Source organism: Streptomyces viridochromogenes (genome assembly GCF_001270495.1).
Classification (GTDB): Bacteria; Actinomycetota; Actinomycetes; order Streptomycetales; family Streptomycetaceae; genus Streptomyces; species Streptomyces viridochromogenes_A.
On the sequence record NZ_LGUR01000234.1, the window covers coordinates 1 to 54323 of the forward strand.

Here is a 54323-nt window from a genome sequence, read left to right on the forward strand (position 1 = left end):
CTCGGCATCGCCCGCCTGCACAACCTTGCCCTCGCCGGGTGACGGGGAAACGCACAGGTCATCCAGCATGCCGGAGATCATTTACGGGACAACCCTTAGTTGAGGCACGTCGCAACCGCCTCGGCACGGCTCCTTAAGATGTCATCTCATTTGGTGAGTCTGCGGTAGCAGATGAGGGTGTAGGCGATGCTGCTGAACGCGAGGTCGAGAAGTACAGCACCAAGCGTGCAGTGGTCGGCATCCCAATCGGTCAAACCATCCGTGAGACGTGGGAGCGAAACACGGACATCGGGTGGCGTCGAAAGATCGTTGGGCTACTGGTGGACAAAATCATCGTCCACCCCGGCAGCGGGAAGTCTCGGCACAAGCAGCAGCGCTTCAACGTCGAACAGATCGAGATTCAGTGGAAGCTGTAGTGGTATAGGAGCACTACGAAAGAACCTCCGGCTACAGTCCCGGAGGTTCTTTTTGCTTGAGCAGGCGGGCAATCTCTCGCATGATGCCCCTGTTTCTCAGTCCGATCCGTTACCTCATCTAAAATCGACTCGAAGGGGTGATCGCAAATGGATGGATGACAGTAGTGAGAGTGGAGTTCTGGTAATGCTCAGAACTCCCATACCTGTACCCCGCAGCACACATCGCTGCGGGGTTTTCTCTTGGGCTTGAGGAGAAGAAGATTGTTTCCATCATCTGCCTGCGGCCCGATCTGTTGCTACTCTCAAGGAGTGAAGCTCTCGGCGCAAGTCCTCAGCAGCCTCATCTCGTTTCCCTGTCCGCGATGCAGTTATGAAGTCGAGGCGCAGCTTCTTGACGCCCGTGTGCAGAGCTATCTCTACTGCCCCTGTTGCCAAGCACGCATCCATCTGGTAGACGAAGATGGTTCACTGTTCGGTGAGCTCGAAAACCTTGACCTGACTATGGGTCAGCTCAACAAGTCCCTGAAGAGGCTCTTCTGGTGCTCTACGAGCGTGACCTGCAAGTGAAGCTCCAACAGAAGTATCGTCGACTCTACAAGGCTGACTACAAGGTCTATGACCGGGAGATCGCCTATTTTCGGGACTTCATCGTGCAGTCGCCCGCCTTGAGAGCCGTCGCGGAGCGCATCGCGAGCAGTTGCCCTGATCTAGATGCAGACGAGTGGATCGCGAATAACTGCGTTCGGCGCGGAATATACGACTGGCCGGATACTGAAATTGGTCGGGCTAAAGTGCAATGGCGGCTCATCGTGCAGTGGGCGGACGGTGGAGACTTCACCGCTCAAGCCAGATCGCTCTCCCATGACAGCAACTACAAAGTGATCTTCCGAGAGGTTACTGAGAAGACGGTTGAACCGTTCGTTGACTACCTGCAGGAGCAACTCGGTTCCGCAAGCGAAGTGCTCTACATGCTGGAGCGCTTCACGCGACGCGTGGAGTGGTTCGACCAAGTCGAGTTGCACAAGAAGTACGAGCTTGATACCACGCACGGCGAAGACATCTACGACACACACCTCCGCAAGTTCCTCTTTGACCAGGGCATCGACTACCCGTTCTCTCAGCCGAAGTCCGCTTCGGGGCAAGTAGACGTAGCCGCAGGGCTGGACGGAGACGACCCGCTTGTATGCGAGGTCAAGCTGTATGACACCTCAAGGAAGGGTTACGGGGTTCCTTATGTAGCCAAGGGCTTCAGGCAGGCACTCGACTACGCTCATGATTACGGCAAGAGCGTTGCCTACCTGGTGACGTTTAATCTGAGCGACCAAGGGCTTCAGATGCCCACTGATGAAGTGTCGAAGCCCTGGCCCCCGCGGCTCCATGTTGAAGGTGTCACTGTCTACCTGGTGACGGTGCACGCCAAGCCTCAACTCTCAGCAAGCATGAGAGGGAAGGCCAGCCCACGAGTCGTGACCCGGGATGAACTAGTCAACCCGCACGAGGGCGAGGCGGACGAAGGCTGACGCGCTATAACAGAGCGCCTCGGTGTGAGCTCCGGAGGGCGTCTTTTAACTATTATCGCAAAGATCGTTTTGACACCCTTGAAAGGGTTTATTTATTCTACTGGGAGGACTTGTGGCGGAGCTGATCAATATTCGAGGGGTGGACTTTCGCGGCTACAGAAATTTTTCTGTTGACCTTAGGGGAAACGGTCTCTTCCTCGTAGCGGGACCAACTAATTCGGGGAAAAGTGCACTTCTCTCTGCTCTCGACATCGTCGCTGGTGGTGAGTTTACAGGTTCCGTTCGGCACGCCCAAGGTTTCCAGCCTCGTATTACTGCTCGCTGGTCTCTAAGCAACGAGGAAAGGGAAAAGTTGCTGAGCGGGTCGAGCGAAACCGACCAGCTGCTTGCAGATGCGGACACTGCCCATTGGATGGAGTGGGTATTTTCTGAACATGAAGGCTACATTCGACCAACACGAGTTACGGTTCAGTGGCATGGGGAAGAGCGCACTATCGCCTTGCTTCAATCATCTTCGCCAGGCTCCTTCGAGTTTTCTATTGCCGACTTTCCTTTGACGGGCGAGGATCGCGATCTGACCAGGAAGAGTTCAGGGAGTGGATCACATCCATCTGACACTCTCCATCATTTTCAAGGTTACGCGAATGGGATTCCTCATTACATCCTCACAGAGTGGCGAAAGGGCTACTTTCACTTTCGCCCACTCCGTGAATCGGCAGGTCGAAAGGTCCAGATTGCTGGCGTAACACCGCTTCTTGAATCCAGCGGCGCGAATCTCGCAACGGTTCTACTGCACCTCTATACGAACCAGCCAGATGTTTGGCAGACGTTGCAATCACATGTGACAAGCATCGTGCCGGACGTCGGCCAGCTAATGGTTCCTGTGGCGAATACAAGTGTCGAGGTTGTCTTCAAAGACAGCTCTTCTGGTGTCCGCCACAACCTAAAAGACTTGGGGTCGGGCGTTGAGCAACTGCTCATGCTGCTGGTTGTCGGTCTAACTGAATCAGCCAATGTCGTCCTATTGGAAGAGCCGGAAACCGGACTGCATGCTAGTGCACAGCGAGCGCTACTGACCCTGCTGCAAACATGGTCAGCAGATCGGCTATTCATGGCGTCCACTCACTCAGCTGCCCTCCTCGACTGGCATTCCCCTACGACCTCAGTACTTGCCGTCTCTCGTAAAGACGGCGAATCGGTGGCTACCCCTGTCACAACTGAGCGCGCGGCGCTCCTTCAGGGGCTTGGTGTTCGTCTGAGTGATGTTCTCTCCGCTGAGCGCATTCTCATCGTGGAAGGCCCAACGGACAAAGAAATTCTCGACACGTGGTTTCCGGCTGTACTGAACAATCCACGCCTCGTCATTATTCGCGGAGGTGGCGGCTACAACGCTCGCCACGCTGGCCTGTTGGCCGCTTGGCTCAATGAAGCAGATGGGCTTAGCCAGCGTCGCGTTCTCTACGTTCGTGACCGGGATGAACTTTCCGCTGACTTCCTGTCCACGCTGGAAGCATCTGAAAGCGTGTACATCCTGCCGTGCCGTGAGCTTGAAAACTTGATGCTCGACGACGAGGCAATCCAGAAAGTTATCAACGTAGAGCGTGGACGGTTCGGCAAGGATGCGGTGACGGTCGAGGAGATTTCTTCGGCGACCCGTGAACTGGCTGCCGAGCTACAGCAAGTGGTCGTATTGAAACAAGTCATGGCAGACCTCGCAGACCCGATTCGGCTTGTCGACCACAAGATGCGTGGCAAGTTGGCGAAGCAATCGGCAGACAAGGCGGCGTTGTCGGCGGCAGTCTTGCCGCGCGTGCCTACCGCTGAGGCTCTTGAAGCAAAGATTTCCTCAACGTGGGATGAGCATGATGGAGAGATCTCATCTAACTGGGATGCCGACTGGAAGAATCTCGCACCCGGCGCAGAAATTCTGCAAGGCTTGTGGTTGAAGTACTTGAATCGCGGCTACAATAAGTCGAAGGACGGTCTTGCGCTCGCCGAGGCTATGGAAGTACCGCCACAGGCGTTGCACGAACTTCTTGATAAATTTATGCAGGACAACCCGTAGGGCTTGAGCCAAGCAATAGGAACACCTCCGCAGCCACAGCGGGGGTGTTCGTCTTGATCGAGCCGACCAACCTTGCGCCGGCCACGGCTCTTACTGATTCCTAACGCGTCTGTCAAGCCGCGAGGGCCTTGGGCGGAGCGGGCTCGTAGCACCGCCCGTCGCGTAGGAGTGCCCAGAGGACGTTGACGCGGCGGCGGGCAAGGGCGAGGACGGCCTGGGTGTGGCGCTTACCCTCGCCGCGTTTGCGATCGTAGAACCGGCATGATTCCTCGCTGTGGCGGATGCTGAACAACGCCGAGGTGTAGAAGACGCGTTGGAGGCGGCGGTTGTAGCACTGCGGGCGCCGCAGGCTGCCGCTGATTTTCCCGGAGTCGCGGGGTACCGGGGCGACGCCGCCGAAGCCGGCAAGGCGGTCGGCGGTGCCGAAGGCGCTCATGTCGCCCCCGGTGGCGGCGAGGAACTCGGCGCCGAGGATGACGCCCAGGCCGGGCATGCTGGTGATCACGTCGAAGACGTGGTGGTCGCGAAACCGGGCCTCGATGTCCTTGTCGAGTTCGGCGACCTGCTGGTTGAGGCCCATCACCTCCTTCGCCAGCGTGTGCACCAGCTGGGCTGTCAGCTTCTCGCCGGGCAGGCTGGTGTGCTGCCGTTCGGCGGCCTCGATGGCGAGCTCGGCGAGGCGGTCGGGGCGCACGACGTGGCGGTTGCGCAGCCAGGTCTCCAGCCGCTTGGCGCCGATGCGGCGGATGGCGGCTGGGGTCTGGTAGCCGGTGAGTAGGGTGAGGGGGCCGGTGTTGGTCAGATCCAAGGCCCGTTCCAGGCCGGGGAAGACGCCTGTGAGCTGGGCTCGCAAGCGGTTGACAGTGACACCTCGGTCACCGGCATCGAGGCAGCCCGCAGCGCCGTCCCCGCGACCGTCATGTCCCTCGTAGACGCACTCGACGAAGCCACTCAGGGCCGCCGCATCACCGAGAGCCTCCTCAAGACCGCCACCACCAAGATCTCCACAGCCATCACCACATTGGAAAGCTCCCTGCTCGGATCCGATCAGGGCTACCTCTTCGAGTGGGAGCAGGCCGGCGACATCATCCTGGCCCGGGTCACCGACAGTGAAGGTCCGACGCCGGTGGCAGATTTCGGGCGCCGCTTGGCCGAACAACTCGCCGATCAGCGGGTATTGCTGGAGGAGAGGGAACGCACCGTCCTTGAAGACGGCCTGCTGACCGGGCTTGCTCAGCAGATTCACGACCGCACCGTCGCGGCCCGCGATTTGGTCAGGAACATGGACGCCGACACCCGGGCCAGGCCGATGTCGTCCGGGACCACGGTCGGCATCCATTGGGTGGTCTCCGACAGCCTGACCGACTCCCAGAAAGCCGTCAGCGAACTGCTGAAGAAGGACGCCTCCGAACTCGACCCTGCGCGCTTGACCGAACTCCGCTCCCACCTGCGCAGCCAGATCCGCACCAAGGCAGCCGCGGACAAGAAGCAGAGCTACCAACATGTGATCGCCGAAGTCCTGGACTACCGGTCCTGGCGGAGGTTCGAACTGCGCCTGTTCCGCCCGGGCATGAGTGAGGAGGAGAGGAAGAAGGGAGAAGTCCTCACCAAGGCCAAGCACAGCGTGATGTCCGGCGGTGAGAAGTCCGCCTCCATCCACCTGCCACTCTTCGCCGCCGCCCACGCCCAGTACAGCTCCGCCTACCCCACCTGCCCACGTCTGATCGCCCTCGACGAGGCCTTCGCCGGCATCGACGAGAAGTACCGCCCCGATCTGCTCGCCCTCACGGCCAAGTTCGACCTCGACCTCTTCATGACCGGCTACGACCTGTGGATCACGTATCCCGATGTGCCGCAGATCTCGCACTACGACATGAAGCACGACGAGGTCCTCGCACACCGTCTCCGCCATGCTGCTGGTCTGGGACGGCGAACAGATCCTCGACGACGTCGGATACCCCGGATCCGAAGATCTGGCCGCCGAGCTGCTCAGCTTCCGGCCAAGCCGCCACGTTCCGGCACACGCGGGATTGCTCACCGACGCGCCTGAGGACGAGCCGGTAGACAGCGGCACTGAGGAAAACGAGGGGGAGTAATGAGTCTGCCGACGTCCGACGTGTACGAACGCTACCGGGGCCCTCAGTTCCGCCGCCTTCTTAGGGCTGCCCGGCGCTCCCTTGAACGCAATGGAGGCGAGATCTCCGGCTCCATCGGCCTTACGAATCCGACGGCAGAAGAGCGCAATACCATCATCGGTATCACAGGCGCGTACCGTGCGGCTGACGTCCGCCGTCTCTCTCTTCCGCTTGCGGCACTGGACCAGAACGTCCGCAACGTCACCGGTGCCTCCCTCCGCGACCTCCTGGAACGACTCGGACCTCCACTGCGGTTTCGAGCCGACGAACGGAGCGCCATTGATCAGGCCCGGCAACAGTTGCTGGCCGAGGGAGAGGCCAGCGCACTCCATGCTGAGAACCCCTGGTACAAGGAGTGGCTGAGTGGCCTGGCTTCTGACGGGACGATCACTGGGCTGATCAACAAGAAGGACGAACGCCTCCTCAGCCAGGCCATCCGCGTTCTCGAATACCTCTACGGTCGCGCCAGCGGTTCGCCGCCGGTCATGCTTGCCGCCTTGGCCGACGCCACCACGGGAAGCACCAAGGCCCTCAATCCTGGCCAAGGTTTGCTGCCGACCCTCGTACTCCGAGCGTTGGCAATAGCGCGAGGAGTTCCGCTCGATCCAGGAGCCGAGGCCCGGCGCGAGCTCTGGGATGCGTTCGACGTCATCGTGGACGACCTGGCCAGCCGCGTCCTTGTCCTCAATCTGCCGGCGTCTGGTCAAGGGCTGGGGGAGTGGCTCACCGACGCGGCTCGATACGGCACCCCGTTCCAAGTCACACTCCACCAGCTGGTCACCTTGCCCGTCACCGTTCACCTGCCGCAGGTGTACGTCTGTGAGAACCCAGCTGTCCTCCGCCGCGCCGCCGGAGAGCTCGGCGCGAGCAGCCCTCCGTTGATCTGCGCCGAAGGCCGGCCGTCAACGGCCTTTCACCGACTGGCCCGCTTGATCGTCAACGGTGGGGGCCGACTCCTCTACCACGGGGACTTCGACTGGCCGGGAATCGATATGACCAATCAACTCATCAGCCGCTACGGAGCCGAGCCCTGGAAGATGACTGCTGAGGATTACCTGGAGGGACTCCGGACCGAAGACGACCACGTCGCCTTGTCCGGGAAGGCCCGCAGCACTTCATGGGACCCGCGTTTGGGCAATGCGATGCAGGAGCATCAGGTGGCTGTGTATGAGGAAGGTGTAGCTGATGCTCTCCTGGCGGAATGGGGTGACCTGCCTTGATCGTGGGCAGGCGGTGACCTGCCCAGCTGGGTAGTCGGCAGTAGCCGGGGGAACAGCCCGCACGGTGGGGCTGTAGAGACACCGGAACCCTGTATGCCCCGTACAACGAGCGACTAGGCTTGATCGGCGCCCACGAATCTGGACCGGATGGCGCACAGGTGGGTGTAGGGAGATCTGAGCAGCAGATGACGGGGATGCCCGACCGGATTGGCCGGTACACCGTGGCCAAGGAGCTGGGCGCGGGGGGAATGGGCGAGGTCTACCTCGCCTACACCCCCGGTGGTGATCCGGTCGCGGTGAAGCGGATCCGGAGCGACAAGCTGGATCCCCTCATGCGGGCGCGATTCGAGAAGGAAGCGCTGATCGCGCGGACCGTGATCGGCACGAACAGGGTGGCGCGGTTCCTGGACGCCGACCCGTTTGCCGACCGGCCGTGGCTGGCCATGGAGTACGTGGCCGGGCGCACGCTTCTTGCGTGTGTCGACGAGGAGGGTGTCCTTCCCACGGCGCTGGTCGCCAGCCTTGGTGCGCTGCTTGCCGAGGGGCTGAGTGCTGTCCATTCAGCTGGACTGCTGCACCGGGATCTGAAGCCCCAGAACGTGGTCATGGGCAAGGACGGTCCCGTGATCATCGACTTCGGGCTCGGCGCGTTCATGGACGCCGCGACGGAGTCGCTGTCGCACAGCGGCATGATCATCGGGACCGTGCGCTGTATGCCGCCGGAGCAGGCGAGCGGGCAGCCGAAGGTGACGCCTGCCGCGGACGTGTACGCGCTGGGCACGGTGCTGTTGTACGCGGCGACGCGGCACTATCCGTACGACGGCGCGGCGTGGGAAGCCGTCGCCGTGCAGGTGGCGAATCCTGCCATCGAGCCGGATCTGAGTGGCGTACCGGATGCGATCAAGCCGTTGATCGCATCGATGCTGATCCATGCCCCAGAGGAGCGGCCGACGCTCGGGGCCGTGGCCGACGGGTGCGCGCAGCTATTGAAGTCAGCCGGGCTGCCCCCGGCTGAGGCGCGGCTTCAGCTGATCGCGCGTACGACCGCGGGTGGCACCCCTGATGCGGCCAAGGAGCCGTTGTCACCGTCGTTCGAAAAGCTGCTTGAGGCACAGGGCAAGATCGTCGAGATCTCTGGTCCCGACTCGCCCCTCGACGGTCTGAGGACGGATGCAAAAGCGGATGACGATGCTGCCGAGGCGGACGCCGAGGAAAGCGTCACGCCAAGGGAGCCCGCCAGGCCGGTTTCGGATGCACCTGCGGAGCCGAAGGTCCGGTCCAAGGCCGGGAGGTCGCCCGCCTCGAAACGGGTTGCGGACGAGCTGCGGACGGAGTACGCGGTTGATACCGCACTGTGACGGTCGAACCGTCCGTGGCTGGTGAGAAGCTTGGCCGGGCACGCGTGTGGAGTGGCCTGGGGCTGCCCATACGTCGTGTGACCGGTGAACCGCGCGGGGTGCGCCGTAGGTGTGAGGGATCGGAGCGAGTGTGGGCGTCGAGGCGGGGGCTGTGAGCGGTCGGAGCGTTACGGTGGAGCCGGACGAGGCCGCGGAGGGAACGCGGCCGCTGGGCTCGTCCGGGTACGCGCCGGGAGCGCAGGTCCTGATCCGTGACGAACTGTGGCTCGTGCGCCACTGCACGTGGACTCGTGACGGCTGGATGATCGAGGTCACCGGCATCTCGTCGTTTGTCCGCGGCATGGACGCCACGTTCTACGATCGGCTCGACGCCGTCCAGGAGCTGGATCCGCGCGAGACCGAGCTGGTCGCCGACGACTCGCCGAACCACCGCCGCTCCCGGCTCTTTCTTGAGGCGATCATGCGGAAGACGTTCCTGCCGCAGACCGAGCACGGACTGGCCCTGGCGGACAACTTCCTCATGGACCAGCAGGTGCACCAGCTGCGGCCGGCGGAGCTGGCGCTCTCCATGAAGAATCCGCAGCCTCGGATCCTGATCGCCGACGTGGTGGGGCTCGGCAAGACCCTGGAGATCGGCGTGCTCCTGGCGGAGCTGATCCGGCGTGGGCGCGGTGAGCGGATTCTGGTGGTGACGCCGCAGCATGTCCTGGAGCAGTTCCAGCGGGAGCTGTGGACCCGGTTCGGGATCCCGCTGGTGCGGCTCGACTCGACCGGCATTCAGCGGGTGCAGCAGGACATCCCCGCGGGCCGTAATCCGTTCGCGTACTTCAAGCGCGTGATCATCTCCGTGGACACGCTGAAGAGCGATGTGTACGCGCACCACCTGGAGCACACCGACTGGGACGCCGTCGTCATCGACGAATCCCACAACCTCGTCAACCGCGGCACGAAGAACAACGCGTTGGCCCGTCTGCTGGCCCGCCGGACCGACGCCCTGGTGCTGGCCTCGGCCACGCCGCACAACGGTGACGCTGAGTCGTTCGCCGAGCTGGTCAGGATGCTGGACGAGGCGGCGATCGCCAATCCGCGCCAGTACAAGGTGGAGAACCTCGACCACCTCTACATCCGGCGTACGAAGACTTCGCCCGAGGTCCGCGAGTCACTCAAGGGCGCGTGGGCCGACCGCGGCCCGTCCAAGCCGCTTCACGCCGCCGCCACCGACAAGGAACTGGCGGTCTTCAAGGAGCTGGCCACGCGCTGGATCCCCGCCGACCCGTCGGCGCCGTCGGCCAGCAGGCATCAGCTCGTGCCGTACCGGCTGCTGAAATCGTTCCTGTCGTCGCACAAAGCCCTGCTGGAGACGATCAAGACCCGGATCGGGAACCTCGACAACCCACCGCCCGACAAGGCCAACGGCACCAAGCGGCAGACCCGGACTGAGGATCCGGCGGTTCGTGAAGCGGCGCGGAAGGCGGAGAGGGCCGCGCTCGTCGACCTGCGGGACCTCGCCGAGCAGATCGATGACCAGGACTCCGCCAAGATGGCGGCGCTGGTCGAGGAACTGCGCGCCATGGGTGTCAAACCAGGCTCCGAGACCCGGGTCGTGGTGTTCTCCGAGAGCATCCCCACTCTGAAGTGGCTGGCGGAGACCGTGCCGGCCGCGCTCGGCTTCCGGCTCGCCACCAGTCCGGACGAGAAGAAGCCCTGGCTGGGCTACGGCGGAGCCGTGCAGGTCATGCACGGCGAAGCCACCACGGACCAGGACCAGCAGGACATCGTCGAGAAGTTCGGCCTGCGCGACGACCCGGTGCGCATCCTGTTCACGGGCGATGTTGCCTCCGAGGGCGTCAACCTCCACCAGCAGTGCCATCTGCTGATCCACTACGACCTTCCGTGGTCCCTGATCCGCATCGAGCAGCGCAACGGCCGTATCGACCGCTACGGCCAGGAACACCGGCCTGAGTTCCGTGCCCTCGTCCTGACCAGCGACATCCCGTGGCGCACCGACGAGGCGACCGGGCAGCCGCGTACCCTGGACGACCGCCTGGTGGGGGAGAAGCTCCTCAAGCGTGAGGAGGAGGCGCACCGGATCGAGGGGTCGGCGGAGGCCGTTACCGGTCTCTACCGGGCCAAGGAGGAAGAGAACCGCCTCACCCAGGACCTGATCGCCGGCCACACGGTCGAGGAGTCCATCAAGCAGTCCCAGCAGGGCGGCGCCGCCTTCCTTGCTGGCCTGCTCGGCCAGGTGGGCGCGGTGCACGAACACCCCGAGGTGGCCCGCGCGGTGGTGCCGAAGCTCTTCCGGTCCACGGCCGACTACTTCGAGGAGGCGCTGCGGCAGGTCTGCCGCCCCAACCCCGAGGACATGCTGTCCCTGCGCCGCGACGACGACGGCACGATCGCCTTCGAACCCCCGCAGGATCTGCTGTACCGGCTCAAGGCGCTCCCCAAGTCGTACCTGGACGAGCAGCAGATCCTGCCGCGCAAGAACGAACCGGGGCGCATCCGCGTCACCTTCTCCAAGAATCTTGCCGGCACCCGACTGAAAGCGGCACGCGAGACCACCGAGTCGCAGTGGCCCAACGTCTCGTACGTCACCGACGTCCACCCCGTCCTGGACTGGCTTACGGACAAGGTGCTGATCGAGATCGGCCGCCACAAGGCACCTGTGCTCGCCGCCACCGTGGACAGCCCGACGTACCTGGTGCAGGGCATCTACTCCAACGCACTCGGCAAGCCTACGGTCGTCGAGTGGATGGCCGTATCCGGCCTGCCCGGCAGTCCCGTCGTCGAGAGGCTGACCGCGGAGGCGCTGGAACGCCACGGCGTCGGACCGAGCATGCCCGGCCGCGCCACTCCCCGTGACCTGCCCGGCCTCAGCGCACTCGTGCCCGACGCGATCGACGCGGCGCGAAGCCATCTCGTCGCCCTCGAAGCCGAGTACCGCAAGCAGATCGACGGCACCCTCGCCCCCTACCGCGAGCGCGTCGCCGAATGGCGGCAGGAAGCGCTCTTCGCCAGCGCACGGCCGAAGGAGGCGGAGCTCGACCGGACGGCCCAGCGGCGGCTGAAGCTGGTCAACTCCCTGGAGACGGCAGGCGAACCCATGCTGCGCCTGCTGGCCGTCCTCGAACCGCACACCGCCGCCGAAGGAGGCACCCAGCGATGAGCACCGACTTCGACTCCTTCGCCAACCGCGGCGAATACCTCTCCGCGCACTACTTCGCCGAGCAACTCGGTACGGACCTGAAGAAGGGCCTGTTCGCCACCTGGGCCCTACGCGAGGGCGACGAGAACGACCCACGCAAGACCGCGCGCGAACTGCTACGCACCCTGCGCCCGCCCTATCTCGCCGAGGAGGTGCGCGGATACTTCGCCCAGACCACCCAGGCCGACGCCGATGACGAGGCCCGCCTCAACACGCACAACAACCCGGAGTGGGCCAAGCGGCTCGCCGAGTGGCACCAGACGGTTCTGCGGGGCCTCGGTTACGACTCCGCGCCGGCCGACCTCACCGTGCACCGCGCCGGACGCGACCACACCCTGCCCGTTGCCTACCACGGCCACGGCGTCATCGCCCTCGACTGCGGCTGGTCCGCCGACAACGACGCGGCCCTGGATGCCGACGGTGCCGGGCGCCTGCTCACACCCTTTCGGGCCAGTTCGGGCGAGTCGTATGAGACGGGGGCGGCGCTGGCCTCCTGGCTCTTCCAGAGCGAACTCGGCGAGGCGGGCGGCCCGCACCCCCGCTTCGTCCTGCTGCTGTGCGGCGGCGTGATCATCCTCGCCGACCGCCGGTCCTGGAACGAGGGCCGCTATCTCGCCGTCAACCTCGACGCCGCGCTGGAACGCAACGACCGCACCCAGCAGGGCGAACTCGCCACCATCGCAGCCCTGTTCAGCCTGGACATGCTCCGCCCCGGCGAGAACGACCAGAGCCGGGCGATCGACGCCCTCCTCAAGTCCTCCGGCGACAACGCGGCCGGCGTCTCCGACGAACTCCGCTACGGCCTGCAGCACTCCGTGGAGCTCATCGCCAACGAGGTCCTGCACCGGATGGCCGAGCCGGACAACGACGTCACCCCAGCCGACGTCGAAGACCCCAAGATCCCCTTCACCAAGGAACTCACCCGCGAGTCGCTGCGCTACCTCTACCGCATCCTGTTCCTGCTGTACGCCGAGGCCCGCCCCGAACTGGGCATTCTGCCCGCCGACGACGGCTCGTACGAGGCCGGGTACTCCATGGCCCGGCTGCGCGACCTCGTCGAACGCGACGAGGAGTTGGTGGAGGAGGAGGCGAAGAACGGCTTCCACCTCCACGAATCCCTCGACGTCCTGTTCAACAAGGTCAACTACGGCCATCGCGCATACGGCACCGAAGCCGACGACGACCTGCCCGGCGACGACGAGGAGACCCGCAAGGCCAAGGCGGCCCGCCGCATCGAGGGCCGGGGCCTGCGCTTCGAGCCCCTGCGCAGCGAACTCTTCGAACCGGACGCTATCCGCCTCATCGGCCGCGGAGTCATCGACCCGCGCAGCGACGAGGACGAGGCGCCCCGCTGGCTCGACCTGCGCCTGCGCAACGAAGTCCTGCACGAGGTGCTGCGCCTGCTCACCATGAAGAAGGGCCGACGCGGAGAACGAGGCGGTTTCATCTCGTACCGCAACCTCGGCATCGACCAACTCGGCGCCGTCTACGAGGGGTTGATGTCCTACACCGGCATCATCGCCGAGGAGCAGCTGTGCGAGGTGGCCCGCGGCGGCGACCCGGAGCAGGGCTCCTGGCTCATCCCCGCGCGCAAGCGGGACCAGTACCCTGACAGGACCCTCGTCCAGTACGGCGAGCAGGACGCCCGCAAGGGCCTGCGCGGCGTGAAGAAGTATGAGAAGGGCTCCTTCGTCTACCGGCTCGCCGGCCGCGACCGGGAGACCTCTGCCTCGTACTACACCCCCAAGTCCTTGCGACAGGTCACGGTCGAACTCACCCTCAAGCATCGCCTCGACCAGGAACGGGACGAGCACGGCCAGGTCATCAAGACGCGGGCCGCAGAACTGCTGAAGTACAAGATCTGCGAACCGGCCCTCGGCTCAGGCGCGTTTCTCAACGAGGCCATCGACCAGGTCGCCGACGAATACCTCCGCCGCCGCCAGGAGGAACTCGGCATCACCATCCCGACCGCCGACGCGATCACAGAGAAGCAGAAGGCCAAGGCGTACATCGCGCTGCACAATGCGTACGGCGTCGACCTGAACGCCACGGGTGTCGAGCTGGCGGAGGTGTCGCTGTGGCTCAACACCATGCACCCCGGCATGCGGGCCCCCTGGTTCGGCCTGCACCTGCGTCGCGGCAACTCGCTCATCGGCGGGCGACGGGCCGTGTACGAGGGTGACGACGTCTCGGGCGCGGAGAAGGCATGGCTGAAGGCGAAGGGGGCGCTGGCGCCGACGCCGCTGCCCTTCCTCAAGGACGGCGAGGCTCAGCCGCTGCCGGAAGACGCGGTTCACCAGTTCCTGCTGCCGTGTCCGGGGTGGGCGGCGGTCGCCGGGTCCAAGGAGGCCAAGGAGCTCGCGAAGACGGGCGTCGAGCAGCTCGCCGCTTGGAAGAAGGGGATTCTCCAGCGCCCCAAGCGCAGCACCGCGCACCTCAACAAGGACGGCAGCCGCAGGATCGACAGCAAGACCGGGAAGCCGAGGGCGGAAGCGTCCTCGCAGTTCACGAAGTTGCGGGATGCTGCCCGGCGGGTCGAGTTCCTGTGGTCTGCCGTCGTCAAGCGTATGGAGCTGTCCGAGAAGGAGATTGCTCGGCGGATTGACGTATGGCGGGCCGACCCTGCCGATCCCGAGTACGCGTTCCTGCAGCGTCCTAATCAGGCGGTGCCGAAGGAGAAGGTGCTGGAGGATCTCTTCAACGCCGTCGATACGCCGTATTGGCGGCTGAAGACCGTCATGGACGCGTGGTGTGCACTGTGGTTCTGGCCGGTGGAGAAGGCCGGGCTGCTGAACGGGGCCGATGGTGAGTACGCGGTGGGGGCCGAGGCCGCCGAGATCGGTGACGCGGAGGAGCTGAGCGAGGTGCTCGGCGGGGTGCCGTTTACGGGGGAGCGGGCTGAGGCCGTCCCCGTGGCTGTGGCACCGCGGTTCGTCGAGGCTACGGCGTTGTTCGCGATGGGGCCCGAGCAGACCAGCTTCGAAGACCTTGAGCTGAGTGCGGACGACGAAGGGGTCGTCGAGCTTAAGCGCGTCGGGGCGTCTAGGTCCAAGCCGGGTGCGTCGAAGGCGGGCACGAACACGCCAGAGCGGCGTCGGTTCGTGCCGCTCAAGGAACTCGACGACTGGATCGAGTTCCTGGAAGCGATGCTGGGTACGGCGGATGTGCCCGAGGGGACGCTGCTCGACAGCTTCACGAGCCTTGAGGCACTGAAGGGCTTTGAGGAGACGCTGCCTGGGTTCATGGGCATGGATGCCGGTAACCCGGAGGACCGGTTTCCGTGGTTGCGGGCGGTGCGGGACATAGCCAAGGAACAGGGCTTTCTGCACTGGGAGTTGGAGTTCGCCCTCGTGTTCGCGCGGGGTGGTGGCTTCGACCTTCAGGTGGGGAATCCGCCTTGGGTGCGACCGCGGTGGAACGAGTCGGCGGTGCTCGCGGAGCATGAGCCGTGGTTCGAGCTGGAGGAGAAGGCATCTGCGGCGGACAAGGAGCGTCGACGGAACGAGGTGCTGGGGAAGGAGGACGCTCGGCGGTATGTGCTGGGGGAGCTGACCAACACCAGTGCGCAGGTTGCTGTGTTTGGGTCGCCGCAGATGTATCCGTTGCTGACGGGGACACAGCCTGATGTGTACCGGGCCTTTATGTCACAGGTGTGGGCGCACTCCTCGGCTGACGGAACGGCGGGGATGGTCCATCCCGATACGCACTTCACTGGGGACAAGGAGGGAGCTCTTCGGGAGGCGGCGTATCGACGGCTTCGGATTCACGGGGACTTCGTCAACGCTGTCTGGCGCTTCTTCCCCAAGCCCGTTGGCCACACGACGCATTTCGGAGTCCACGTCTATGCCCAGACTGGGGAGATCGGCTTTGACAATCTCTCCTGGCTGGTCTCTGCAGACGCGTTGCGGCACTCCGCTAAGCACGACGGCTCGGGTGAGGTGCCTGGAGTGCGGTATCGCAACGGGGAGTTCGACGAGCGTCCGCATAAGGCGCGAGTTGTGCGGGTGGACGCGCATCAACTTGCTGTGTGGCAGCGACTGTTGGGCGAGGCTGACCGCCCAGTCGAGCAGGCTCGCATGCTCTTCCCGGTCAGCACAGCTGAGGCGGCGGCGATCGAGGCGCTGGCGAACTATCCGGTGCGGCTCGGGACGCTGGATCCGCAGATCTCTCGGGGGTACGACGAGAGCGGTGCCAAGAAAGCCAAATTGATCGAGTACAACCGCCCTGACCCTGCAACGGAGCAGGAGTACCAGCCGGACAGCTGGCGTCGGGTGATACTCAAAGGCGCCCAACTGGCTGTGGCGACACCGGTGTTCAAGCGGCATGATGCCAGCACTAACGATCCGTACGGTGCGGATCTCGTCGCGCTCGCGCCGGGCTATGTGCCCGACACCGAGTATGTGAGAGTCGCGGGCAGGAACCGTGAGTTCCTGACCGCGCAGGACCGCTGGATCGACCATGATGCCCTCGCGCGGCTGCGGGCGAGCGACCAGGCGATCGGGCAGGCCCGGAGCAAGGTTGCAAGCGAGAAGCTCATCTCCGAGGACCAGGTGACAGCCGAGCAGACCGATGCCGTGCTGGTGGAGAGGTCGCGGCGGCGGTACGTCGTGTTTTCTCGGCTCGCTTGGCGGAAAATGATCGCGCCGGATACTGAGCGAAGCCTGTATCTGGCGATGATTCCACCCGGTCCGGCACACATCGACGGTGTCCGCAGCGGAAGAGGTGTGGACGACCGCAGTACTGCTCTTTGGGCTGGTTTCTGGTCGTCGTTGCCCATCGACTATGCGCTGCGGCTCTTGGGCGTAGCGAACCTGGATGTCGCACAAGCACAGCGGCTGCCTGCCCCCACCCCTAACCACCCCTTGGCCCCCGCCCTCCTCCTCCGGACCCTCCGCCTCAACTGCCTAACCACCGCCTACGCCGGCCTCTGGCAAGACCTCCACGACCCCACCTGGCCTACCCAGGAACCCTGGGCCTGCACCTGGCCAGGCCTCCCGCCCCTCAACGGCGTAACCCCCGACTGGACCCCCGACACTCCCCTCCGTACTGAACGCGCCCGCCGCTCCGCCCTCGTTGAGATCGACGCCCTCGTAGCCGTATGGCTGGGCATGGACGCCGACGCCCTCATCGCCGCCTACCGAGGTCGTTTCCCCGTGCTCCAGAAGTACGAGGCGGTCACCTGGTTCGACGCCAACGGATGGAAACTTGCCGGCAACGCCCGCACGATCGGCCAGCGTCAGACGAAGGAGACCTGGAAGCAGTTCGAGGCGTACCAGGCCGCCCCGGACACTGCCCCCGTCCCCGACGGCTACACCCTCCCCTTTCACAGGGCGGACCGCGAGCAAGAGATGCGTGAGGCGCACGCCTACTTCAAGCAGCGGCTCGACGAAGCGGTCGCCGACGGCAAGTGGGACCCGGTGAAGCAGGAGGTACCGAACCCGTGAGGCCGACTCTCCAGGCGCGCGGGCTCAAGGAGAGCCTGCTCCAGTACCTGTCGACGACGTACGCACTCACCGACGAGGGCGCCCGCGAGGCGCTGCACCGATTCCTCGGGGACGAGACGTCCGGGATGTTCCGCGGACCGTACCTCCGGATCCGTACGCCCTTCACCGCCGCCGACGACAGCTGGCGCGAGCACCTCGAATGGCAGCGCGAGGGATTCACGCCGTACGCCCACCAGGCTCTCGCCTTCGCCCGGCTGACCTCCGCCAACGGGCACACCCCTCAGCCGACCCTTGTCACGACCGGCACGGGCTCGGGCAAGACGGAGTCCTTCCTCTATCCGGTGCTCGACCACTGCCGCCGGGAGCGCGAGGCCGGGAAGACCGGGGTCAAGGCGGTCTTCCTGTACCCGATGAACGCGCTCGCCACCGACCAGGCGCAGCGCATAAACGACCTGCTCACGCAGAACGAGGCCGGGCTCGGGAAACTGTGGGCGGGGCTGTACATCGGGGACCGTGCGGCGACCAAGTACGAGAAGGTGCGCACCCGGCGGTCCGACATGCAGCTGTCGCCGCCGGACATCCTGATCACCAACTACAAGATGCTGGACCTGCTGCTGCAGCGCGAGGACGACGCCCTGCTGTGGCAGGGGGCGGACATCCGGTACGTGGTGGTCGACGAGTTCCACACCTATGACGGCGCCCAAGGCACCGACGTGGCCATGCTGCTGCGGCGGCTCGCCTCCGCCGTCGGGGCGTCCGAAAAGGGGCGCCCGCTCGGGTCTATTTGCCCGGTGGCGACCTCCGCGACGCTCGCGTCGGGGACGGACGACGATGGCATGGCGCGGCTGCTCGACGTGGCCACGGATGTCTTCGGCACCGCGTTCACGGCAGAGTCCATCGTCGGGGAGAACCGACTGTCGGTCGAGGAATTCGTCCCGCTCACCGACGTCAAGATGCAGGGCCTTCCCACGCCGGACGAGATGCTGGCGCTGCCCGATCCCGCCTCCGGCGAAGAGGCTCTGCTCGACCTCATCGAGTCTGTGACCGGCATCCGCGATAAGGATCCGCTCGTCCTCGGCGAGAACCTGAAGCGACACCTGTTCACCCGAGCCGTAATGCAGGCGCTGGACGGTGAGGTGAAGAACAGCGCCGAAGTGCTGGACGTCATGTGGCGGGCCGGTGCGGCCGGTTGGGCGGAGGCGGTGGCACGGCAGCCGGAGAAGGCGGCCGAGGCGCTGGCCAGGTTCGTGGCGTTGTTGTCGTACGCGCGGGATCCGAAGTCGCCGCCGGGGGAGCCGCGGCCGTTCGTGCATGTCGAGGTGCACCAGTGGGCCCGGTCGGTGTCGAGGCTGCTACGTGGCGTACTGCCGTGGCCGAAGGCGGAGTTCCGCTGGGACGCCGCCGGGCTGGCCGACGCGAGCGCGAGTGACAGCGGACGTCCGGCTCCCGTGACGACGGCGACCTCGGGGCAGAACGCCAACCTCTTCCTGCCGGCCGTTTACTGCCGTGATTGCGGGCGGTCGGGCTGGGCGGTGTTTTCGCCGGAGAGCGACGACCACGACGTCCAGTTCGACACCTTCAAGATCCGGCGCGCCTCGCTCGGCCAGGACAAGGCGCGAGTGCGGAACCTGATCGCGGCGACCGAGCGGGAGGCGCGGGAAGGGTCCGGCGCGGCGCCCATGGCCGGTGGGGGCAGGGGTACGAACGGTGCCTCGGCAGGGCAGGGCGCCGGCGGGCTGCTCATGGTGCTCGACGGCGCGCGTAAGCGGCTGCGGCTGCCCGACCCCCTCAACGACTACGACAAGGACACCAAGGAGCCGCGGCTCACGGCCCGCGACTCGGCGTTCGTGCTGGTCCACTTCGGTGGCACCGTCGCCAACACCGCGGCTCGAGAGGACTGGTGCCCGGCCTGCGGGGAGCGCAACGCGATCCGCTTCCTGGGTACCGGATCTGCGGCGATGGCTGCGGCCTCGATCACGCAGCTCTTTACGGGCGGGGAGCTCGACAGGGAGCTGCACGAGAACAAGACGCTGATGTTCAACGACTCGGTGCAGGATGCCGCGCACCGGGCCGGGTTCGTCGCGAACCGGTCGTACACTTTCTCGTTGCGCGCGCTGCTGGCCAAGCACCTGAGTCACGACGAGCCGACCGCGCTCAACGATCTGATCGCGAACGTCGTCGAGGCCACCACGGACAAGGACACCCTTGCCGCCGTCGTGCCACCCGACCTGCACGTCTACAAGGGAGTTGACCGGCTGCTGTCCGGTCAGGGGCGTGGTGGCGGCATGCCGGTGTGGCGGCTGATCGGGCAACGGCTTGCCTTCGAGGCGCTGATGGAGTTCGGGTTCCGGTCCCGCAATGGCCGTACGCTGGAGCTGACCCGTACCGCCGCCGCGCAGGTGCGTATCGACGACACGGCGGCGGTGGTGGCGCTGGTCCGGCGGATCCATGAGGAGTGCGTGCGCGACGGGGTGCCGTTGGTCGCTCAGGACGACGCCCGCTACCTGGCGTTCGTACGGATCTTCCTGGAGCGGTTGCGGACCCGCGGGGCGGTCGCGCACAAGTGGCTGAACAAGTACATGGACGAAGCGGGTACCAGCCGGTACTTCGTCTGGGGTGGGCGCGCGCCGGGGATGAAGGCGTTCCCCAAGCGGGTGGCGGCCCCGGTGTTCCTGCTCAACCAGCCCAAGAACGGCAGTGAATTCGACTTCGCCACCGGCCGGCTCTCCTGGTACGAGCGGTGGGCCGGCCGCTGCCTGGAGCTACCGCGTGAGCTGGCACCGGAGTTCTGGTCGAAGCTGCTGCCCGAACTGGCCGCCGTCGGGCTGCTGTCGGTACGCACCCCGCAGGACACATCGCTACGGGTCTACGGGCTTAAGCCGGGCAACATTGAGGCCCGGCTGCTGGACGACGAACAGGTGCGGCACGCCTATGTGCGCTGCCCGGTGTGCTTCTGGGAGCAGACGGTGCATCCGTCGCTGCTGGACCAGTGGCACGAGCAGCCCTGCCCCTCGTACCGCTGCCGCCGGGGCCGTCTGGTCGCCGGCGACCGGCCCGAGGGGCTCGGAGTCCACCACCGCGACCGGGACTACACCCGCGACTACTACCGGAGCCTCTACCGCCGGGCCGGCACCTATCAGGTGGTCACCGGCGAGCACACCGGCATGCTCACCCGCCCGCAGCGCGAGCAGGTCGAGCAGGCCTTCAAGCGGCGTGAGGGGTTCAAAGACCCGAACGTGCTGTCCTGCACGCCGACGCTGGAGATGGGCATCGACATCGGTGACCTGTCGGCCGTGGTGCTGGCCGCGCTGCCGCGCCGTCCGGCCTCGTACGCCCAACAGGTCGGGCGAGCCGGACGCCGTACGGGCAACGCGTTCCTGCTGACCATCCCGGACCGCCGGCGCCGGGACCTGTACTTCCTGGAGCGTCCCAAGGACCTGATCGCGGGCACGATCGTGCCCCCGGGCTGTTATCTGTCGGCCATCGAGATCCTGCGCCGTCAGTACCTGGCCCACCTGCTCGACCATGCCGCCGCCGGGCGGCTGGTGCGCGCGGACGGGATCGTGCTGCGGGCCCTGCCGCACAAGGCGCCGCGCCTGTTCGGCCCGTCGGGGTATCTCGTCGACCTGGTGGAACTGGCCATCGCCCAGGGTGACGAACTCGCCAAGCAATTCCTGGAGTTGTTCCCCACCGGTGTCAGCGACCAGGCCAAGGAGGACCTGATCAGGTATGCCACGCACGAACTGCGCGGCAAGGTCGAGGAGGCCGAACGGGAGTGGTTCCGGGGCGAACGCGCCCTGCGGGCCCGGCTGAAGGAGATCGACGAGGCCCACGACGAGCTGCACGACTCCGACCCGGACCAGGCACGGCAGAAGGCCGAACTCGACGCCGAACGGCGCGGTGTCGGGCGGCGTCTGATGAACCTGGGCGAGACCCCAGCGCAGACCGCCCTGTGCGACCTGGGGCTGCTGCCGAACTACGCCCTGATCGACTCCACGACCATCCTGTCGGCGACCCTGTACGGCGAGGACGGCGTAGACCCCGAGACGAAGAAGACGAAGTACACCTCCGACACCTACGCCTATGAGCGGCCCCGGCGCATCGCGCTGGAGGAACTGGCACCCGGCAACACCTTCTACGTCAACGGCTACAAGCACCAGATCAGCGGCCTGGAGATCGCCACGGGCGGTAAGCAGGAGTGGCGTACCTGGCGGGTGTGCCCCGGCTGCGGCTACGTCCGCACCGAGAATGCCGCCGAGGACCGCTCGCCGTGCCCGCGGTGCAGGACCGCGCACATTGCCGACGACGGCTCGTGCCTGTTCCAGATCGTCGAACCCGCCACCGTCACCTCGCGCGACAAGCGAGAGGACGCCCGGATCCGCGACGACAAGGACGACCGCGACCGCCGTTCCTACGCCGTGGTGGACGCGGTGGACATCCCGGAGGCGGACATCGAACCCGGCTCGTGGCGGCACAAGCACCAGACGTTCGGGGTCGACTACTGCCGCCGCGCCATGATCCGGCGGATCAACGTCGGGCCGGTCCGCTACGACGCCCAGTCCCGTGACGACTTTGCCGGCCACCTGGTGCGGCTCAACCCGTTCCAGGTGTGCACGGCGTGCGGCGCGGCCAGCGCCGACGGACAGCCCGTCTTCGACCACGACACCGATGAGCTGGACTCCCTCGCCGCTCGCAGTGGTCGCCTCAAGCACCACCGCCCGTGGTGCCCCTTGCGCCGGGGCAAGAAGACCGGAGCCCGCGAGGAGCCGGTGCTGCTCGCCCACCAGCTGCAGACCGAGGCACTGCGCGTGCTGATCCCGGCCGCCACCGCGGACGTCGACGCCAAGGTGCACTCCTTCCGGGCTGCACTGCGGCTCGGCGTGGACCTGCACTTCGGGGGCGACCCGCAGCACCTGGCCACCACGGTCGCCTCCATGCCGGACACCGGCAGCGGGGAGCGACGCTGGTTCCTGGTGCTCTTCGACTCCCTGCCCGGCGGCACCGGTTACTTGGACCGGCTCACCGACCGGGACGCGTTCCGCGACACCCTTCTGGCGGCGTACGAGACGCTGAAGAACTGCCCGTGCGCCGAGGAACAGCGCCGCGCCTGCCACCGCTGCCTGCACCGCTACACGCCGGAGCCCTTCCAGGACATCGTCTCGCGCCAGTCCGCGCTGACCATGCTGGAGTCCCTGCTGTTCACGAAGGACGGCGAGAACGGCTGGGAGATCGACGACGTCGAGCACACCGGGCTCGTCGGCCTGGACGCCCAGGTGGAGTCCGACCTGGAGGCCCGCTTCCTGGCCGCCCTGCGCGACTGGGTGAAGGTCACCGACGACGCCTCCCTGGACGAGGACGGCCACGCCAGCGGCCACCTTCGCTTCACTAGCAGCGCCGGCGAATCCAGCGGATCCGGCGTGATGCACTGGCGGCTGACCGCGCAGCAGCAACTCCGGGGCACCGTCAGCGACTTCACCTTCACCCGCGTCGACGGCCCGGCCCAGAGCGTCAAGGTTTACCTCGAAGGCTTTCGCTTCCACGCCAGCCGCGAGCACAACCAGATCGCCGTCGACGCGGCCAAGCGCACCCGCCTGCGCGCCGAGGGGGAGATCGTCTTCCAGGTCACCTGGGCCGACATCGACCTGTTCGAGAACCGGCCTACCCGCACGAAGCCTGTCTGGCCGCCCTACCGGGGCACCGCGCAGGAGGGGGCCAAGACGGCGTACGAACAGTACGGCGGCCAGCGCGCCCACTTCGCCGGAGCCGTCTTCGCCAACCCCATCGACACGCTGATCGCCTACCTGCGCGACCCGGACCCCGAGCGTTGGACCCGCCGGGCCCGCGCGCTCGTCACCGGGCTGACGGCCCAGCCCGGTACGGCACCGGTCGCCGCGACCGGACGGCGCAGTGAACTCGTCGCCGCCCTGCGCGGCCAGCTGGCCACGTTGTCCGTCGCCGACCGCCACGACAAGCCGGTCGTCCCGGACGCCGCCGGCATCGGACCCGTGCATGTCTTCCGCTCCCAGGACGACACCGGGCTTCCGATCGTGTTCGCGGTGGACGGTGCCGACCCTGAGAACCTGAAGTGGACCGCGCTCACCGTCCTCGACGACAGCGACGCCGTATTGGACAGCGACGAGCACAAGGAACGCTGGCGGTCCTGGCTGTACTGGAGCAACCTCACCCAGTTCCTCTCGTCGGCCGGTGGCGACGGAGTGCAGCTCGCCACGAGCAAAGCCGCCGAATTCGAGGTCGAGGTCCTTGCCGTCTGCGGCGGACTCGGTGAGCTCGACTCGCTCATCGGCGTACCCGCCGTCACGGTCAAGCCGGCAGACCCGAACCCGGACGAGGACTCGGCGGCCGAGCAGGCCGTCGCTCGGCTCCTGCGTGACGCGGCCTGGGACGAGGAGATCCTGGAGATCCTGCGCGAGGAGCCCGTCGAGGCACCCGACCTGCTCCGCCTCGCCGAGCTGCTCGCCGACCGGGGCAAACAAGCGCCCGTCTTCGGCTATGAACTGGGCAGCACCAGCCGCTGGCTGGCCGACTTCGCCTGGCACACCTCCGGAGTGAGGATCGCCGTGGTCCCCGCCCCTGAGAGCGAGGACGACGACGAGGCACACCGGCGCGACGCCGCCTACGCCGCGGACGGCTGGACCGTACGGACCGCGGCCGCATGGCTCGACCACCTCGACGAGCTGATCGCCCAGCTCCCCGACACGGAAGAAGACACATCCCGATGACCGCCCGGCTCCGCCTGTACCGCAAGGCCGAACAGGAGCTGTACAAGCTCGACCGCTCGGTGAAGTCGGACTTCTACAACTTCTGCCATCACTTCCGGGACAACCCCGAGCTGCCGGGCCTGCGCAAGAAGCAGCTCAAGGGCGACTCACGCATCTGGTCCGCCCGCGTCAGCAAGGACTACCGTGCTCTGCTGACCCCCACCGGCGTCGACGCGGACGGTATCGAGAGCTGGCTGCTCATCGCCGTCCGCCACCGCAAGGACGTCTACGAAGAGCTCCAGGTCGCCGTTAACCGTGTCACCGGTGAGATCGAGTTCGTCGATCTGTCGGTCGTCGGTCAGAGTGCTCTGCGCAGGGCCGGCATCACGCTGACCCCGGCGGAGCCCGAGCCTGAGACGAAGCCGCAGGCCGTGGAGCCCGCCCCCGAGCCGGTACACGCGGCACCGGCCCTGCTGTCCGCGTACGACGCCGGACAGCTGCGCGAGCTAGGTGTCGCGGACCAGCTCATCGAGCTGGCGCTGATCGTGACCACCAGCGAGGAACTCGACCAACTCCTGGAGGGCGCCCCGCTGCTCTCGAAGGACGTCCTGTACGGCCTCGCCGCGGGCATGGACATCGACGACGTACGCCGCGAGATCACCGCCCCCGTCGAGCTCGACGAGCGCCCCGACCTCGACGACTTCGCCGCCGCCCTGTCGCGCACGAAGGTCACCACGGTCGACGACGACGTACGCGACGCCATCGAAGAAGGCGACTTCCGCGCCTGGAAGGTCTTCCTCCACCCGACCCAGGAACGTCTGGTCCACCGCCACTACAAAGGCCCCGCCCGGGTCTCCGGCGGTCCCGGTACCGGCAAGACCATCGTCGCCCTGCACCGCGTCAAGCACCTCGCCGAGCAGCTGCCTCCTGGCCACAGCAAACCGATCCTGCTGACCACCTTCACCAAGAACCTCACCACCGACCTACGGCTCAGGCTCGCCTCCCTGATCGAACCCGAGCCCCTGGCCCGCGTCGACATCGCCCACATCGACCAGCTCGCCGCGCGCGTCCTCGGAGAGAACACCGCCCCTGGCCGCGGCAAGCAGCGCGTGTACGACCACGTGGCCCTCAACGAGATGCGCCAACTGCTCGCCGAACTCGACGACCGGCGCTTCGAGCCGGAGTTTCTCCTGGAGGAGTGGGAACAGGTCATCCTCGGCCAGGCCGTCGCTACCCGCTCCGACTACTTCAACGCCCGCCGGGCCGGCCGAGGCCGAGCACTGACCCGCCCCGAGCGTAACCACGTCTGGAAGGTCATCGAGCAGTTCACCGCCCGCCTCGACAAGCTGGGCGTGGAAACCTGGGGCCAGGCCGCCGAGCGCGCCGCCCGACACGAGATCGAGCGTGCCGCGAAGATCAGGGCCCGCCGCGAGTACAAAGAAGAGATCGGCGGCAAGGACCTTATCCACCGCGACAACAGCTCCGGCATGCGCTACCTCGGCTACCGCTACCGGCACATCGTCGTCGACGAGGCCCAGGACCTGCGCCCCGCGCACTGGAAGATGCTGCGCGCCATGGCCGACCCCGACCTGCCCAACGACCTGTTTATCGCCGGCGACACCCACCAGCGCATCTACGACCACCAAGTCGCCCTCGGCGCCCTCGGCATCAACATCCGCGGCCGAGCCTCCCGCCTGACCCTTAGTTACCGCACGACCAAGGAGATCCTCGCCGAGGCCCTCCGCGTCGTGGAGCCCAAGGAGAACAGCGGGAAGATCACCTACGACGATCTCGACGACGGCACCGACAACCTCGCCGGATACCGTTCCGTGCTCCACGGCCCGAAGCCGGGCTTCGTTCCGTACGAGACCTGGGAGGACGAACTCGTCGGCCTCGCGGCCACCTTGACGACCTGGCGTGCAGAGCTGTCGACCGACGAGAACGGAGCGCCTCTCGACCCCAGCGGCCGGATCGCCGTGTGCGTCGCCGACCGCGACATGGTCAGCCAGACCATGTACTACCTGGAGACGAAGGCGGGCGTCACCTGCGCCGAGCTCACCAAGGAAGGCCCCAAGGGCGACGGTGAGATCCACGTGGGAACCATGCACCGCTTCAAGGGCCTGGAATACCAGCGCCTCGCCATCGTCGGCGCCAGCGACGGCATCATCCCGCGCACCAGTGCGATCGAGCGCTACCGCACCGAGGACCCGCCCCGCTACGAACGCGAACAGCGCAAGGCCCGCTCACTACTGTTCGTCGCCGCCACCCGCGCCCGCGACGCCCTCAACATCAGCTGGCACGACAAGCCCAGCCCCTTCCTGCCGATCTGAGGAGCCGGTTGGCGCACCTGGGCCGGCAGTCGTCTACGGAATTCCGGCCCGGGAGAGGGAACTCGGTTCGTAGCGCAGCTGGTAGGAACGCACGCCTGCGCCATTCATGCGGTAGAGCGTGATCGCGGACAGGAACTGCTCCTTGACCTGCACGGTGCGATGGCGTTCCTTCTCCCCAATGCCGCTGATCCATTCCTCGATGTGCTCTGGGAGCTTGAAGGCCAATTCATAGGCGCCGACCGCGTCTGCGGGTGAGAGCGTCCACTCGGCCGCGGTCCCCGTGCCCCGTCGCTTGATCCGCACCGTATGGTCGGGCTTTGCCTCGGCGTACTCCAGGAACCCTCGGTGATCATTAGCGGCGAGCGGCAGGATGAATGGCGCGGCGGGGAAACCGAGGAGCAGTTCCGCGTCGCTGTGCTGCCGGAGCGCCGTGGCGAAGTCCTCGATCGCGGTGCCGGCGGCCTGCTTGAACTTCCCGTCGGGGATGGAGACAGGTGGCAGCTCCAGCGGGGATGTCCCCAGAGCCGTCCGCAGCCGGGATCGCATCCAGTTCAGCGGGAACGGGGCCGATTTCGGCAGATGCCGCTGTGCCGCGAACAGGCTCGTCGCCGTTGCTCCGATGTGGCCGAGCAGCCAGGTGAAGGAAGCACCCGACAGGTCCACGAGAGAGATCTGGTGGGCGAGCGCGTACTTCTGCGCGTTGGCGGTGAACCCGCTCGCGGAGAACAATGCGTACGAGTACTTGTACCGCTGCCGGGGCCGCGTCCCGGGGCCCGTCATAAAGTTCTCGTTCACGTCGTGCATGACACCGTGGGCGTTCCGGACGACCTCCAACTCGCAGCGCGTCTGGTAGTACTTGGCTTCCAGGAACAGCCGCACCGGCATGGAGAACGCCGGGGTGAAGGCGAACTCCCCGAGTACGTCGACCTGGTGGAGCGCACCCCGCCCTCGGATCCGGAGAGTCTGGCCCTCCGTCACCAACTCGACCGGGTCTTGATTTTCGTGGACGAGAAGCCGGTAGCCGCTGAAGCGCAGCAGCCAGGCCAACGACTCTTCCAGTAAGTAGCCCCGCAACGACGAGTCCTTGAGCACCCTTGTGCTCCTTCCCGCTGAGCCGATCACGCACAGACAAAAACGTGATCATCTCACCCGGACGGTGGTAGGCGACTTGTCACATGGTGGGCTCGATGAGGCCTGAGCGAAATCGTGCACGAATGAGGCCCAACAGCGGCAAGTACCACGACCACGGCACTTCGTCCGGGCGACGGTGCCGCCACCACGGTCATCGTGCAGTAGACGCACGAACTCATGGCGCTGATGGTTGAGGCCGGGCAGCGGAAGGACGACGACCTGGAGTTCCTCATCGTGGTGAGTGCCGGACACGACGCGCCGGCCTGGCCTTCCTGCTCAAGGATCTGTCGTGCAGGCGCCCGGGGGCCCGGTGGCACCGCTGTTCGATGCTCCTGGTGGTGCTGGAGCGTGGGGTGGGCCGAGAGGCAGTTTCCGCCACTACGCTCGGGCGGGCAGATGCTGTTCGGCACGGGGGGGGGGAGGTGCCGATAACGGGTGGAAGTGGAGCGGGCACATGTCGATAGCCATTCCGGCTTCTCACGGTCGGGTTCCGGCGATGGCAGCGGAGAAGTGCGCGGCAGCTCGGGGAGGGCGGGTGTCGGCGTTCGTGACCCGGGAGGGCCGGGGAGCCGACCAGCGTTGCCCATGGGAGCTGGTGTCGATGAGTGGGCATTCGGGCTCGGAGCGCGCGGCGGTGGCGTGGATCGTTGCGGAGGCATTGATGCGGCAGCGGTGTGGCAAGGTGACGCATGCCTTCGACTCCTGGAGGACGGCGACGCTGGGCGGTGCTGCGCTGACAGGGCAGAGACGGGAGTTGGTGAAGGCGTTCGCGGAGCCGGTCTTCAAGCCGCAGACCGATCCGGCGGCCAAGCCGCATCACGGTGTGCCTGGGCATGTGGGGGAGTGGCTGTGGTACTTGCTGGCTCTCGAGAGCCCGGATTCGCCCGCGCGAGTGCGGGAGTATCTGACCCCGCCGAAGGACAATGTCAATGATTCCGGCGGCGACGGCTTGGTGATCTACCGCTCGCGGTCAGGTAGCGGGCCGGAACTGCTCTTCCGGCTATGGGAGATGAAGAAGTACACAGGGAAAGACGACTCAGTCACCGACACGGTCCGCGGCGCCTGGGACCAGCTCTCAGAACACGGCATCACCTATGTGATCTCCCAGATCGCCTGGGCTGATCGGGAGGTTGTCGGCGATGTCGGGGTGTTCGTCAGCGAGATGGCCGATCTGTGGCTGGAGGGGCATCCCAGCAGCGGCGCCGGGGTGAGCGTGGCCACCAACACCTCCGCAGCCCCCAAGCAGCGCGCATTCAGTACGTCACACGAGCGTATTCCGCATCTGCGGCACGATGGCCAGCTCGAAGGCATGATCGTGGCCGTCGACGACTTCCCCGACTTCGCCCGGCATGTCCAGGAGCTGGTGTGGACCGCACTGTGAACCCTGAAATCCTCGCGATCGCGCTCGGCGTCCACGAGGTGGGCCTCCTGCCGACCCCCGACGAGCTCGCCGCGTTGATTGCCGAGGTGGAGGTCGGAGCGATCCAGTCCGAGGCCGGTGTCCCGGACCAACTGCTGAGCACGGCCTGGTACCTGCACGGCATCGCCGCGGTGCTCGAGGGCACAGAGCAGTATGACCTGGTGCGGCGCCGACACGCCTTCGCTGTCAGCGCCCACATCCTCGAACTGGCCCTGGATGACCGCCGCAACCGCCTCGACCCCGCCAATGACACCAGCGACGGGAACGAGGACGAGGGACCCGGCGCAGACGACGACCGGGCGGAGACGGCGGACGCGGAAACCGCGGGCCCGCCGCAGGATCCGGGTGAGGTACGGGCCCGTCGTCTGTCGCTGGCGTTCGGCGCGCAGGTCGGCTACCGGCGATGTGAGCAGGACCCGAATGCTGCCGCGGTCTTCCGGCAGGTCGACCCTCTCCTGGTCACCGAGGAGTCGCTGGCCTCCCACCTGGACACTCTCGCGGTCGAGGCTGGGGTGGCGTTCTTGAGTTTGCAGCGGCGACGGCTGGCCCGGGTGCTTCGGGTGTGGCGGCGGCAGCTGGGCGACCTGCAACGCCTGGCCGGTGTCACCGACCTGCGCGGGAGCATGTACGGCCCGGCGCAGGCCGTCATCGAGGCGGTTTACGATCTGACGCTGTTTCTCACCCGCGCCGACTCCGCCGCGCTGGAGACCGCCCGGGCGCATCTGCGGGACGTGGTCACCGGCGGCGCTGGCCGGGCGGACCGTTCCGCCCGCTGGGTCGCCGCCCATCTGCTGGAACTCCTGGACGATATGGCTGAGGGCAGCCTCCAGCGGCTGCTGCCTCCCGGCACTCCGCCAGCGCTCGCGCAGGCCTTCGCCCTGTCCGACCCGCCGGTGATGACATTGTGGCCGCCGCAGAGGGAACTGCTGCGGAAGTCCCGCCCTCTGGACCCGGCCACCTCCCGGCTGTTGATCAGCGTGCCGACCAGTGCCGGCAAGACGCTCATGGCGCAACTGGTCATCTGCGCGCACTTGGCAGCCGACGCCGGGCGAGTGCTGTACGTCTCGCCGCTGCGCAGCCTGGGCCGGGAGATGCGCCAGGCCCTTCGCTCCCGGCTACGGGTGCTGGGCCGAAAGCTCGGCGATGACCAGCCCGACTTCCCCGCGCCTGGCGCCCAGGCCACGGCCAGCGACGCGGACGTGGAGGTTCTCACCCCGGAGCGGCTGATGCACGCCCTCCGGCAGGATGCGAATGCCACATTGGAAGGGGTAGGCCTGATCGTGGTCGACGAAGCCCATCACATGCAGCAAACCGAGCGCGGCTTCCTCCTCGAGGGACTGCTGGCATTCTGCCAGGCCCATCCGAGCCCACCGCGGCTGGTCCTGCTGTCCGCCGCTGTCGGCAACCACGCCGAGCTCGCGGCCTGGCTCGATCCCGACCAGCCCGCCGAGAACGTCGTGTTCACTTCACAATGGCGCGGGCCCCGCCGACTGCATGGCCTGCTGAGCCCGATGAAGTTCACCGATCGGCTCACCCGCACCGCACTCCCGCCTAGGGCGAACCGGACCCGCCACACTGAAGCGGTCCTGCCGATGGGGCTGCGCATCAGCGTCCGCCCGACCTCCACTGGCAAGACCTTCCACATGGCCACCAGCCGTGACCAACCGCTCGGCCAGCGGATCTACCGCGAAAAGTTCCCCGGTGACACCACCGGCAAGCAGTCCGCATCAGTGACGAACTACGCGCTGTTCGCGTTCGGAGCAGCCCACCTCACCCGTGCCGGCAGCGTCCTGGTGGTCTGCGCCTCTCGCGTCGCTACCCGCAACACCGCCCAGGCCATCGCCGCCCACCTGCCCGAATTCCCGCCCGCGGCCCCGCTGGCTGGCTTCCTCGCCGACACCCTCGGCGCCGACCACCCGATCGTGGACTGCGCACGTCATGGGGTCGCCTACCACCATGCCCAACTGCCCGCCGAGGTCCTGCACGCCGTCGAGGACGCCCTGCGCAACGACCAGCTCAAAGCACTCTGCTGCACCAGCACCCTCACCGACGGTGTCAACCTGCCGGTGCGCTCCGTGATCATCAACAGCGAGGTCGACGACGGTCTGCAACGCACCTGGTCCGGCCAGCCCCAGATGGGGCCGGCGCAACTGCTCAATGCCGTCGGCCGCGCCGGGCGGGCCGGACGCGAGAGCGAAGGCTGGATCCTGCTCACTCGCCACCGCGATCCGTACTCTGCGGACTTCGCCCTGCTCGAGCCGGGCGCGGAACGCCTGCAGGTGCTGTCCGCGCTCGGCACCGACGACGCTCTGGCTGACCTCGCCGCTGCCGAACAGTTGATCGCTGACACCACCGACGCCATCTTCAAGCTCGCCGAGAACCACGCCGCCACTTTCGCTTCCTACGTGTGGTTCACCCTGGACGCGCTCTCCCGCATTCCCACCCTCACGCCCATCGAGCAGATGGCCGCCGTCGACCGGCTGCTGGCCATGCGCCAACTGCCGCCCGACCTCAAGGACCGCTGGCTTCAGCTGGCCGCGAAGGTCGCCGAACAGTACGAGGCCACCGAACCCACGACCCGGCGGCGTTGGACTACCCCAGGCACCAGTATCGGCACCGCTCGCATCCTGGACTCGATCGCCGAAGCCCTCACCCACGCCCTCCTCCAGGACCCGGCTGCCACCGCACCTGCCTACGACGGCATCTGGGGGCAGGTACTGGCTGGCGTGTTTCCCGACGAATGGCCACTCCAGCGAACCCTGGACTTCTTCGCCCAATACGGCGTATACGGCGTTCTGCTGACCTTCCCGGAAGCCAAGGAAGCCTGGACTTTCACTGAGAAACGGACCAGCACCAGCGCCCGCCGCTACGTCGACGTCGCTGCGGCGATCACTGGATGGACCGGCGGTGCGACCATTCCCGACCTCGCCGATGCCTGGCTGTCGGGCCTGCCTCGCGAATGGGCCCTGGAACAGACCGTCAAAAACATCAGCGTCACCTTCGAGCACTACCTTGCCTGGACCCTCGGCGCTCTGACCAACCTCATCAACACCCGCCTGGAACAAGCGCGCGCTGAGATCAGGCTGCCCGCCACCGTCGGCTGGCACCTGCGCCACGGCGTTGACACGGCTCAGGCCCTGGCGCTGCTCAACGCCGGTGTCACCTCCCGCCGCCTCGCCCAGCAGATCGGCCGGTCCGCCAGCGACCGGAGCATCGGCGCTGACGAACTACGCGCCTGGCTGACCAGCCTTCACCTTGACGGATGGCGCCGCGAATTCGCCGCCACCTCTTACGAGATCAACGACCTGCTCGAATACGTTCGCACCCGCCGCCCCAGCATGGTCGGCACCCTGCTCGACGCCAGGCAACTCTCCCTGGACGCCACCGCCACTGGGCCGACGGTCGCCGAGGACCTCCCGGTCCAACTGAGGTTCGCCGTCGGCCCTCAGCCATCGACCCTGACCGCCGACGCCGACCAGGGCACCGTCGCGGTCATCCCGGCGGACGCCTACCTCGACGTCCTCACCATCATCGACAGCGGCATCGACTTCGAGGCAACCCTCACCGGCGACCGGCTCACCCTGCGCTTGTGAACGACCTGGTGACGCCCACACCACCCAGCAACCTGCTGCTGCACTTTCCACTCTTATGGCAGTAGCAACGGAAGCGCGGTGCCAGCGCTCGCCAGACCCATTCGCGACGGACCAGCATCCCGCGGCGGACTGTCGTCCGCTTCCGCCTCATGGAGACTTGGGGCTTGAGCGGCCGGAACGGCGATGCCTTTCTTGACGTACCGCCAGCCGGTGTCGGTGCTGACGGCGAAGTCCGCGGCGAGCTGGGCGGGTGGAATCTCCCCTGCTCCGGATCAAGGCCGCCACCGTCAACAGCCTCCCCTTCCTCAGGGCTCGTCTGGCCGTCCAGATCAAGCGTCGGCGCACCGACCGCAAGACCGGCAAGACCATCCCAAGACGGTCTACGCCGTCACCAGCCTGACCGCCGGGCAGACCACCGCAGCCTAGCTCGCCCAACTCGTCCGCGACCACTGGCAGATCGAGGCCCTGCACCATGGTGACCTGGCGCAACCTCGCCATCGGTGCCCCTCCGCCTCGCCGGCACCCAGAACGTCGCCGCCGCACTCCGGGCCAACTTCCGCGACCCGAAACGGCCGCTCGCCCTCCTCGGCCTCGCATAATCACGAACCGGACATTATGCGACTACGCCGAAGCTCTATCCGGCGGCCGGGGGAAAGCCGACCCCATCTGCGTTGATATATCACGACGGTGCCGCCTCACCAAACCACTGATTCTCCGGATTCTGATCCTGCTCGCCAGCAGTAATCCGTGCGGCTTCGCCGAGCGGAGGCGGGAGGACGGAACGTCCGCTGCTTCGGCAGCGCCTACCCCGGAGACATAGATGCGCAACCAGCCCAAGCCTACCGTTGAGGCTGCCTTCCTGAATGTGCAGAACGCTGCGAAGTACATGGGCATCTCGGTGAACACCCTCTACGTCTGGCGCCATCGCCGGCAGGGGCCGCCCAGCTTCCGGATGGGGCCCGGGGGGAGGGTCATGTACCGCCGGGACCTGCTCGATGCCTGGCTCAGCGAACAGCAGCAGGCGGACTCGCGGTCGAACCAGGCTCTCAACCCGCTGAACAAGGCCCCGCAGCAGTGTGAACGGCGCCAGGCCGCCTGACCTGGGAAAACAGTTCTGAAAAGTTCAGCAGCACTCGGAATTTCATGCACACGGAGATCGTCTGTGTGTCTGATCGCGACGCAGATCGCGCCGAGAGAAGCAAGGCGAGGCCGAGGGTAAGACGAGTATGGCGGGTTACATCGAAGACCGGTGGCTCAAGAAGCGGCCGAACAAGGAGACGGGCAAGCGCGAGCGCACCGCCCTATGGGGCAAGTGCACGCGCTACCGCGTCAAAGGGATACCGGGGGTCCGCGACCGGTCTTTCGACACGGTCGCGGACGCCAAGGCGTGGCTGGCCGAGGCTCAGACCGGCATACGTCGAGGAGATTTCGTCGACGCGCGAGACGGCGCGATCAGCCTTCGTGAGTACGTCGAGAAGCACTGGTGGCCGTCCCAGGTGCATCCGGCCCAGACGCTGGAAAGCATGAGGCACCGGATCTGGGGGCAGGTGCTGCCGCAGCTCGGGGATCTGGCGCTCAGGGACATCGGCGTCGCGGAGCTGCGCAAGTGGTCGGCCGACGTGCAGAGGGCGGTGGCGTCCAGCACGGCCTATGTGGCGTGGGTGTACCTCAAGGCGATCATGCAGGCCGCGGTCGAGGACAAGCGGTTGTACCGCAACCCGTGCAAGGGCAACAGCTCGATCAAGCCGCCGAAGAAGCCGGAGCGCAAGGCTCGCGCCTGGGAGCAGGACCGTGTCGACGCCGTACGGGAGGCGCTGGCCGCCCGGTATCGGATCACGGTCGGCCTCGGGGTCGGGTGCGGACTCCGGCAGGGTGAGGTGTTCGGCTTCAGCCCAGACGATGTCCGTGACGGCTTCGTACACGTGGAGCGGCAGATCCTCATGTACAAATCGCAGCTGTACTTCGGTCCGCCCAAAGGCGGCAAGGAACGCGACGCGCCTCTGCCCCAGGCGATCGCGAAGCGGATCCTCACGCATCAGGAGCATTTCGAACCCATCGAAGTGACCCTGCCGTGGCTGGATCCTGAGGAGCCCGACCTCGCCCGCGAGGAGCGGCGCAAGGTGACGGTCCGGTTGCTCGTCTACACGGGGCGGCGCGGCCCGATCAACCGCACGACTTGGAACACCAAGGCATGGAAGCCCGCGCTCGCCGAAGTGGGAGTCATCCCGCCGCTGCCCGAGCGGCAGCCCGGCGAGAAGCCATCGCGCGTATGGGAGCCGAGTCGCGAGCACGGCTTCCACGTCTTGCGTCACACGTACGCGTCGGTGATGCTCGAAGCCGGTGAGTCGATCGTCTCGCTCGCGAAGTGGCTGGGGCACTCCGACCCGGCGTTCACGCTCCGGACGTACACCCACTTCATGCCGCAGGCCGACGCGCGAGGACTGTCTGCTATCGAGGCCTGGTTCACGGACTCGGCCGAAAGTCCCTGAGAAGTCCCAGAGGGCTGAACCAGCCGCCGGATCCCCGCAAACATGCAGGTCAGAGCGTGATCGCTCCCTGAGCGGGGCAGAACCCCGCATACAGCCCGACTCGTCCGCCGCTCAACCCCCTCGCCGCCACGGGCGGAAGGTGATCACGGCTACTTGCTCACGCGAGTCCTACGTCCTACAGGATCGTCTTCCGGACCTTCACAGCAACCTGACTACCCACGCGTGAAGAGTGGTCCATCGCATCCGAGTTCATCGGTAGCATCACAGCTCTGTGATTCGTCCGGGGAGGAAGCGTGATCCAACTAGCCGACATGGTCCGCGAGTTGCGGGAGCAGCTCAACCACGTGCTGGCCGAGGCAGGGTCCGGTCCTCTCCGTTTCGAGCTGGGTCCGGTGGAGATCGAAGCGGCCGTGACGGTCGACCGTAGCGGCGGGGCCGGTGGCAAGGTGAACTTCTGGGTTGTCGAGGGAAGCGGCGACGTATCAGCCAGTTCCTCCCGGGCCCATCGCATCACGGTCACACTCCAGCCCACGCTGGTGGCCCCTGACGGCGCCCACCGCCACGTACTGATCTCGGACAGCGAAGTCGACGGGGAGCGTTGACAATTCCGCCTTGTTCGCGCCGCTGACGCAGCGGGAAAGCTAGCCGTACGCTGTCCGAACCGGACGCGGACGAACTCGATGATCGTCGAGGGAGGTCACGAGGTGGAGGGGGAGGGGCGCAGTGCCGCGCGCGTTCGCAACGAGCTTCTGGCCGAGATGGCCGGCGTGCTCGCGGCGACGGACACGGTGCGGCGGCAGACCGGTGCGGAGATGCTGGTGCAGGACCTGTCCGCGGAACTACGACTGTCGGTGGACCCGCGCCAGGACCAACCCCTTGGTTTGTGGGCGCGGCGCGTGGTGAAGGCCTGTGCCGAGGTCGACGAGGGACTTCAGGCCCTCGCGCGCTGTCTGGGCTACGCGGAGCAGGGGTCGGTGAGCGTGCTCGCGCTCTGGCGGCTCGTCGACGAGTGGGAGGCCGCCGCCTTCTTCAAGGACCAGGACCTGCATCCGCTGAGGCATGTCCTCCGTGAGATCCGGTCGACGGCACTTCTGACCACGCTTGCCCGTCGGGCCAGCCACTCTCGCACGCAGGAACTCGAGGAATGGTGCGAGACGGGGTGGGACGTCTTCTTACGCCTGGCCGGGAACAACACCGCGGCCGAGGAACTGCCTCCGTCGATGGCGTTCCTCTCCCTCATCTCCGAGTACCTGGTGAAGGAAGGCCGCGCCGAGGAGGCGGAGCAGCTGCGCCGTTGGAACCGCAAACAGGCCCAACTCCGAGGGCTCAGCGAGGAGATGGCGGTCTGGCAACAGGGTGAGTTCGCCTCCCCTGCCGAAGCCTCGTTGCACCCGGCCTATCTGCTGATCCAGTTCGAACCGGACGGCCTGGAACCGGACAGCTTCTGGGTGGCTCACTGGCGGCAGTCCGATTCCGACGGCTGGCACCCCGTACCCGGCGAGACGCTCAAGCTACGCCGGGACGAACTCCAGGCCGCCGTGGACCGTCTCATCGAACAGGCCGAGGAACGCTGGTGGGACCTGCGTCAGCCCGTCGTGATCGAATTCATCCTTCCTTGGTCTCTGTTGGGGGAACCCGTGGAGTGGTGGCACAAGGAGGCCGACGCGGCCGTGCCCACGCCGCTGGTCATGGATTACACGATCGTGGTCCGTAGTTTCGAGCGCCTGCGCAAGGCGGCCTGGCACCGGCGCTGGAACAACCGCTGGCGGCACCTCAAGGACAGGCCCGCGGAGAGCCGCTCGCACTGGAGCCTGCCGAACCAGTCCGCGTTCCATCTGGAACGGGAACTCAAGAGCGACCAGCAGATCGTCTGCCTCGTGCTGAGCGCACCGCCGGGCGGCGATTCACCCGTCGCCCACCAGGAGTTCGTGGCGGCCTTGCGGGCGGGCATCCCGGCCATCCTCTGGGACCGGAACGGATCCGGCACCGCCTTTCGTGAGGCGGCCGCCGACATCGTCCAGGAACGCGGGCTGGCCGGAGTTCTGGAGCGCACTCGACGCTGGCGGCACGAGGCGCTGGCCATGGGGCCGGACGAGTGGCACACACATGTGGGCCGCCATCTGGCCCTTCTCCTCGACGATCCGGAACGCATGCCCGGTCCGACGGTCTCGGGCGGCGATTCCGACAGTGCTGGAATAGGACCTTGACCGCGGACGGGGGACAGAAGGGAGCGAACTCTGCCATGTCAGGTGGGTCGACCGGCACATGCAACCACCCGCCGGGACTGTGGGTAGGCTGGCCCTCACGCGGGGTTGTTGTCGCAACTGGTACCAGAGCTGGAACTGGAGGCCACCTGTCCCCGTCTCCGCGACAGCAACGAAGCCGTGAGAGTGACCATGGCCAGTGACCACGCGCGGCTCCGCCCCTTACGGTCCGGAGCCGATCTGACGCGCCTGTGGAGCGACTGGAGCTTCGAGGGCGACGCAGCACCCAGAGAAGCCGTCCTCGTCATCGACTCCCATGTGAGCATGCGCGTGTGGGACGAGGCGACGGACAGCCTCGCCCGCACCCTGGCCAGGAGTTTCACCGTCGTCCAGAAGACGGATCTGCTGGGCACGGACGAGACACTGCCGACCCGCGTGCGCGCAGAGCGCTCCTTGGAGCCGCCGGCCGACGGAACGCGCCGGGTGGTCCTCGTGGTCACGGACGGCCTGGCGGCCGGCTGGCATCTGGGCTCGGTGCAGCCACTCCTGCGACGCTGGGGGCTGTCCTGGCCGGTCGCTGTGATCAACCTTCTGCCGCCCCACATCTGGTTCCGAACGGGACTCGATGTGCTGCCCGTGCGGATCCGCACCCGCCGCGCCTGGGCCGCCAACGCGGAGTGGGAGTGCCACGAGCAGGAGGGCTCCGCGGCACTGCGCGGGGTGAGCATGGACTTGACCGGTCCGGCCGATCTCGCGGAGGGCGACAGCAACCCGGTCGCCGTTCCCGTTCTCTCGCTCACCCACCATGGCGCGCACGCGCTGTCCGCGATGCTGGCCGGGGCGGACGCGGACCCGCTGGACCTGCCCGCGACACCGGCCACCGAGTGGAAGGGGCGGGCGGACGCGGCGCGGGCATTTCCGTGGGCGGCCGAGTACACCGGAACCCAGGAGCCGCCGTCCGCCGCCGAGCGCGTCTTCGAGTTCCGCGCGGCGGCTTCCCCCACCGCATTCCATCTGGGCACTCGCCTGGCTGCGGCACCACTCAGTCTGCCGATCGTCCGCAGGCTGATCCGGTCGACTCCCGGCGCGGAGCCGGTGCACGCCTCCGAGTTCTTCATGAGCGGACTGGTCCGTCCGACCGGTGTGCACGCCGACGCCCCCGATGCGCTGGCGTACGACTTCCTTCCCGACGCCCGTGCGCAACTCCTCGCGCAAGGCCGCCGGAGTGCCACCCTCCGTACCTTGCGCGAGGTCCGCGAGGTGCTGGCCTCGGCTCCGGCGACCGCGTCTCTCCTGCCGCCCCCCGCGGAACCGCTGACCGCGGCATCGAAGCCGCGGGTGACGCGAAAGAGCGCCCCCTTCCTCCGCGTGGAGCTGATGGCGCTGAACGCCTTGTCCGGGTCACACCTTCAGCGTGCCCGATTGTTGCGGAATGCCCTGAAATGGCACGATCAGCGGTATGCAGTACCCCTTGCGAAGGTCCCGCCCGCCGGGACCGCCTTAGTGCCGTCCACCACCTCCGGAGTCATCGAAGGAGCCCCGCCGATGTCCACCACGCCCCAACGCGCCATGGAGGGAGAACGCACCGTACAACCGCGCGTCTGGGGGAATCTGCCGCCGCGGAATCAGAACTTCACCGGCCGCACGGAACTGCTCGACCTGCTCGAACAGCGGTTGCGGGAGGGTACGACCACGGTTCTGCCCGAGGCCATCCACGGGATGGGTGGCGTGGGGAAGACGCAGTTGGCGATCGAGTACGCCTACCGGCATCAGTCGGAGTACGACATCGTGTGGTGGATCCCCTCGGAGCGGCCGGGGCAGATCGGTCAGTCTCTGGTGGAGCTGGCCAGGAGGCTGGGGCTGGTCACCACGCCCGAGGCCAACGTCGCGGGTCCGGCGGTCCGGGAGGCACTGCGCGAGGGGCGTCCGTACGCCAGGTGGTTGCTCATTTTTGATAATGCGGACAGTCCTGAACAAGTACGACCCTATTTTCCCACCGGCGGCACCGGCACGATCCTGGTCACCTCACGAAACCGCCGCTGGGGGCTGGTGGGCGGCTCCCTCGAAGTGGACGTGTTCACCCGCGAGGAGAGCAAGGAACTGCTTCAAGGATCAGGGCCCGGTCTCGCCGATGCCGAGGCCGAGGCGCTGGCGGACGCGCTGGGTGACCTCCCGCTGGCCCTGGTGCAGGCAGCCGCCTGGCGGGCGGAGACCGGCATGCCCGCGTCCGAGTACCTACGGCTCTTCGAGAGCAAGCAGAACGAGCTGCTGGAGACGGCGCCACCGCCGGACTACCAACTGCCGGTGGCCGCCGCCTGGAACGTCTCTCTCGACCACCTGGAGACCCGCAGCCCCGCCGCACTACGGCTGCTGCAGCTGTGCTCGTACTTCGCCCCCGACCCCATCTCCAGGCAAATCCTCTCCGGCCCGGGAAACAACGCCATCTTCCCGGAGCTGGATGCGGCTCTGAACGACCCGATGAAGCTCGCGCGCGCGATACGGGAGATCAACCGCTACTCACTCGCCCGTATCGACCACCGCACGAACTCTATCGAGATGCACAGGTTGGTCCAGCACGTGCTGATCAACCGCATGAGCCCAGAGGAGCAGAGCCGCATGCGCGAAGGCGCCCACGCCCTGATGGCGTCCGCCGACCCGAGGACGCCCACGGATCCGGAGAGCTGGCCTCGTTATGCGGAGCTCTACACCCATGTCATCGCATCCAACGCCGTAACCTCCGACCAGCCCTGGGTGCGCCAGCTGGTGATGAACATCGCCAAGTACCTCTACTACTGGGGCGATCACGAGGTCTCCCTGGACTTCACCGAGACCGCCTGGGAAGCCTGGGTGGACACCTTCGGTGAGGAGGACGTACAGACGCTCCTCCTGGGCCGGTGGCTGGTCTTCGTTTATCTGATGGTCGGCCGGTACAGCGACGCTTCCACGCTGGTCGAGCGCATCAGGGGCGTACACGAGCGCTTCTCCGCGCCGGACAGCGAGGAGGCGCTGGACGCGACCCAGATGGAAGCCGCGGTACGACGGGTACAAGGCCGCTTCCCGGACGGTGCCGAACTGGACCGGCTGGTCTACGAACGGGCCCACCGGGCCTTCGGCGACGACGACCCGGCCAGCCTCAACATGGCCCACAACCTGGGCGTCAGCCTCCGCCTCACCGGCGCCTTCCGGGAGGCTCTCGAACTCGACCGGAAGACCTGGCATCTGAAGCTGCGTCTGTTCGGGCGGGACGACCAGCGCAGTCTCATCACCGAGAACTCGATCGCCATCGACGTACGCGAGTCCGGGGACTACATCGGTGCGCTCCGGTTGCAGGAAGCCGCGTTGGAGGCCTTCCGGGACGTCTTCGGGAACGACAACCCCGCCACCATCGGTACCGAGCGCGAACTGGGAATCGCGTGCCGGAAGGCGGGCCTGCACCACCGCGCGATGGAGCTGGCGATCCAGTCCCACGAATCCTTCACCCGACGTTACGGAGACACCCACCCGCAGTCCCTGGCCAGCGCCCTGCCCCTCGCCATCGCGCTTCGCCAGAACGGCGACCTCGAGGCGGCCAGGGCACGCGGGGCCCAGGCCTGCGCCGGTTACCGCAAGGTCTTCCACCCCCAGCACCCCTACGCGCTGTCCGCGGACGTCGGTCTCGCGGTGTCCGAACGGCTGCTGGGCAATCCGGGGGAGGCCCGCCGGCTGGACGAAGGTGCCCTCGCCGGCCTGACCGCCAGTCTCGGCTCCGATCACCCCTTCACCCTGGTGGCCGCGGTGAACCTGGCCAGTGACCTGGCGGGGCTCGGCGACTACGAGGCGGCGGTCGCCCAGGGGCGTGACACGCTGGGCCGGTGCCAGGAGACGTTCGGCCCCGATCATCCGACCACCCTGGCCTGCGCCGGAAACCTCGCGATGGATCTGCTGTCCCTGGGGCTCGACGACGAGGGTACGGCGCTCCGGAACGACACGCGGGAACGCCTGCGCCGGGTACTGGACACGCCCCGTGACGACCATGGCGCAACCACACCGCACCCGGCGACGGTGGCCTTCCAGGAAGGCAAGCGTGCGAACTGCGACATCGACCCCATGCCGCTGTAAGAAGAGCTGAGCCCAGGGCCGAAGGGGCTGCGCGGGGACGCGCGTGCAGCCCCTTCGGCCCTCGTGCGGCCCCTCAGCCGGGTGTTCCCGGCGGCCTTCCGGCGCCGGCCAGCCAGGTGGCCAGGACCACCGGGTCGGGGCGCTCCCCGTACTCGGCCCGCAGAGTGCCGCGGACCGCGCGGGCCCACTCCGGTGAGCGCAGCAGGAACCGGCAGGCGGGCTGCTGTTCGGGGCTGTCTGCCAGGGCCCGGCCCAGGGCGGCCCAGGAGCCCACCGGCGGGTCCCCGTACAGGAGCCGGTCCGCTAACTCCCGCCTGGCGTCAGCCCGGTCCTCCCGGGCCAGCAGGATGTCGACACGGTCGGCTCCCCGAACCCCTTCCCCGGCGCCGGCGGGGTCCCGCCAGGAGCCGTCCGGGGCCGCGAGGCGATGCCTCGCCAGAACCGCCGCCGTGTCGAGGAAGTGGGCTTCGCCGTCCGGCGCCACCGCCACCGGCGCGGTGTGCAGGGACGGGGGACAGTCGTCGCGCCGTCGCCACGCGCGCACGGCCTCGTCCACCACCTCGGGTGACGGCCTCAGATGATGCTCCCGCCACCGCGCACGGTGACTTGCCGCCGCCTCACGGGCCAGCCGCAGTTCCACGGCGGGGACATCGTCACTGAGCCATCCGGCGCAGCTTTGCGCCAGGGAGTCCAGGAGCCTGCGTCCCAAGGGCGTCAGCCGTTCGTGGCGCCGGACGGCGTCGAGTGCCGACCACACCGCGTCCCGCCACAGGGCGAACTCGAAGTGGGCCAACGGCGCGCGTGCTCCTTCGGCGGCCCGCCGGTGGACCCGCCAGAAGCGGGTGACGCCCAGGAAGGCGTAGATGCCGTGGAGCATCCCCTCCAGCGGTCTCGGGTCGTCGCGCCACGGGGCACGGAACAGGTCCGGCTGTTCCTCCGTTTCGGGCTGTCGTACCAGCGGCGCCAAGTGCGTCAGGGCACCGAGTTTGACGTGCTGGAATTCGTGCACCAGGGTCGCGGCCAGCTCGGCACCCTCGTCGGACAGGGAGATGTTGAGTCCGCCGAATGCTTCCGCGGAGGAGCTGCTGTACGGCCGAAACCTTTCTCCTCTGGGGAGGGGCGTAATGGACATCAGCCCTCGACGCAGCGCGTCCACAAAGGTCGGTTCGTCGCGTTGCAGGATGTCCCACGCCTCGGCCAGTGAGGAGCGCCATGCCCGGGCCTCGGACTCCGAAAGGGCTCGCGGGGCACTGGCGCCGGAGAAGCCGCGATAGGGGTCGTGTTCCTCAAGGGTCACGGACCGGGCGGCGGTGCCCCGCCCCAGCGTCACGCGTCGCGTGGGCTGCCAGCCCGGCGCTCGTCGCGCCCGGTCGGGGCCGACGACGACCTCGCCGCCGCTTCCCGTGATCCGAAGGCGCCGCTGGTCTCCGGTGACGCGCGCGGTCGTCCAGTCCTCGTCGGTCGGGAGAACCGCGTAGCCCAGGCCCGGAAGGGAGACCGTTCCCTGGTTCACCGGAACCGTCGACGTGAACTCGATGCGGGCCGCGGCGGCCGAAGCGGAGGCGAGGGAAGCCAGGTGTCCCAGCGTCGCCCAGAGCGGGATCTCGCTGTCCAGGGTCTTCCGCAGGATTCGTAGTGAACATGACAGCCACGTACCCGTGCCCGGCGCCATCAGGACGTCCTCGACCACCTCTGGTGCCTTGGCCTGCACCCGCTCGAGCAACTCCCAGGCATCGCTCAGCGACAGAGGCGAGTCGTCGGAACCGGAGGAGAGGCCGACACTCCGGTCGTACAGAGCCCGCAGAAGCAGTAACCGGCGGCTGTGTTCCGCGCCGATCAGCTCGTCGACCAGGGCACCGTCGCCGCTGCCCTGGAGGAGCCCGTCCAGGCCGTTCGCCGAGATACTGTGCCAAGCGGATCGATCGTCAGGCGTGCCGCTCATCGAGCGCACTGGCATTCTCCACACACGTTTGTCGCCCTACTACTCGGTGACTCCGTGGGTCTGATTGACGCCCGCCACTGTGATCGCGTGAGGATCATCGACTTCGCTCAGCAGCCGGTCGAGTGCCTCGGACAGGGCTGGGCCGTCCAGAGAACGCAACGCCTCAAGTGATACTCCTGAGAGGTCCATGAGCCCGGACTCAAGGGCCTGCGTCGCCCGTTCCATGGCTGCCAAGTCCCCTCCCCCTGTATGCTCGCCCGACTGTCCCGTCCCCCTCATGATGGCCCAGGGGGACGTGGCCCGAAACCCTGCGTGGCAGCCCTAGTCGCCATATCAAGTCAGTTGTGGCGCAGGACCAGTTCGGCCGCCACGCGGTCGACGGCGCGTAGCTCCTCCGAGCCCTCCTCCCACAGGCGCAGTGCTTCCATGAACCTGTCGAGGGTGCCGGGATAGCGCAGACAGGTGCGCAGCACGCCGTACACGTCGAACCGCAGCCGGTCGTCGCGCGGGCGATGGGCGGCCACCCGGGGGTCGACGCTTTCCAGGATCGTGTCGAGGCCGTTCGGCCTGCGGAGCGAGGGCAGCGCCGTCAAGGCGTCCACCAGGTCCTTCAGTTCGCTCATCGGCAGGGTGGACGGCAGCGAAGCGAGGGTCGGGGGAGCCGGCGGGGACATGTCCGCGGTATGGCGGGAGCCGATCGGTACCGGCCGGGCCGGTAGGCCGGCGTGGGTCTGGAGCAGTTCGAGTTCGGGAGCATCCAGGACCTCGTACCAGCACTGCACCCGAACCGCCGCCAGCCGTCCGAGGCCGTCGGATCGGTGATGTGCGGTGATCAGGCCGATGATGGCGCCGTCGCACCAGAGAGCGGCGCCGGACATGCCCTCCCAGGGAGAGCGCCGGGGTCCGACCTCGTCGGCCGGGGGCGCGACGGCCACCTCGAAGGTTCCCTCCCGCCGGTTGGAGAGGACGGACACCGTGCCGTCGACGTGGCAGGAGTCCCGGAACCGGGCAGGCGGGCCCTCCGCGGCGAGCCCGGAGCCCGCTTGCTCGCGCACTTTGAAGCGGGGAAACCCGACAGCGGTGACACGCAGGGTGGCTTCCGAGTCCGGAACCACCGCGTAACGGGGCGTGTGATGGACGGGTGGGGCGACGGACGGGCGGTCGGCCAGTTCCAGCAGGGAGAGGTCGGCGGGACCGGAGCGCAGGACCACGTGGGCGGCGGTGATCCACTCGCCGGGGCGATCCGCCTCGAAGCGGACCCCCAGCGTGGTCAGGGGCGGCTCGATCAGGTGAGCGGCGGTGAGGACATGCCGGTCACCGACGCGATAACCGGAGCCCCGACGTCCTGGCGCGCCACCCGGGCGACCCACCAGTACCTCCGCGACTCGGGCCATCTCCAATCCTGGGATCCCCCGCTGCCGTTCGCTCATCCCGGGCATCTACCCCGGGGTGTGGCCCCGTAATGGCGACGGGACCAGGACGGCGGGGGGAGGGGATCGGTGCGCCTCGCCACCATGAACGCCCGCTCGGTCAAACCGATCACACAACCCGCAGTATGGTGGCCGCATGCCGAAACCGCCGTCGTCCGACGCGGTCCCGGCGATACCCGATGTCCTGCTCGTCGTCGGTGACCCCCGCACATCCGAGCCGCTCGCCACGATGCTGGAGCTCGCCGGCTACCGGACCGTCGCGGTGGACCGAGCGACCGAGGCCACCGACCGGCTCACCGAGCGCCGGTTCGATCTGGTCATCCTCGATGTGACGCTGCCTGTTGCTCACCGGGAGCGGCGAGTTCCTGGGCAGCCTGCCCGGGGGCGGCCCCGGCGGCGCGGACGGGCAGGGCGGCCGGGCCTCGGGCCGGGTGGCCGAAGTGCTCGCCCGTGCCCGGCAGTTGGTGCGGAGCGGGGAAGCCGGCGGGTGGGACGGCGCGCTGCGCTACGGCGATCTCGTACTGGACCACGCCACCCGCCGGGCCCGGCGCGGCGAGCGCACCATCGAGCTCACGCCCGCCGAGTACCGGCTGCTGCGCTGTCTGCTGGTGAACGCCGAGCGCGTGCAGGTGCTGGTGGAGGGCGAGGCATGAGCGCAGGGGAGTCGAGCCGGTTCGACGCGAGCGGTGAGCGGCGCACGGACAGCGCCCGTTGGGCGGTGGAGCGGCTCAACCCGCCCAACCGGCTGTGGGGTTCCAACGGGCCGCCGACGGTCGTGGCGGACGGGCTCGACGCGCCGCAGGGGCTCGCCATGGCCCGCCGGTTCGCGGGGCTGGCGGTCGCGCCGGACGGGGCACTGCTGTTGTCGGGGAACGGGGAGGGCACGGTCTTGCGGTTGACGCCGAGGCCGTGAGGGCTGTTCGGCCTACTCCCCGAACAACGACTCCTGCCCCTCGAACCCCTCCGCGCCCTCCTCCTTCTCCGCCCGGTCCAGCCGCCTGTTCCGCGCCCCCACCACCAGGGCCGTCACCGCGGCCGTCGCCCCGAGTGCCGTCGGCACCATCCAGCCGCGGTCGAAGACATGGCCGAGGGCGTGGTCCACGGACAGGCGGCCGGGGCCGGTGATCGCGAGGCCGGTCGCGGCGAGGGCGAGGGTGGCCGCGTACTCGTAGCCGCCCTCCTGGTTGAAGAAGCCGTTCGGGGCGTGCACGGCGGCGGCGCCCGCCATGCCGCCGGCCGCCGCCGCGCCCGCCGCGGGCGTCGCCAGGCCGAGCGCCAGCAGGGTGCCGCCGCCGGTCTCCGCGAGGCCCGCCGCCGTAGCGCTCGCCTTGCCCGGCGTGTAGCCGACCGACTCCATGAACTGGCCGGTCCCCTCGATGCCGTGCCCGCCGAACCAGCCGAACAGCTTCTGCGCGCCGTGCGCGGCCAGCACCCCGCCGGCTCCCAGCCGGAGCAGCAGCAGGCCCAGATCACGTCGGTCGTAAGCACTCACGGTGACTCCCGGAACAGTCGGCACGGACAGAACGCCCCTCCCGCGTATCCACCGTCGCACCGTCGACACCCGCTCGGCCTGCTCTCGCCGCCGTTCGGGTGGCGGGCCGCCGGAGCCGGTGTGAGGCTGACCGGTATGACGATTCAGACGTCCAAACTCAGCGACCCCGCCGTCCGCGCCTTCGTCACCGCCGTCAACGCCCACGACCGCGAGGGCTTCCTGAGCATCCTCGCGCCCGGCGCGACCATGGCGGACGACGGTACCGACCGCGACCTCGCCGACTGGATCGAGCGGGAGATCTTCGCCTCCAACGGCCACATGGAGGTCGACAAGGAGTCGAACCGGGGCCGCGACCTCCTCACCCACTACCGCAACGACACCTGGGGCGAGATGCGCGCTCGCTGGCACTTCGAGGTCGAGGACGACGGCAGGATCTCCCGCTTCGAGACCGGTCAGGCTTAGGCCGCAGGAGGTCCTGCGCGAAGTCCGGCGTGAAGGCAGGCGCGAAGGCCGGCACCGGGACCGGCGCGGAAAGATCCGCACAAGCGCTTGCCCTCGCGTGCACTCCAACTCCTAACGTCCTCCCTCATGGAGACCACGCAGACCAAGAGGACTTTGGGACGTACGGGCATCGAGGTCAGCGCCCTCGGCTTCGGCTGCTGGGCGATCGGCGGTGAGTGGCAGTCCGCCGACGGGCGGCCGCTCGGCTGGGGCAAGGTCGACGACGAGGAGTCGGTACGGGCGATCCGGCGCGCCCTCGACCTGGGTGTCACCTTCTTCGACACCGCGGACACCTACGGCGCCGGCCACAGCGAACGCGTCCTGGGCCGCGCCCTCGGCAAGCGCCGCGCCGATGTCGTCGTGGCCACCAAGTGGGGCAACGTCTTCGACGAGGGGACCCGCACCCTCACCGGCGCCGACGACAGCGTGCCGTACGCCCGCCGCGCGCTGACCGCCTCCCTGAAGCGCCTGGACACCGACTACATCGACCTCTACCAGCTGCACCTCTCCGACGCCGACCCGGAGCGCGCCGCCGAGCTGCGGGACGTCTGCGAGGAGTTCGTGCGGGAGGGGCTGGTCCGCGCCTACGCGTGGAGCACCGACGACCCGGCCCGCGCCGCCGTGTTCGCGCGCGGGGAGCACTGCGCCGCCGTACAGCACGCGGCCAATGTGCTCCAGGACGCGCCGGAGATGTTCGCGCTGTGCGAGGAGCTGGAGCTGGCCGGCGTCAACCGCAGCCCGCTGGCGATGGGCCTGCTGACCGGCAAGCGCAGGTCCGGGCAGGCCCTGGAGGCCGGGGACATCCGCAGTCGCCCGCCGGAGTGGCTGAAGGGCTTCGAGGACGGGTCCGGCGCCGACCCGGACTGGCTGGCCCGCGTCGACGCGCTCAAGGACGTCCTCACCAGCGGCGGTCGTACGCTCGGCCAGGGCGCCCTCGCCTGGCTGTGGGCCCGCAGCCCGCGCGCCGTGCCGATCCCGGGGTTCCGTTCCGTCAGCCAGGCCGAGCAGAACGCCGGCGCGCTGGCGAAGGGGCCGCTCACCGCCGGGCAGATGACGGAGGTCGACCGGATCCTCGGTCGCTGAGCACCGCCGTAGGTGACAAACACGGCAGCCGTTCCACGCACCGGTGCGTACCTCGCGGTCCCACGCGAGGTCCACCCCCACCCGGTGTCATGGAACGGCTGCCGTCCCCCCTCGGTTTGGTCTACCGAAGCCGCCTACTCCAAATGTGAAGCTCTGGTGTAGGTGAAGTTGAGAATAAGTCGCCTACCGGCCCTGACGTAGCGGAATTCCATATTCCGATTGTGCAAGTTGTGGAGGCCGTGACAGCCGCCGGATCCGGCCGTCGGCTCTCAGCCACGCCCCACGTACGGCATCGCCGTCGCCAGCACCGTCGCGAACTGCACGTTCGCCTCCAACGGCAGCTCCGCCATGTGCCGCACGGTCCGTGCCACGTCGGCCACGTCCATCACCGGCTCGGGCACCACCGAACCGTCGGCCTGAAGGGCACCCGTCTGCATCCGCGCGGTCATGTCGGTCGCCGCGTTGCCGATGTCGATCTGGCCGACGGCGATGTTGTGGGCCCGCCCGTCCAGCGACAGTGACTTGGTCAGTCCGGTCAGCGCGTGCTTGGTCGCCGTGTAGGCGACGGAGTGCGGGCGGGGCGTGTGCGCCGAGATGGACCCGTTGTTGATGATCCGGCCGCCCCGCGGGTCCTGCTCCTTCATCTGCCGGTACGCCGCCTGGGCGCACAGGAACGCCCCGTTGAGGTTGGTGTCCACCACATGCCGCCAGGCGTCGTACGGCAGCTCCTCGACCGGCACCCCGCCGGGCCCGAACGTCCCCGCGTTGTTGAACAGCAGGTCCACCCGCCCGAACCGCTCCACCGTGGCGGCGAACAGCGCGGCGACGTCCTCCTGCCGCGACACGTCCGTCCGTACGGCGAGAGCGGCGCCGTCGGGTGCCAGTCCCGCCGTCTCCTCCAGCGTCTCCACGCGCCGTCCGGCCAGCGCCACCGACCAGCCAGCGCGCAGCAGCTCCACCGCGACCGCGCGTCCGATGCCGGAGCCCGCGCCGGTCACCACGGCGATCCTCACGTCCGTCCGCGTCTGCGTTTGCCTGTCATCCATAGCCCCGCAGCGTAGGTGAGGGTCCGCCATTCGGAACTCATCCATCCGCCATCCGGGTGTTGTGTACGCGCCAAGCGAGTGTCGTCCCCGGCCACTCCAATGCCTCGTGCATCCATCAGTCAGGGGAGGACCGGATGACACTCGCAGCACACGCCCAGCCCCAGCACGCCCCCGAACTGCGTGCGGCCGCCCGCCACATCGGCCGCCGCCGCTTCCTGACCGTGACCGGCGCGGCCGCCGCGCTCGCCTTCGCCGTGAACCTGCCGACGGCGGGCGTGGCCGACGCCGCCCAGCTCGACGCCCGCCGGATCACCGACGACCCCTTCACCCTCGGCGTAGCCTCCGGCGACCCCCTGTCCGACTCGGTCCTGCTGTGGACCCGTCTCGCCCCCGCCCCCTACCAGCCCGACGGCGGACTGCCCGCCCAACGGGTCACCGTGCACTGGGAGTTGGCGCACGACGAGAGGTTCACCAGGCTCGCCAGACGCGGCGCCGCCATCGCCTACCCGGAGTTCCACCACACAATCCATGTCGAGGTCGGCGCGCTCGACGCGGACCGCGTGTACTACTACCGCTTCCGTGCGGGCACCTGGATCAGCGAGACGGGCCGTACCCGCACCGCGCCCGCCACGACCGGTGAGGCGAGCTCGCTGACCCTCGCGGCCGTCTCCTGCCAGGCGTACGCCGACGGCTATTTCACGCCCTACCGCCATCTCGCGCAGGACGACGTGGACGTCGTCTTCCACCTCGGCGACTACCTGTACGAGTACGCGGTCAACTCCGTCGGCGGCTACCGCAACTACACCGACCGCACGCTCCCCGCGCTCTTCAACCGCGAGACGGTGACCCTGGAGGACTACCGGCTGCGCTACGCCCTCTTCAAGTCCGACCCCGACCTCAGGGCCGCGCACGCCGCGCACCCCTTCGTCGTCACCTGGGACGACCACGAGACCGAGAACAACTACGCCGACGACACCCCCGAGAACAGCGTCCCGCCGGAGGAGTTCCTGCTGCGCCGGGCCTCCGCCTACCGGGCCTACTGGGAGAACCAGCCCCTGCGGCGCCCGCAGCGGCCCGTCGGCCCCGACATGCAGCTCTACCGGCGCCTGACATGGGGCCGGCTCGCCCAGTTCGACGTGCTGGACACCCGGCAGTACCGCTCCAACCAGGTGTACGGCGACGGCTCCCAGATCCCCGGACCGGACGTCGACGACCCGGCCCGCACGATGACCGGCGCCACGCAGGAGCGGTGGCTGCTCGACGGCTGGCGCGACTCGGCGGCGCTGTGGAACGTCGTACCGCAGCAGGTCACCTTCTCCCAGCGGAACTTCGACCTGACCGCGCCGTCCCGGGTGTCGATGGACGCCTGGGACGGCTACCGCGCCTCCCGCCGCCGGGTGCTGGACGGGGCCCGGGCCGCCGGCATCGAGAACCTGATGGTGCTCACCGGTGACGTCCATGTCGGGTACGGCTTCGACATCAAGGACGACTTCGACGACCCCGACTCCGCCACGCTCGGCACGGAGATCGTGGCCACGTCGATCGCGAGCGGCCGGGACGGCATCGACAGGCCCGCCAACTGGGACACGTACATGCGGGCCAACCCGCACATGAGGTTCTACAACGGGCGACGCGGGTACGTGACCGTCGCGCTGGGCCAGCGGCTGGCGCGGACCGACTTCAAGACGGTGCCGTACGTGACCACGCCCGGGGCGCCGGTCACGACGGCCGCGTCCTTCGTCACGGAGGTGGGGGAGCCGGGGCTCACGCCGGCGTGAGCGCGGGCGCGAGGTCCTCGCCGTAGCCCTCCTCGGGGGCCTCGCCCGGGTAGCGGACGCCGACGCGGTCCCGGATCGCGTCGAGCGTCCGCATCACGGCCAGCGTGCCGTCGAGCGGGACCAGCGGGGACTCCGTCTCACCGGCGCGCAGGGCACGCGTCACCTCGGCGGCCTCGTGCCGCAGGCTGTTGCGGGGCCCGTCCGACGGGTCGGCCGTGAACTCCTCGGGGTCACGGCCGTCGCGGTGCAGGACGAAGCGGTCCGGGAAGAAGAAGCCGTTCGGTACGTCGATACGGCCGCCCGAGCCGGTGACCGACGCAGAGGTCGCCGTACCGCCGACGACGGAGCAGTGCAGCGAGGCCAGCGCGCCGCTGTCCCAGGAGAGCAGGGCGCCCGTCTGGAGGTCGACGCCCTCGGGCGACAGCATCGCGCGCGCCGCGACGTCCGACGGCTCCCCGAGCAGCAGCTGGGCGAAGGAGACCGGGTACACGCCGAGGTCCAGCAGCGCGCCGCCGCCCTGCGCCGGGTCGCGCAGGCGGTGCGAGGGCGGGAAGGGGCCGGCGAGCCCGAAGTCGGCCTGGACATGGCGCACCTCGCCGATCGCGCCGCCGTCCACCAGGGCCTTGAGGCGCCGGACCAGCGGGTTGCAGTACATCCACATGGCTTCCATCAGGAAGCTGCCGCGCGCCTTCGCCAGGGCGACCAGCTCCTCGGCCTCCCGCGCGTTCAGCGTGAACGCCTTCTCGCACAGCACGTTCCGCCCGGCCTCCAGGCACAGCCCGGCGGCGGCGCGATGCGCCGAGTGCGGGGTGGCGACGTACACGACATCGATGTCGCCGTCCTGGGCCAGCGCGTCCCAGTCGCCGTACGCCCGGGGAATCCCGAAACGCTCCGCGAACGCGTCCGCCGACGCCTGGGACCGCGAGGCCACCGCCACCACGTCGGCGTCCGGCAGATCGACCAGGTCCGCCGTGAACGCGGCCGCGATCCCTCCGGTCGCCAGGATCCCCCACCGCACGTTTCGTTCCGCCACTGCGGCCCCACCCCTCGCTCATGTGACCCTCGGCACTCTGTACGAGCTGAGAGCATAGAGGGCGGATCAGTCGGAGAGGGAGGGGCGCATGGGAGACCACGGGGGGCCGACACAGGACGTGCCGGAGTCAGCCGTGCCGGAGTCAGCCGTACCGCGGACGTCCGTACCGAAGGCAGAGCAGGCGCCCGCCCGCTCCTTGCGCCGCACCGGCGTCCTCGTCACCCTCATCCTCGGCGGCCTGACCGCCACGCCCCCGCTCGCGATGGACATGTACCTCCCCGCGCTTCCGGAGGTCACCCGCTCCCTGCACGCGCCCGCCGCGACCGTCCAGCTCACGATCACCGCCTGCCTGGCCGGAATGGCGCTCGGGCAACTGGTGGTCGGCCCGATGAGCGACCGCTGGGGCCGCAGGCGCCCGCTGCTGGCCGGACTGGCCGTCTACGTCGTCGCCACCGTGCTCTGCGCGCTCGCCCCCACCGTGGAGTCCCTGGTCGCCTTCCGGCTGGCGCAGGGCCTCGCGGGCGCGGCGGCGATAGTGATCGCACGGGCGGTCGTACGCGACCTGTACGACGGCGTGGCGATGGCCCGCTTCTTCTCCACCCTCATGCTGATCTCCGGCGTCGCCCCGGTCGTGGCGCCGCTCATCGGCGGCCAGGTCCTGCGGGTGACGGACTGGCGGGGCGTGTTCGTCGTCCTCACGGTGGTCGGGGTACTGCTCGCCGGGCTGGTCTGGCGGCGGCTTCCCGAGACCCTGGCGCCGCAGGACCGGCACAGCGGCGGGGTCGGCGAGGCCCTGCGCGCCATGCGCGGTCTGCTCGCCGACCGCGCCTTCACCGGGTACATGCTGACGGGCGGGTTCGCCTTCGCCGCGCTGTTCGCGTACATAGCGGCGTCCCCGTTCGTGATCCAGGAGATCTACGGTGCCTCGCCGCAGACCTTCAGCCTGCTGTTCGGACTCAACTCGGTCGGCCTGGTGGTCGTCGGCCAGATCAACGGCAAGGTGCTGGTGGGCCGGGTCAGCCTCGACCGGGTGCTGGGCGTGGGCCTGGCGATCGTCATCCTGGCCGCGACGGCGCTGCTGCTGATGTCCCTGGACGTGTTCGGCGAGATGGGACTGGTGCCGGTGGCCGCCGCCCTCTTCGTCCTGATGTCCGCGATGGGCGTCACGCTCCCCAACACCCAGGCCCTCGCCCTGCTGCGCACCAAGCACGCCGCCGGGTCCGCCTCCGCGCTTCTCGGTACGTCCTCCTTCCTCATCGGCGCCGTCGCGTCGCCCCTCGTGGGCATCGCCGGGGAGGACACCGCCGTCCCGATGGCCGTCGTCCAACTGGCCGCAGCACTGGTGGCGCTGGCCTGCTTCATGGGAATGTGCCGTCCCTGGAACAGGCGTACGGATACGGTGGGAGCAGAGAACTGAGCGCGCCGAGACTGCGCGGGGACACGCCGGAAAGGGCCGGACTCGACCCCGAGGAGATCCGCCACCTCGTCCTGGAGGTCCACGACCTCACCACCGGCCCACGCCCCTGGGCGGCCGGGGCCGTGCTGGTCGTCGGGCGCGGGCCGTACCTCGCCGTCGAGGAGGCGGCGGGCTGGGCGGTGCGGTACTCCTCCTACGACGAGGAGAAGGACGCCGGGGTCGAACTGCCGCCCGGGGCACGCGTCCCGATGACCACGGACACCCCCTTCGACCTGGCCTCCCTCACCAAACTCTTCACCTCGGTGGCCGCGGTGCAGCAGATCGAGCGCGGCACGCTGGGCATCGACGCGCGGGTCGGGGCGTATCTGCCGGACTTCCGTGCCGCCGCCCGGCACGACATCACGGTGCGCCAGCTGCTCACCCACACCTCGGGGCTGCGCCCCGAACTGCCGCTGTACGACTGCGCCGACGACGCCGAGCGCCTGCGGATGCTGCGGGCGGAGCCGCCGGTCGGGGTGCCCGGCACGTACTGCTACTCCGACCTGAACCTGCTCCTGCTCCAGCACGTCCTGGAACGCATCACGAGCCGCACGCTCGACGTCCTGATCCACGACGGCATCACCCGCCCGCTGGGCATGACCGCGACCCACTTCGGCCCTTGTCCCGGGGCCGCGGCGACCGAGGACCAGCGTCGGCCGTGGGGGAAGGCGGACCGGGGGATGCTGCGGGGGATGGTCCACGACGAGAACGCCTGGGCGCTGGGCGGGGTCGCGGGCCATGCCGGTCTCTTCTCCACGGGGCGTGACCTCGCGGTCTTCTGCCGCGCGCTGCTGTCCGGCGGCGCCTACGGTCCTGCCCGCATCCTCGGCCCCGACTTCGTCGAGCTGCTGCTGACCCCGCCCGGGCTGGGGTTCGTCGTCGACCAGCCGTGGTTCATGGGGGAGCTGGCTGGGCGGGGGGCCGCGGGGCATACGGGGTTCACGGGGACGTCGCTGGTGCTGGACCCGGTGACGGACACGTTTCTGGTGCTGCTGGCGAACACGGTGCATCCGCGACGCCGGACGCCGGACAGCCGGGTGCGGGCGGCGGCGGGGACGCGGGTGGCACGGGCGGTACGGGGCCTGTAGGACGCGCAAGGGGTTTCGCCCCCGCCGCCCCTACCCGTCCCATCCTTCTGGGGCTCCGCCCCAGACCCCGCTCCTCAAACGCCGGAGGGGCTGGATTGTCAGTGCCGGCCGGCATCATCCAGCC

The 54323-nt window shown here is 68.0% G+C and carries 30 protein-coding genes and 1 pseudogene; 23 read left to right on the forward strand and 8 right to left on the reverse strand.

The window, feature by feature from the left end; translation table 11 throughout:
* Positions 1-955 precede the first annotated feature (955 nt).
* On the forward strand, positions 956-1936 hold the full coding sequence (locus tag ADK36_RS35810) for a hypothetical protein (protein ID WP_048584291.1): 981 nt from the start codon (positions 956-958) through the stop codon (positions 1934-1936).
* Between the two features lie 112 nt (positions 1937-2048).
* Positions 2049-4001, forward strand: a complete 1953-nt coding sequence (locus ADK36_RS47100; RefSeq protein WP_078916482.1) for an AAA family ATPase — start codon at positions 2049-2051, stop codon at positions 3999-4001.
* 112 nt (positions 4002-4113) lie between these two features.
* On the opposite strand, the pseudogene ADK36_RS35820 reads toward ADK36_RS47100, so the two are convergent.
* Positions 4114-4878, reverse strand: a pseudogene (locus ADK36_RS35820) (IS110 family transposase); the annotation flags it as partial.
* Positions 4879-4920: 42 nt separating this feature from the next.
* On the opposite strand from ADK36_RS35820, the gene ADK36_RS47105 reads away from it, so the two are divergent.
* The 7 genes from ADK36_RS47105 (at position 4921) to ADK36_RS35855 (ending at position 26415) form a co-directional block, all read left to right on the forward strand.
* Complete coding sequence (locus tag ADK36_RS47105; RefSeq protein WP_234330007.1) at positions 4921-6051, forward strand: SbcC/MukB-like Walker B domain-containing protein; 1131 nt, start codon at positions 4921-4923, stop codon at positions 6049-6051.
* 45 nt (positions 6052-6096) lie between these two features.
* Positions 6097-7356, forward strand: coding sequence for a TIGR02679 family protein (locus tag ADK36_RS35830; protein ID WP_053200549.1), 1260 nt, complete (start codon positions 6097-6099; stop codon positions 7354-7356).
* Positions 7357-7541: 185 nt separating this feature from the next.
* Complete coding sequence (locus ADK36_RS35835) at positions 7542-8714, forward strand: serine/threonine-protein kinase (RefSeq protein ID WP_048584295.1); 1173 nt, start codon at positions 7542-7544, stop codon at positions 8712-8714.
* Between the two features lie 172 nt (positions 8715-8886).
* A complete protein-coding gene (locus ADK36_RS35840; RefSeq protein ID WP_048584296.1) occupies positions 8887-11883 on the forward strand; it encodes a DEAD/DEAH box helicase in 2997 nt (998 codons plus the stop codon).
* Positions 11880-17366: a hypothetical protein gene (locus tag ADK36_RS35845; protein WP_053200550.1), complete on the forward strand. Its 5487-nt coding sequence runs from the start codon at positions 11880-11882 to the stop codon at positions 17364-17366. Before ADK36_RS35840 ends, ADK36_RS35845 begins: the two co-directional genes overlap by 4 nt.
* The gene (locus ADK36_RS35850) at positions 17363-24106 is read left to right on the forward strand and encodes a DEAD/DEAH box helicase (protein ID WP_048584298.1); all 6744 of its coding nucleotides are present in this window, start codon (positions 17363-17365) and stop codon (positions 24104-24106) included. Before ADK36_RS35845 ends, ADK36_RS35850 begins: the two co-directional genes overlap by 4 nt.
* Positions 24103-26415 (forward strand): UvrD-helicase domain-containing protein, encoded by a 2313-nt coding sequence (locus ADK36_RS35855; protein ID WP_048584299.1) that lies wholly within the window; start codon positions 24103-24105, stop codon positions 26413-26415. The genes ADK36_RS35850 and ADK36_RS35855 overlap by 4 nt, the downstream gene beginning before the upstream one ends.
* Before the next feature lie 33 nt (positions 26416-26448).
* Here ADK36_RS35855 and ADK36_RS35860 read toward each other — a convergent pair whose 3' ends face one another.
* Positions 26449-27507: a hypothetical protein gene (locus ADK36_RS35860; RefSeq protein ID WP_048584300.1), complete on the reverse strand. Its 1059-nt coding sequence runs from the start codon at positions 27505-27507 to the stop codon at positions 26449-26451.
* 574 nt (positions 27508-28081) lie between these two features.
* Here ADK36_RS35860 and ADK36_RS35865 point away from each other — a divergent pair.
* The 7 genes from ADK36_RS35865 (at position 28082) to fxsT (ending at position 41350) form a co-directional block, all read left to right on the forward strand.
* Positions 28082-28927, forward strand: coding sequence for a hypothetical protein (locus ADK36_RS35865; protein ID WP_048584301.1), 846 nt, complete (start codon positions 28082-28084; stop codon positions 28925-28927).
* Entirely contained in the window at positions 28912-32559 is a 3648-nt protein-coding gene (locus ADK36_RS35870; protein ID WP_048584302.1) for a DEAD/DEAH box helicase, read from the forward strand. Before ADK36_RS35865 ends, ADK36_RS35870 begins: the two co-directional genes overlap by 16 nt.
* Positions 32560-33379: 820 nt before the next feature.
* Positions 33380-33658 (forward strand): helix-turn-helix domain-containing protein, encoded by a 279-nt coding sequence (locus tag ADK36_RS35875; RefSeq protein WP_048584303.1) that lies wholly within the window; start codon positions 33380-33382, stop codon positions 33656-33658.
* 127 nt (positions 33659-33785) lie between these two features.
* The gene (locus tag ADK36_RS35880; protein WP_048584304.1) at positions 33786-35048 is read left to right on the forward strand and encodes a tyrosine-type recombinase/integrase; all 1263 of its coding nucleotides are present in this window, start codon (positions 33786-33788) and stop codon (positions 35046-35048) included.
* Between the two features lie 293 nt (positions 35049-35341).
* Positions 35342-35650, forward strand: a complete 309-nt coding sequence (locus ADK36_RS35885) for a trypco2 family protein (protein ID WP_048584305.1) — start codon at positions 35342-35344, stop codon at positions 35648-35650.
* A 78-nt stretch (positions 35651-35728) separates the two neighbouring features.
* Positions 35729-37255 carry an effector-associated domain 2-containing protein gene (locus ADK36_RS35890; protein ID WP_048584306.1) on the forward strand — a complete coding sequence of 509 codons (1527 nt, stop codon included), beginning with the start codon at positions 35729-35731 and terminating at the stop codon, positions 37253-37255.
* A 189-nt stretch (positions 37256-37444) separates the two neighbouring features.
* Entirely contained in the window at positions 37445-41350 is a 3906-nt protein-coding gene (fxsT, locus tag ADK36_RS35895; RefSeq protein ID WP_048584307.1) for an FxSxx-COOH system tetratricopeptide repeat protein, read from the forward strand.
* A 73-nt stretch (positions 41351-41423) separates the two neighbouring features.
* On the opposite strand, the gene ADK36_RS35900 is transcribed toward fxsT, so the two are convergent.
* From ADK36_RS35900 to ADK36_RS49175, 3 genes are all read right to left on the reverse strand, one after another.
* Positions 41424-43292, reverse strand: coding sequence for an HEXXH motif domain-containing protein (locus tag ADK36_RS35900; protein WP_048584308.1), 1869 nt, complete (start codon positions 43290-43292; stop codon positions 41424-41426).
* Between the two features lie 338 nt (positions 43293-43630).
* The gene (locus ADK36_RS35910; protein WP_053200555.1) at positions 43631-44686 is read right to left on the reverse strand and encodes an effector-associated domain 2-containing protein; all 1056 of its coding nucleotides are present in this window, start codon (positions 44684-44686) and stop codon (positions 43631-43633) included.
* A 145-nt stretch (positions 44687-44831) separates the two neighbouring features.
* Positions 44832-45071, reverse strand: a complete 240-nt coding sequence (locus ADK36_RS49175; protein WP_053200557.1) for a hypothetical protein — start codon at positions 45069-45071, stop codon at positions 44832-44834.
* On the opposite strand from ADK36_RS49175, the gene ADK36_RS49180 reads away from it, so the two are divergent.
* Both ADK36_RS49180 and ADK36_RS49185 read left to right on the forward strand, forming a co-directional pair.
* Positions 45064-45375 carry a response regulator transcription factor gene (locus ADK36_RS49180; protein ID WP_053200559.1) on the forward strand — a complete coding sequence of 104 codons (312 nt, stop codon included), beginning with the start codon at positions 45064-45066 and terminating at the stop codon, positions 45373-45375. The genes ADK36_RS49175 and ADK36_RS49180 overlap by 8 nt on opposite strands.
* Entirely contained in the window at positions 45372-45635 is a 264-nt protein-coding gene (locus ADK36_RS49185; RefSeq protein WP_048584311.1) for a hypothetical protein, read from the forward strand. The genes ADK36_RS49180 and ADK36_RS49185 overlap by 4 nt, the downstream gene beginning before the upstream one ends.
* Before the next feature lie 12 nt (positions 45636-45647).
* On the opposite strand, the gene ADK36_RS35930 is transcribed toward ADK36_RS49185, so the two are convergent.
* Positions 45648-46214 carry a DoxX family membrane protein gene (locus tag ADK36_RS35930; RefSeq protein WP_048584312.1) on the reverse strand — a complete coding sequence of 189 codons (567 nt, stop codon included), beginning with the start codon at positions 46212-46214 and terminating at the stop codon, positions 45648-45650.
* A 135-nt stretch (positions 46215-46349) separates the two neighbouring features.
* Here ADK36_RS35930 and ADK36_RS35935 point away from each other — a divergent pair, with 135 nt between their 5' ends.
* Positions 46350-46676: a hypothetical protein gene (locus tag ADK36_RS35935; RefSeq protein ID WP_048584324.1), complete on the forward strand. Its 327-nt coding sequence runs from the start codon at positions 46350-46352 to the stop codon at positions 46674-46676.
* 126 nt (positions 46677-46802) lie between these two features.
* On the forward strand, positions 46803-47798 hold the full coding sequence (locus tag ADK36_RS35940) for an aldo/keto reductase (protein WP_048584313.1): 996 nt from the start codon (positions 46803-46805) through the stop codon (positions 47796-47798).
* 269 nt (positions 47799-48067) lie between these two features.
* Here the strand turns inward: ADK36_RS35940 and ADK36_RS35945 are convergent, their stop codons facing one another.
* Positions 48068-48844 (reverse strand): SDR family oxidoreductase, encoded by a 777-nt coding sequence (locus ADK36_RS35945; RefSeq protein WP_048584314.1) that lies wholly within the window; start codon positions 48842-48844, stop codon positions 48068-48070.
* A gap of 134 nt (positions 48845-48978) precedes the next feature.
* On the opposite strand from ADK36_RS35945, the gene ADK36_RS35950 reads away from it, so the two are divergent.
* Complete coding sequence (locus tag ADK36_RS35950; protein ID WP_048584315.1) at positions 48979-50622, forward strand: alkaline phosphatase D family protein; 1644 nt, start codon at positions 48979-48981, stop codon at positions 50620-50622.
* On the opposite strand, the gene ADK36_RS35955 is transcribed toward ADK36_RS35950, so the two are convergent.
* Positions 50609-51655 carry a Gfo/Idh/MocA family protein gene (locus ADK36_RS35955; protein ID WP_048584316.1) on the reverse strand — a complete coding sequence of 349 codons (1047 nt, stop codon included), beginning with the start codon at positions 51653-51655 and terminating at the stop codon, positions 50609-50611. The genes ADK36_RS35950 and ADK36_RS35955 overlap by 14 nt on opposite strands.
* Before the next feature lie 88 nt (positions 51656-51743).
* On the opposite strand from ADK36_RS35955, the gene ADK36_RS35960 reads away from it, so the two are divergent.
* Positions 51744-53072, forward strand: coding sequence for a multidrug effflux MFS transporter (locus ADK36_RS35960; RefSeq protein ID WP_048584317.1), 1329 nt, complete (start codon positions 51744-51746; stop codon positions 53070-53072).
* Complete coding sequence (locus tag ADK36_RS35965; protein ID WP_053200561.1) at positions 53024-54199, forward strand: serine hydrolase domain-containing protein; 1176 nt, start codon at positions 53024-53026, stop codon at positions 54197-54199. The genes ADK36_RS35960 and ADK36_RS35965 overlap by 49 nt, the downstream gene beginning before the upstream one ends.
* Positions 54200-54323 lie beyond the last annotated feature (124 nt).

What these genes read in the sequence shown, in the direction of transcription:
- ADK36_RS35900 (WP_048584308.1), bottom strand. Translation starts at nt 43,292, where the DNA reads ATGAGCGGCACGCCTGACGATCGATCCGCTTGGCACAGTATCTCGGCG.
- ADK36_RS35830 (WP_053200549.1), top strand. Translation starts at nt 6,097, where the DNA reads ATGAGTCTGCCGACGTCCGACGTGTACGAACGCTACCGGGGCCCTCAG.
- fxsT (WP_048584307.1), top strand. Translation starts at nt 37,445, where the DNA reads ATGGCCAGTGACCACGCGCGGCTCCGCCCCTTACGGTCCGGAGCCGAT.
- ADK36_RS35940 (WP_048584313.1), top strand. Translation starts at nt 46,803, where the DNA reads ATGGAGACCACGCAGACCAAGAGGACTTTGGGACGTACGGGCATCGAG.
- ADK36_RS49185 (WP_048584311.1), top strand. Translation starts at nt 45,372, where the DNA reads ATGAGCGCAGGGGAGTCGAGCCGGTTCGACGCGAGCGGTGAGCGGCGC.
- ADK36_RS47105 (WP_234330007.1), top strand. Translation starts at nt 4,921, where the DNA reads ATGTCCCTCGTAGACGCACTCGACGAAGCCACTCAGGGCCGCCGCATC.
- ADK36_RS35880 (WP_048584304.1), top strand. Translation starts at nt 33,786, where the DNA reads ATGGCGGGTTACATCGAAGACCGGTGGCTCAAGAAGCGGCCGAACAAG.
- ADK36_RS35945 (WP_048584314.1), bottom strand. Translation starts at nt 48,844, where the DNA reads ATGGATGACAGGCAAACGCAGACGCGGACGGACGTGAGGATCGCCGTG.
- ADK36_RS35910 (WP_053200555.1), bottom strand. Translation starts at nt 44,686, where the DNA reads ATGGCCCGAGTCGCGGAGGTACTGGTGGGTCGCCCGGGTGGCGCGCCA.
- ADK36_RS35950 (WP_048584315.1), top strand. Translation starts at nt 48,979, where the DNA reads ATGACACTCGCAGCACACGCCCAGCCCCAGCACGCCCCCGAACTGCGT.
- ADK36_RS35845 (WP_053200550.1), top strand. Translation starts at nt 11,880, where the DNA reads ATGAGCACCGACTTCGACTCCTTCGCCAACCGCGGCGAATACCTCTCC.
- ADK36_RS35890 (WP_048584306.1), top strand. Translation starts at nt 35,729, where the DNA reads ATGATCGTCGAGGGAGGTCACGAGGTGGAGGGGGAGGGGCGCAGTGCC.
- ADK36_RS35935 (WP_048584324.1), top strand. Translation starts at nt 46,350, where the DNA reads ATGACGATTCAGACGTCCAAACTCAGCGACCCCGCCGTCCGCGCCTTC.
- ADK36_RS35835 (WP_048584295.1), top strand. Translation starts at nt 7,542, where the DNA reads ATGACGGGGATGCCCGACCGGATTGGCCGGTACACCGTGGCCAAGGAG.
- ADK36_RS35960 (WP_048584317.1), top strand. Translation starts at nt 51,744, where the DNA reads ATGGGAGACCACGGGGGGCCGACACAGGACGTGCCGGAGTCAGCCGTG.
- ADK36_RS35875 (WP_048584303.1), top strand. Translation starts at nt 33,380, where the DNA reads ATGCGCAACCAGCCCAAGCCTACCGTTGAGGCTGCCTTCCTGAATGTG.
- ADK36_RS35855 (WP_048584299.1), top strand. Translation starts at nt 24,103, where the DNA reads ATGACCGCCCGGCTCCGCCTGTACCGCAAGGCCGAACAGGAGCTGTAC.